Source organism: Streptomyces sp. NPDC012825, assembly GCF_042900925.1.
Taxonomy (GTDB): Bacteria; Actinomycetota; Actinomycetes; order Streptomycetales; family Streptomycetaceae; genus Streptomyces.
Genome location: NZ_JBIBBZ010000002.1, coordinates 53938 through 108720, shown reverse-complemented (window position 1 = coordinate 108720; position 54783 = coordinate 53938). Strand labels below are relative to the sequence as shown.

56 protein-coding genes and 1 tRNA gene (1 of these 57 only partly in view) are annotated in these 54783 nt (G+C 73.2%); 24 read left to right on the top strand and 33 right to left on the bottom strand.

Annotated features, from left to right (window positions below; translation table 11 throughout):
* Window positions 1-156 carry the 5' portion of a hypothetical protein gene (locus ACFY7E_RS06075; protein ID WP_389481301.1) on the bottom strand. The gene continues 117 nt to the left of window position 1, outside the view, so the window shows 156 of its 273 coding nt (coding positions 1-156); its start codon is at window positions 154-156; its stop codon lies beyond the left edge, outside the window.
* Between the two features lie 53 nt (window positions 157-209).
* Window positions 210-1028, bottom strand: coding sequence for a serine hydrolase domain-containing protein (locus tag ACFY7E_RS06070; protein WP_389482190.1), 819 nt, complete (start codon window positions 1026-1028; stop codon window positions 210-212).
* A 106-nt stretch (window positions 1029-1134) separates the two neighbouring features.
* On the opposite strand from ACFY7E_RS06070, the gene ACFY7E_RS06065 reads away from it, so the two are divergent.
* A complete protein-coding gene (locus ACFY7E_RS06065) occupies window positions 1135-1572 on the top strand; it encodes a MerR family transcriptional regulator (RefSeq protein ID WP_389481299.1) in 438 nt (145 codons plus the stop codon).
* A complete protein-coding gene (locus ACFY7E_RS06060) occupies window positions 1569-2594 on the top strand; it encodes an aldo/keto reductase (RefSeq protein WP_389481297.1) in 1026 nt (341 codons plus the stop codon). Before ACFY7E_RS06065 ends, ACFY7E_RS06060 begins: the two co-directional genes overlap by 4 nt.
* 31 nt (window positions 2595-2625) lie before the next feature.
* Here ACFY7E_RS06060 and ACFY7E_RS06055 read toward each other — a convergent pair whose 3' ends face one another.
* From ACFY7E_RS06055 to ACFY7E_RS06025, 7 genes are all read right to left on the bottom strand, one after another.
* Window positions 2626-3840: an acyltransferase gene (locus ACFY7E_RS06055; protein ID WP_389481295.1), complete on the bottom strand. Its 1215-nt coding sequence runs from the start codon at window positions 3838-3840 to the stop codon at window positions 2626-2628.
* A complete protein-coding gene (locus ACFY7E_RS06050; protein WP_389481293.1) occupies window positions 3837-4817 on the bottom strand; it encodes an alpha/beta hydrolase in 981 nt (326 codons plus the stop codon). Before ACFY7E_RS06050 ends, ACFY7E_RS06055 begins: the two co-directional genes overlap by 4 nt.
* Before the next feature lie 198 nt (window positions 4818-5015).
* Window positions 5016-5696 (bottom strand): response regulator, encoded by a 681-nt coding sequence (locus tag ACFY7E_RS06045; RefSeq protein WP_389481291.1) that lies wholly within the window; start codon window positions 5694-5696, stop codon window positions 5016-5018.
* On the bottom strand, window positions 5693-7021 hold the full coding sequence (locus tag ACFY7E_RS06040; protein ID WP_389481289.1) for a sensor histidine kinase: 1329 nt from the start codon (window positions 7019-7021) through the stop codon (window positions 5693-5695). The genes ACFY7E_RS06045 and ACFY7E_RS06040 overlap by 4 nt, the downstream gene beginning before the upstream one ends.
* Window positions 7022-7144: 123 nt before the next feature.
* Entirely contained in the window at window positions 7145-8143 is a 999-nt protein-coding gene (locus tag ACFY7E_RS06035; RefSeq protein ID WP_389481287.1) for a DUF4429 domain-containing protein, read from the bottom strand.
* 65 nt (window positions 8144-8208) lie between these two features.
* Window positions 8209-9429, bottom strand: coding sequence for an alpha/beta hydrolase (locus tag ACFY7E_RS06030; protein WP_389481285.1), 1221 nt, complete (start codon window positions 9427-9429; stop codon window positions 8209-8211).
* A 131-nt stretch (window positions 9430-9560) separates the two neighbouring features.
* Complete coding sequence (locus tag ACFY7E_RS06025; RefSeq protein WP_389481283.1) at window positions 9561-10247, bottom strand: TetR family transcriptional regulator; 687 nt, start codon at window positions 10245-10247, stop codon at window positions 9561-9563.
* 136 nt (window positions 10248-10383) lie between these two features.
* Between ACFY7E_RS06025 and ACFY7E_RS06020 the strand changes: the two genes are divergently transcribed.
* Window positions 10384-12006: an MFS transporter gene (locus ACFY7E_RS06020; protein WP_389481281.1), complete on the top strand. Its 1623-nt coding sequence runs from the start codon at window positions 10384-10386 to the stop codon at window positions 12004-12006.
* 201 nt (window positions 12007-12207) lie between these two features.
* Window positions 12208-12621, top strand: coding sequence for a peptidase inhibitor family I36 protein (locus ACFY7E_RS06015; protein ID WP_389482188.1), 414 nt, complete (start codon window positions 12208-12210; stop codon window positions 12619-12621).
* Window positions 12622-12710: 89 nt separating this feature from the next.
* On the opposite strand, the gene aceE is transcribed toward ACFY7E_RS06015, so the two are convergent.
* Window positions 12711-15443, bottom strand: coding sequence for a pyruvate dehydrogenase (acetyl-transferring), homodimeric type (gene aceE, locus ACFY7E_RS06010; RefSeq protein ID WP_389481279.1), 2733 nt, complete (start codon window positions 15441-15443; stop codon window positions 12711-12713).
* 416 nt (window positions 15444-15859) lie between these two features.
* On the opposite strand from aceE, the gene ACFY7E_RS06005 reads away from it, so the two are divergent.
* From ACFY7E_RS06005 to ACFY7E_RS05980, 6 genes are all read left to right on the top strand, one after another.
* On the top strand, window positions 15860-16282 hold the full coding sequence (locus ACFY7E_RS06005) for a DUF3052 domain-containing protein (protein ID WP_030210767.1): 423 nt from the start codon (window positions 15860-15862) through the stop codon (window positions 16280-16282).
* Between the two features lie 190 nt (window positions 16283-16472).
* Window positions 16473-16931, top strand: coding sequence for a peroxiredoxin (locus tag ACFY7E_RS06000; protein ID WP_389481276.1), 459 nt, complete (start codon window positions 16473-16475; stop codon window positions 16929-16931).
* A gap of 160 nt (window positions 16932-17091) precedes the next feature.
* Window positions 17092-17667, top strand: coding sequence for a TerD family protein (locus ACFY7E_RS05995; protein WP_053647320.1), 576 nt, complete (start codon window positions 17092-17094; stop codon window positions 17665-17667).
* An 85-nt stretch (window positions 17668-17752) separates the two neighbouring features.
* Window positions 17753-18328 carry a TerD family protein gene (locus ACFY7E_RS05990; RefSeq protein WP_062756017.1) on the top strand — a complete coding sequence of 192 codons (576 nt, stop codon included), beginning with the start codon at window positions 17753-17755 and terminating at the stop codon, window positions 18326-18328.
* Between the two features lie 29 nt (window positions 18329-18357).
* Window positions 18358-19497: a DUF475 domain-containing protein gene (locus ACFY7E_RS05985; RefSeq protein WP_389481274.1), complete on the top strand. Its 1140-nt coding sequence runs from the start codon at window positions 18358-18360 to the stop codon at window positions 19495-19497.
* A 100-nt stretch (window positions 19498-19597) separates the two neighbouring features.
* Window positions 19598-20335, top strand: a complete 738-nt coding sequence (locus ACFY7E_RS05980; RefSeq protein WP_389481272.1) for a Tellurium resistance — start codon at window positions 19598-19600, stop codon at window positions 20333-20335.
* 30 nt (window positions 20336-20365) lie between these two features.
* Here ACFY7E_RS05980 and ACFY7E_RS05975 read toward each other — a convergent pair whose 3' ends face one another.
* Entirely contained in the window at window positions 20366-21241 is an 876-nt protein-coding gene (locus ACFY7E_RS05975) for a TerD family protein (RefSeq protein ID WP_389481270.1), read from the bottom strand.
* A 187-nt stretch (window positions 21242-21428) separates the two neighbouring features.
* On the opposite strand from ACFY7E_RS05975, the gene ACFY7E_RS05970 reads away from it, so the two are divergent.
* From ACFY7E_RS05970 to ACFY7E_RS05960, 3 genes are all read left to right on the top strand, one after another.
* Window positions 21429-22592 carry an HpcH/HpaI aldolase/citrate lyase family protein gene (locus ACFY7E_RS05970; protein ID WP_389481268.1) on the top strand — a complete coding sequence of 388 codons (1164 nt, stop codon included), beginning with the start codon at window positions 21429-21431 and terminating at the stop codon, window positions 22590-22592.
* Window positions 22593-22610: 18 nt separating this feature from the next.
* Window positions 22611-25103 carry a phosphoribosyltransferase gene (locus ACFY7E_RS05965; RefSeq protein ID WP_389481266.1) on the top strand — a complete coding sequence of 831 codons (2493 nt, stop codon included), beginning with the start codon at window positions 22611-22613 and terminating at the stop codon, window positions 25101-25103.
* A 134-nt stretch (window positions 25104-25237) separates the two neighbouring features.
* Window positions 25238-26035: an HAD family hydrolase gene (locus ACFY7E_RS05960; protein ID WP_389482186.1), complete on the top strand. Its 798-nt coding sequence runs from the start codon at window positions 25238-25240 to the stop codon at window positions 26033-26035.
* A gap of 17 nt (window positions 26036-26052) precedes the next feature.
* Here ACFY7E_RS05960 and ACFY7E_RS05955 read toward each other — a convergent pair whose 3' ends face one another.
* The 3 genes from ACFY7E_RS05955 to ACFY7E_RS05945 form a co-directional block, all read right to left on the bottom strand.
* Window positions 26053-26265: a zinc ribbon domain-containing protein gene (locus ACFY7E_RS05955; protein ID WP_389481264.1), complete on the bottom strand. Its 213-nt coding sequence runs from the start codon at window positions 26263-26265 to the stop codon at window positions 26053-26055.
* Window positions 26266-26314: 49 nt separating this feature from the next.
* A complete protein-coding gene (locus ACFY7E_RS05950; protein ID WP_389481262.1) occupies window positions 26315-27676 on the bottom strand; it encodes a hypothetical protein in 1362 nt (453 codons plus the stop codon).
* Window positions 27677-27754: 78 nt separating this feature from the next.
* Window positions 27755-28417, bottom strand: a complete 663-nt coding sequence (locus ACFY7E_RS05945) for a DUF4097 family beta strand repeat-containing protein (protein WP_389481259.1) — start codon at window positions 28415-28417, stop codon at window positions 27755-27757.
* 270 nt (window positions 28418-28687) lie between these two features.
* Between ACFY7E_RS05945 and ACFY7E_RS05940 the strand changes: the two genes are divergently transcribed.
* Window positions 28688-28762, top strand: a tRNA-Val gene (locus tag ACFY7E_RS05940).
* 457 nt (window positions 28763-29219) lie between these two features.
* Window positions 29220-29678, top strand: coding sequence for a hypothetical protein (locus ACFY7E_RS05935; RefSeq protein ID WP_389481256.1), 459 nt, complete (start codon window positions 29220-29222; stop codon window positions 29676-29678).
* Between the two features lie 29 nt (window positions 29679-29707).
* On the opposite strand, the gene ACFY7E_RS05930 is transcribed toward ACFY7E_RS05935, so the two are convergent.
* Window positions 29708-30115 carry a hypothetical protein gene (locus ACFY7E_RS05930; RefSeq protein WP_389481253.1) on the bottom strand — a complete coding sequence of 136 codons (408 nt, stop codon included), beginning with the start codon at window positions 30113-30115 and terminating at the stop codon, window positions 29708-29710.
* Between the two features lie 265 nt (window positions 30116-30380).
* Here ACFY7E_RS05930 and ACFY7E_RS05925 point away from each other — a divergent pair, with 265 nt between their 5' ends.
* On the top strand, window positions 30381-30986 hold the full coding sequence (locus ACFY7E_RS05925) for a DUF4231 domain-containing protein (RefSeq protein ID WP_389481251.1): 606 nt from the start codon (window positions 30381-30383) through the stop codon (window positions 30984-30986).
* An 89-nt stretch (window positions 30987-31075) separates the two neighbouring features.
* Here ACFY7E_RS05925 and ACFY7E_RS05920 read toward each other — a convergent pair whose 3' ends face one another.
* Window positions 31076-31525: a lamin tail domain-containing protein gene (locus ACFY7E_RS05920; protein ID WP_389481249.1), complete on the bottom strand. Its 450-nt coding sequence runs from the start codon at window positions 31523-31525 to the stop codon at window positions 31076-31078.
* Between the two features lie 138 nt (window positions 31526-31663).
* Here ACFY7E_RS05920 and ACFY7E_RS05915 point away from each other — a divergent pair, with 138 nt between their 5' ends.
* A complete protein-coding gene (locus ACFY7E_RS05915; RefSeq protein WP_389481247.1) occupies window positions 31664-32476 on the top strand; it encodes an MBL fold metallo-hydrolase in 813 nt (270 codons plus the stop codon).
* Between the two features lie 131 nt (window positions 32477-32607).
* Here ACFY7E_RS05915 and ACFY7E_RS05910 read toward each other — a convergent pair whose 3' ends face one another.
* Complete coding sequence (locus ACFY7E_RS05910) at window positions 32608-33366, bottom strand: GntR family transcriptional regulator (RefSeq protein WP_389481245.1); 759 nt, start codon at window positions 33364-33366, stop codon at window positions 32608-32610.
* A gap of 188 nt (window positions 33367-33554) precedes the next feature.
* On the opposite strand from ACFY7E_RS05910, the gene ACFY7E_RS05905 reads away from it, so the two are divergent.
* Window positions 33555-33788: a hypothetical protein gene (locus ACFY7E_RS05905; protein ID WP_383445418.1), complete on the top strand. Its 234-nt coding sequence runs from the start codon at window positions 33555-33557 to the stop codon at window positions 33786-33788.
* A gap of 54 nt (window positions 33789-33842) precedes the next feature.
* Window positions 33843-34082, top strand: a complete 240-nt coding sequence (locus ACFY7E_RS05900; RefSeq protein WP_389481242.1) for a DUF2277 domain-containing protein — start codon at window positions 33843-33845, stop codon at window positions 34080-34082.
* A 98-nt stretch (window positions 34083-34180) separates the two neighbouring features.
* Here ACFY7E_RS05900 and ACFY7E_RS05895 read toward each other — a convergent pair whose 3' ends face one another.
* From ACFY7E_RS05895 to ACFY7E_RS05875, 5 genes are all read right to left on the bottom strand, one after another.
* Window positions 34181-34816 carry a DedA family protein gene (locus ACFY7E_RS05895; RefSeq protein ID WP_389481240.1) on the bottom strand — a complete coding sequence of 212 codons (636 nt, stop codon included), beginning with the start codon at window positions 34814-34816 and terminating at the stop codon, window positions 34181-34183.
* Between the two features lie 385 nt (window positions 34817-35201).
* Window positions 35202-35681, bottom strand: a complete 480-nt coding sequence (locus ACFY7E_RS05890) for a DoxX family protein (protein ID WP_389482184.1) — start codon at window positions 35679-35681, stop codon at window positions 35202-35204.
* A gap of 315 nt (window positions 35682-35996) precedes the next feature.
* Complete coding sequence (locus ACFY7E_RS05885; protein WP_389481238.1) at window positions 35997-36647, bottom strand: HNH endonuclease family protein; 651 nt, start codon at window positions 36645-36647, stop codon at window positions 35997-35999.
* A gap of 689 nt (window positions 36648-37336) precedes the next feature.
* Window positions 37337-38011 (bottom strand): HAD-IA family hydrolase, encoded by a 675-nt coding sequence (locus ACFY7E_RS05880; RefSeq protein WP_389481236.1) that lies wholly within the window; start codon window positions 38009-38011, stop codon window positions 37337-37339.
* Between the two features lie 169 nt (window positions 38012-38180).
* Window positions 38181-39302 carry a peptidoglycan-binding protein gene (locus ACFY7E_RS05875; protein ID WP_389481234.1) on the bottom strand — a complete coding sequence of 374 codons (1122 nt, stop codon included), beginning with the start codon at window positions 39300-39302 and terminating at the stop codon, window positions 38181-38183.
* A 227-nt stretch (window positions 39303-39529) separates the two neighbouring features.
* On the opposite strand from ACFY7E_RS05875, the gene ACFY7E_RS05870 reads away from it, so the two are divergent.
* A complete protein-coding gene (locus ACFY7E_RS05870; RefSeq protein WP_389481232.1) occupies window positions 39530-41593 on the top strand; it encodes a DHA2 family efflux MFS transporter permease subunit in 2064 nt (687 codons plus the stop codon).
* 15 nt (window positions 41594-41608) lie between these two features.
* Here ACFY7E_RS05870 and ACFY7E_RS05865 read toward each other — a convergent pair whose 3' ends face one another.
* The gene (locus ACFY7E_RS05865; protein ID WP_389481230.1) at window positions 41609-42094 is read right to left on the bottom strand and encodes a GNAT family N-acetyltransferase; all 486 of its coding nucleotides are present in this window, start codon (window positions 42092-42094) and stop codon (window positions 41609-41611) included.
* A gap of 103 nt (window positions 42095-42197) precedes the next feature.
* On the bottom strand, window positions 42198-42524 hold the full coding sequence (locus ACFY7E_RS05860; RefSeq protein WP_383415957.1) for an antibiotic biosynthesis monooxygenase family protein: 327 nt from the start codon (window positions 42522-42524) through the stop codon (window positions 42198-42200).
* Between the two features lie 12 nt (window positions 42525-42536).
* Here ACFY7E_RS05860 and ACFY7E_RS05855 point away from each other — a divergent pair, with 12 nt between their 5' ends.
* The 3 genes from ACFY7E_RS05855 (at window position 42537) to ACFY7E_RS05845 (ending at window position 44727) form a co-directional block, all read left to right on the top strand.
* Window positions 42537-43640, top strand: coding sequence for a serpin family protein (locus tag ACFY7E_RS05855; RefSeq protein WP_389481227.1), 1104 nt, complete (start codon window positions 42537-42539; stop codon window positions 43638-43640).
* 155 nt (window positions 43641-43795) lie between these two features.
* Window positions 43796-44290 (top strand): MarR family winged helix-turn-helix transcriptional regulator, encoded by a 495-nt coding sequence (locus ACFY7E_RS05850; protein ID WP_383445500.1) that lies wholly within the window; start codon window positions 43796-43798, stop codon window positions 44288-44290.
* Window positions 44287-44727: a MarR family transcriptional regulator gene (locus tag ACFY7E_RS05845; protein ID WP_389481225.1), complete on the top strand. Its 441-nt coding sequence runs from the start codon at window positions 44287-44289 to the stop codon at window positions 44725-44727. The genes ACFY7E_RS05850 and ACFY7E_RS05845 overlap by 4 nt, the downstream gene beginning before the upstream one ends.
* Window positions 44728-44787: 60 nt before the next feature.
* Here ACFY7E_RS05845 and ACFY7E_RS05840 read toward each other — a convergent pair whose 3' ends face one another.
* The 8 genes from ACFY7E_RS05840 to ACFY7E_RS05805 form a co-directional block, all read right to left on the bottom strand.
* The gene (locus ACFY7E_RS05840) at window positions 44788-45456 is read right to left on the bottom strand and encodes an O-methyltransferase (protein WP_383445505.1); all 669 of its coding nucleotides are present in this window, start codon (window positions 45454-45456) and stop codon (window positions 44788-44790) included.
* Window positions 45453-46565: a DUF2330 domain-containing protein gene (locus ACFY7E_RS05835; RefSeq protein ID WP_389481222.1), complete on the bottom strand. Its 1113-nt coding sequence runs from the start codon at window positions 46563-46565 to the stop codon at window positions 45453-45455. The genes ACFY7E_RS05840 and ACFY7E_RS05835 overlap by 4 nt, the downstream gene beginning before the upstream one ends.
* Before the next feature lie 129 nt (window positions 46566-46694).
* On the bottom strand, window positions 46695-47096 hold the full coding sequence (locus ACFY7E_RS05830) for a transglycosylase SLT domain-containing protein (protein ID WP_383445508.1): 402 nt from the start codon (window positions 47094-47096) through the stop codon (window positions 46695-46697).
* A gap of 285 nt (window positions 47097-47381) precedes the next feature.
* Entirely contained in the window at window positions 47382-48239 is an 858-nt protein-coding gene (locus ACFY7E_RS05825; protein WP_389481220.1) for an ECF transporter S component, read from the bottom strand.
* Entirely contained in the window at window positions 48236-49951 is a 1716-nt protein-coding gene (locus ACFY7E_RS05820) for an ABC transporter ATP-binding protein (RefSeq protein ID WP_389481218.1), read from the bottom strand. Before ACFY7E_RS05820 ends, ACFY7E_RS05825 begins: the two co-directional genes overlap by 4 nt.
* Window positions 49948-51111, bottom strand: coding sequence for an energy-coupling factor transporter transmembrane component T (locus ACFY7E_RS05815; protein ID WP_389481215.1), 1164 nt, complete (start codon window positions 51109-51111; stop codon window positions 49948-49950). The genes ACFY7E_RS05820 and ACFY7E_RS05815 overlap by 4 nt, the downstream gene beginning before the upstream one ends.
* The gene (locus tag ACFY7E_RS05810; RefSeq protein WP_389481213.1) at window positions 51108-51797 is read right to left on the bottom strand and encodes an SCO2322 family protein; all 690 of its coding nucleotides are present in this window, start codon (window positions 51795-51797) and stop codon (window positions 51108-51110) included. Before ACFY7E_RS05810 ends, ACFY7E_RS05815 begins: the two co-directional genes overlap by 4 nt.
* Window positions 51794-53047, bottom strand: a complete 1254-nt coding sequence (locus tag ACFY7E_RS05805; RefSeq protein ID WP_389481211.1) for a prenyltransferase/squalene oxidase repeat-containing protein — start codon at window positions 53045-53047, stop codon at window positions 51794-51796. The genes ACFY7E_RS05810 and ACFY7E_RS05805 overlap by 4 nt, the downstream gene beginning before the upstream one ends.
* A gap of 387 nt (window positions 53048-53434) precedes the next feature.
* Here ACFY7E_RS05805 and ACFY7E_RS05800 point away from each other — a divergent pair, with 387 nt between their 5' ends.
* Entirely contained in the window at window positions 53435-54034 is a 600-nt protein-coding gene (locus tag ACFY7E_RS05800; protein WP_389481208.1) for a hypothetical protein, read from the top strand.
* Window positions 54035-54049: 15 nt separating this feature from the next.
* Here the strand turns inward: ACFY7E_RS05800 and ACFY7E_RS05795 are convergent, their stop codons facing one another.
* On the bottom strand, window positions 54050-54664 hold the full coding sequence (locus tag ACFY7E_RS05795) for a TetR family transcriptional regulator (protein WP_389481206.1): 615 nt from the start codon (window positions 54662-54664) through the stop codon (window positions 54050-54052).
* Window positions 54665-54783: the final 119 nt, after the last annotated feature.

Here is a 54783-nt window from a genome sequence, read left to right as displayed (position 1 = left end):
GATCGACCAGCCCGCGAGCCAGTCGGCGGCGGAGTGGAACCAGCCGACGACGGTGTTGCCCCGGTTGGCGTCGAGCAGGTCCATGAGGATCCAGACGACCAGGATGCCCGCGAGCACGTGGGCCACGGTTCTTATGACGGAGTCGATGCCTCTCATGGACTCCGTTTTGCCCACGCCGCCCGGGACAAACGGGCGCGGCGGACGCGTGACTAGAGCGCCCGCAGGTCCGCCAGGACCGCGTCCGTGAACGGCGGCCAGGCCTCGACCGCCCACGGCCCGAAGGGCCGGTCGGTGAGCGCCACGCACGCGGCCCGCGCGTCCGGGTCGATCCACAGGAAGGTGCCGGACTGCCCGAAGTGCCCGAAGGCACGCGGCGAGGACGTGGCGCCCGTCCAGTGCGGGGACTTCCCGTCGCGGATCTCGAAGCCGAGCCCCCAGTCGTTGGGCCGCTGGTGCCCGTAGCCGGGCAGGATGCCGGTCAGGCCGGGGTACGCCACCGTCATCGCGTCCAGGACGGTCCGGGCGTCGAGGAGGCGGGGCGCCTGGACCTCGGCGGCGAACCGCACCAGGTCGTCGACGGTCGACACGCCGTCCTTGGCGGGCGAGCCCTCCAGCGTCGTGGACGCCATGCCGAGCGGCTCCAGGACGGCCTGGTGCAGGTACTCGGCGAAGGGGATGTCGGTGGCCTTGGCGACGTGGTCGCCGAGGACCTCGAAACCGGCGTTGGAGTAGATCCGGCGGGTGCCGGGCGCGGCCTGGACGCGGTTCTCGTCGAAGGCCAGGCCCGAGGTGTGGGCGAGGAGGTGGCGGACGGTCGAGCCCTCGGGCCCGGCCGGCTCGTCCAGGTCGATCGCCCCCTCCTCGTACGCGACGAGCACCGCGTACGCCGTGAGCGGCTTGGTCACCGAGGCGAGCGGGAAGCGCCGCCCGGTGGGGCCGTGGGCCCCGGCCGGGGTGCCGTCCGCGCGGACCACGGCGGCGGCCGCGGTGGGGACGGGCCAGTCCTCGATCGACGCCAGGCTCGGCAGACCGTTCTCCACGCTGTTCTCCACGGGGCTCTCCATGGCACCGAGCCTACTTGCCCTCCGGGAACGGACTTGCTTCGAGTGCGCTCCAACCCCCTAGCGTGGAGACATGAGCGTGATCGCGAGCACGAGCGGTACGAGCACGAGCGGTACGAGCACGGGCGGCGGCCGGACGGGGCCCTACACCATCAGCGAGGTCGCCGCCCTGACCGGTCTCTCGGCGCACACCCTGCGCTGGTACGAGCGGATCGGCCTCATGCCGCACGTCGACCGCTCGCACACGGGACAGCGCCGCTTCACCCCGCGCGACCTGGACTGGCTGGCCTTCGTCGGCAAGCTGCGGCTGACCGGGATGCCGGTCGCCGACATGGTCCGGTACGCCGAACTGGTGCGGGCGGGGGACCACACCCGCGAGGAGCGGCGCGAGCTCCTGGAGGCCACCCGGAGGGACGTCCTCGCCCGGGTCACCGAGCTCCAGGACACGCTCGCCGTGCTCGACGTCAAGATCGCCCACTACGGGACCGTCTGCGGAGGAACACCTTCATGACCAGCGTGAACAGGATCGACACCGTACGCCTCGGGGGCCAGGACGGACCGGAGGTCGGAGTCCAGGGCTTCGGCGCCATGGGCATCAGCGAGTTCTACGGCGCCACCGACGAGGCCGCCGCCCGGGACACCCTCGACGCGGCCCTGGAGGCCGGCGTCACCCTGATCGACACCGCCGACATCTACGGCAGCGGCGCCAACGAGGAGTTCCTGGCCCCCTTCCTCGCCGCCCACCGCGACGAGGTCGTCCTCGCCACCAAGTTCGCCGTCGAGCGGCGCGCCGACGACCCCTCCTACCGGGGCGTCCGCAACGACCCCGCGTACATCCGGAGCGCCGTCGAGAACAGTCTGCGCCGCCTCGGCGTCGAGACCATCGACCTCTACTACATGCACCGCCGCGACCCGCGGGTCCCGTTCGCCGAGTCCGTCGGCGCGATGGCCGAACTCGTCCGGGAGGGCAAGGTCCGCCACCTGGGCCTGAGCGAGGTCACCGGGCCCGAACTGCGCGAGGCCCACGCCGTGCACCCGATCGCCGCCCTCCAGTCGGAGTGGTCGCTCTTCTCCCGGGACGTGGAGCGCAGCGCCGTCGGCGCCGCCGCCGACCTCGGCGTGACCGTCGTGCCGTACTCGCCGCTCGGCCGGGGCTTCCTGACCGGGGCGTTCGCGGACGCCGCCAAGGACCTCCAGGGCGGTGACTACCGGGCCCACCAGCCCCGGTTCACCGGCGAGAACGCGCAGCGGAACGCCGCCCTGCTCGACCCGGTCCGCAAGATCGCCGCCGCCCACGGGGCGACCCCGGCGCAGATCGCCCTCGCCTGGGTCCAGCGGCGGGCCTCCGTGCACGGCGTCACGGTCGTCCCGATCCCCGGTACCCGCAAGCGCTCCCGCCTCCTGGAGAACGCGGCGGCCACCCGCATCGTCCTCACCGACGCCGAGCTGGCGGAGCTGGAGCCGATCGCCGGCCGGGTGGCGGGCGACCGCTACCCGGACATGAGCTCCACGGCGGTGAGCCGGGAGGTCTGAGCCGGGAGGTCCGATCAGATCGACGGCGCGCTCACCCCAGCCCCAGCGCGAAGACCCCGAAGCCCGCCGCGAGCAGTCCCGCCAGGGCGCGGCGGGCGGGCCCGGCCTTCGTCCACGGGGACTCGAAGCCCCGCGCGTACCGCCCGATCAGGACGAGAAGCCCGGCGAAGACCGGCATCCAGGCGAGCCGGGCCAGGATCCAGCCCGCCGAGTCGGGCGCGCCGACCAGACCCGGGACCTCCCCGGTGTACGAGGCGGGAATCGCTGCGGCGAGCATCGCCGTCTGGTGCCAGCACAGGACCGTCATGGCCGAGAGGTTGACGACCACGACCGGCGCCCAGAGCGCGGGCCGCCGCAGGAGCGCGCCGAACCGGTCGCGGAGCAGGATCGCGGCGCCGCTCTGCGCGGCGGCGAGGGCGAGGACGAGCAGCGACGGCGGGTGCGAGTTGGTGCGGGCCTCGCCGGGGACGCCGACCATCGACGCCGGGTAGCCGAGGAGGAGCAGCAGGACGGCGAAGAGGACGGCCCCGCCGAGGAGCAGGGCCCACGCGTGGCGCCGGGTGACCCGGCCCTCGCCCCACGAGACGCCGAGCTGATAGGCGAAGAGCCAGCCGGGCAGGATGTTCAGGAGGCCCAGCCAGGACGGCACGGCGTCGGCGTACGGCCCGTACCGCAGCAGGTCGACGACGGCGACCGAGCCGAGCAGCGGGGCCGCCGCCCACGCCCCGAGCCGGCGGGCGGCCCGCACGCAGTACGGGGTGAGCGCGGTGACCACCGTGTAGACCCCGACGAACCAGAGCGGCTGGACCACCAGCGTGGACGCCGTCCGCAGCGTGTCCACGGGCACCCCGAGCCCGAAGTGGAGCAGGGGCAGGAGCGCCGCCCACACGGCGGTGACTCCGAGCACGGGCCGCCCGAGCCGGGCGAGCCGCCCCCCGAGCCACGCGCGCGTGGAGCCCTTCCGGCGCCGGTACGAGAGGACGGACGCGTACCCGCCGACCAGGAAGAAGATCCCCAGCATCTGGAGGACCCAGCTGACCGGCGCGAGCCCGGCGAAGGTGCCGAGCGGGCTGGCGTTGTGGAGCGCGCCGTCGGCGGAGAGGGTGAAGCCGCCGAGCAGCCAGTGTCCGGTGGGCACGGCGAGCAGGGCGAGGGCCCGCAGCCCGTCGACCGCCCGGTCGCGGTGGGCGGGGGTGGCGGCCTCGATCCGCCGGGCCGTACGGCTCATGAGGGCGAGGGAACTCATCGCACGCCCCCCTCGGCGATCGCGGCGAACGCCCGCAGGGACGAGGTCCCGGCCGCGAAGTACCCGCCGTGACCGGCGGCGTCCTCCGCCGGGATCCGGCGCGCCCCGAAGGACGGCGCGGCGGGGTCGGCGCCGTGCCCGAGTCCCGCGAACTCGACGTTCGGGACGCGGTCGATCCAGTCGGTGGGGTCCTTCGCCGCCCACACCCGCGCGGAGGTGCCGAGGTCCGCGACGTTCTCGGCGCGCATCCCCGGCGAGCCGAACACCACCAGGTCCTTCGCCTTCAGCTCGTGGGCGGCGAGCCCGCAGACCACCGAGCCGTAGCTGTGGCAGAACACCGAGGGCTCGGCCGCCCCGACGGCCGCCAGGCCCTCCGCGAACCGGGCGAGCCGCCCGGCCCCGGCCTCGGCGAGCCGGCCGGTGGCCGCGTCCAGGCCGACGCCGACGGGGGTGGTGTACCCGGCCCAGGCGACGACCGCCGTCCGGCCCCCGGTCGCCCGGCGCAGCGCGGCCGCCATGTCCGCGAGCGGCCGGACGTGCCCGGCGTCGACGTCGGAACCGGGCACGATCACCGCCACGTGCGCGGCCCGCGCCAGGTCCCCGTGGACCAGGACCACCTGCCCCCGGCCGCGCGGGTCGTACGCGAGCACCCGCGCGTCCCCGAACGCCCCCTTCGTGGCAAGGGCGTTGGCCTCGTACCGCAGCTCCAGCGGGGCCCCGTCGAGGTTCCCGACGACGGCCGGGTGCTCCCGCACCAACCTCTTCCTCTGTACGGGATCGAGTCCCGCGAAGAACCGCGCGGTCCCGACCACCCCCATCCCCTCCGGGTCCGGCAGCCCCGCACCCACCCACGCCCCCGTCCCGACCGGCGCCCCGGTCACGGCCTCCTGGGCGTCCCCGGACGCCCAGCCGGCCGTTCCGGCGACCGCGACGGCCGCCAGGGCCACGGTGATCAGGGTCCTCGCAGTGCGGCGCATGGGCCCGCCCTCCCTCTCCGGCTTCTCGCTCGGCCGCCGGTCGTCCGGCGACGGGAGGAAGGTAGGAAGGGGGTGGGTGACGGCACGTCACACCGGGGGGCCAACCGCCTCCTGATACCGGGGTAGGGGGTGGGGGAGCGGCCGTCCTCAGGGAAGGGGTGGGGTTTTCCCCCGGATCTTCCGGTCTCCGGTCGGGCGTCAGGCCGTGCCGGGCGTCACGAGCCCCGACTCGTACGCGAAGACCACCGCCTGGGCCCGGTCGCGCAGGTCCAGTTTGGCCAGGACCCGGCCGATGTGGGTCTTCACCGTCTGCTCGGCGAGGACCAGGACGCTCGCGATCTCCTGGTTGGACAGGCCCCGGGCGATCAGCTCCAGGACCTCGGTCTCGCGCGGGGTGAGACCGTTCAGGCGCAGCGCCGTGGTGTCCCGGCGCGGGGCCGGGCGGGACGCGGCGAAGTCGGCGATCAGGCGCCGGGTCACGGACGGGGCGAGCAGCGCCTCGCCCGCCGCCACCACCCGCACCGCCGCGATCAGGTCGGCCGGCGGCGCGTCCTTGAGGAGGAAACCGGACGCGCCCGCGCGCAGCGCCTCGTACACGTAGTCGTCCACGTCGAAGGTGGTGAGCATCAGCACCTTCGGCCGGTGCGTGACCCCGGCCGGCGGACGCAGGATCTCGCGGGCCGCCGCGAGCCCGTCCAGCTCGGGCATCCGCACGTCCATGAGGACCACGTCCGGGTGCGCCGACCGTGCCGCCTCCACGCCCCGCCGCCCGTCCGGGGCCTCGCCGACGACGTCGATGTCGGGCTGTGCGGAGAGCAGCGCGGCGAAACCGGCCCGCACCATGGCCTGGTCGTCGACGATGATCACGCGGATGGTCACGCGGGGTCCTCCATGCGCAGGGGAAGCCGGGCCGCGACCCGGAAGCCGTCGTCGGGCAGCGGCCCGGTGTCCAGCGAGCCGCCCGTCAACCGTACGCGTTCCCGCATGCCGACGAGCCCGTGCCCGGTGCCGGGCGCACCCCGCTCGACGGACGAACCCTCCTCCAGGGAGGGCCCGTTGACGACGAGGACCGTCAGCCACCCCTCGTCCGCCCGGACCGAGACCCGGGTCGCGGCACCGGGCGCGTGCCGGACGACGTTCGCGAGGGCCTCCTGCACGATCCGGTACGCCGACAGGTCCACCGCCTGCGGCACGTCCCCGAGGTCGGCGGCGAGCCGCAGTTCGGCCGGCACCCCGGCCCGTACGGTCGCCTCCACCAGCTGCTGGACCCGGTCGAGTCCCGGCTGCGGAGCCCGCTCGCCCTCGCCGCCGTCGCTGCGCAGCACGGACAGCAGCCGGCGCATCTCGGCGAGCGACTCGCGCGCGCTCGCCGCGATGGAGCCGAACTCCTCGCGGGCCGCGTCGGGAAGCTCCGGGATGCGGTACGGCGCCGAGTCGGCCTGGACGGTGATCACGGACATGTGGTGGGCCACGACGTCGTGCAGTTCGCGCGCGATCCTGGCCCGCTCCTCCAGGAGCGTGCGACGGGACCGCTCGGCCTCGCTGATGGTCTCCTGCTCCACGAGCCGCCGCTGGGCGTCCCCACGCGCGCGTACCGCCGAGGTGAGGAGGAGCAGCACCCCGCTCAGGACGAACAGCAGGGTGTGGACGCTGGTCTGTCCGGCGGGCCGGAAGGCTTCCAGGGCGTATCCGGCGGCGCCCGTCGCCAGCCAGACGCCGAACAGCGCCCGGCGGGACTCGCGCAGGCCGAGCGCGACCGTCAGCGCGCAGTAGCCGACGACGAGCGGCGGGGTCCAGGGCCACAGGTGGGCCCGCGGGCCGTCGGCGGCGAGCAGGACGAGCGCGCCGAGCACGTCGGCGGCGAAGACGACCCACCAGGCCTGGAGGGGACGGGTGACGGCGAGCAGCAGCGGCGCGGTCTGCGCGGTGCCGATCGCCCCGGCGAGGGCGCCGGGGACGCCGTGGTCCCCGGTGAGGAGGTGGACGGTGGTGGGGAGCAGCGAGGCGACGAAGGCGAGGGCGACGGCGTACGGGAGGAGGCGCACCCAGCGGGAGGAGGCGTCGGCGAGGAGGGGCGCCCCGGGGGCGGTCGGGGTGGTGAGCGCGGCCCCGAGGCCCTGGAACGCCCCGCGCACCCGGACGAGGGGCCGATGGTCGGACGGCCGGGGCGGAGTCGGCGGCTCGGGCCGCGGTTCGGTGCTCATGGCCCGCCCAGGGTAGGCAGCGGCCCGGGCCCCCGGCGTCATACCGGGGGCCGGGACGCGGCCTGATACCGGGGTATGACCCGGGACGTCCCCGAGGGGCCGGGCGCCGGGACCCCGGCGGTCTCAGAGCTCCGCGAGCAACTCCGCCTTCTTCGCGGAGAACTCCTCGTCCGTCACCAGGCCCGCCCGGTGCAGCTCGCCCAGGTGCCGAATCCTTTCGGCCACCACCCCGGGGGTACGGGAGCCGACGGGTACGGGGGCGCGGTCCGAGGTGCGGATCGCCGCGAGGACGGCCGCGGCGAAGGGCAGGGACTCGTGGACGAGCCCGTAGCCGAGGCCGAAGACGAGGGACGCCGGGTCGTGGTCGGGCTGGGTGGGCCGGGGCCCGCCGTCCCGGAACAGCAGCCGCAGGTGCCCGTCGAAGACGTCGGGCGAGCGCCACTCGACCCCGCACAGGTCCCGTACGGAGAAGGTCTGGTCGCCCGCCTTCCACTTCTCCGAGGACGCCCCCGTCCAGAACCAGCGGAACGCGACCTCCGAACTGCCGTCGAAGCTCGCCTTCCCGTCGTACGCCTTGAAGGACAGCGGCCCCGACGGCGGTGCCACGAGGAACCGCTCGGCGGGCGTCACGGCCCCGCCCGCCCCGCCCGCCCCGTACGGCTCCTCCGGCCCGTCGAACGCGCCGGGTCCGTCGCCCGGGGCGGGTCCGCCGGGTCCGCCGAGCGCGCCGAGTCCGTCGTACGGAGCGTCCCCGCCGTGTCCGGCGGCCCCCGCGGCCCCCGGCTCCGGCGGCAGGAGCGCCCGCAGTTCGTCCCGGTAGTACTCGGCGAGCGTCTCCCGGTCCGCCGGCAGCACGAGCCGGTACGGATCGGAGCTCTCCTTGAGCTGCCCCGCGGCCGCTTCCATCAGCGGATCGGCACCCGGCCGCGGCACGGCGTGCAGTACGACGGTGCCCCGTTTCCCCGGCGTGAGCGTCACGGACGCCAGCGCTTCGTACGGTACGCGCCGTTCGCGCAGCGCCTGGAACAGCTTCGGCGTGCGGATCCCCCGTTCGAAACGGATGACGAGGGCGTCGCTCTCGAACTCCCAGGCGGCATGAATTCCGGCCAGCACATCACCCATGCGCCTCATCGTAAGCGGCGCCCGCCCCGGCGTCGCCCCTGTGAAAGGTCCTGAAATTACGGGATCTACGCGCGTCGCAGCCCTTCCGCACCGGATATTCCGTCGTGGCAAGCGCTGTCGGCACGTGCGCAGACCAGCCGCGGGTAGGCGCCGACGCCTATCGCGGCGAAGTTGCCGAGGCTCACCGTCCCCGGCGTGAAATAGCCGCTGTGCCCGACGGCCCCGTCCGCCGAGAGCAGCCGCGCGCCGAACTCGGGCGCCACCGGGTCCGCTCCGTGTCCGAGCCCGCCCACCTCCAGGTGCGGCACGTCCGCGATCCAGTCGTCGGCGTCCCGCATCGCCCAGATCCGGGCCGTGGTGGCCAGGTCGGCGGCCCGCTCCACGCGCATGCCGGGGCTGCCGGAGACGGCCACGTCCGTGACCCGGGAGGGCAGCCGGGGCGCGGCGGCCCCGCAGAGCACGGAGCCGTAGCTGTGGCAGAAGAGCGCCACCCGGGCGTTGCCGGGCAGTGCCTCGGTCAGTCCGACGAGCCGCGCGGCGCCCGCCCCGGCGAGCCGGCCGGTCAGCGCGTCGATGCCGATCCCGGCGGGCGCGGTGTAGTCGGCCCAGGCGATCACCGCGACCCCGGTCCCGGGCGCGGTCCGCCGCTCGGCGTCGTAGAGGGCCTGTGCCATGCCGACGGGCGCCCCGTACCGGCCGTGGGTCCGCTGGAAGGTGAGGAGGTCGGTGTCGACTCCGGGCACGACCACCGAGACGCGCCGGGCCCGTTCCAGGTCCCCGAGGACCTCGGCGGCCCGTCCCGTCCCCGTCGGGTCGAACGCGAGGATCTGCCGGCCCGGCCGCAGCAGGGAGGCGAAGCGGTCGACCCGGCGCCGCGCCTCGTGCCGGCCCTCGGGGGAGAGCCGGGGGTCGTCGGCCCTGCCGCGCTCGGCGCCGTACGCGCGCGCGAGGCCGATCCGGTTGGCGCGGTAGCGCAGGGCGACCGGGGCGCCGTCGAGGTTGCCGACGACGAACGGGTGCCGCGCGGCGAGCCGGGCCCCGCCCGCCGGACCGAGCCCGGCGAAGAACGCCGCGACGGTACGGGGCGGGGCCGCCGGGTCGGGCAGCGGGCGGCCGCCGACCCGGTCGTGCGCCCAGGCGGCGAGCGCGGCCTCGCGGGAGGGCCCCGGTACGGGCCGGTGCCGGATCGTGGTCCACCCGGTGGTCGCGAGGAGCACGAGCACGACGACGAGCGCGAGCAGGGCACGCGCGGCGACGTGGGCGGACGGGGTCTCGACAGGTGTCACGGGCCGCCACCCTACGGGGCGGCGGGGACGGTTCCGTACCAGGTGGGACGCAGGTCACGCCTTCGCGCGACCGGGAACCGGGGGCCTCCGGGAGACGTCTCCGTACGGGCCCCCGGGGCCTGTCCGGCGGATCATGGCCGGACAGGCCCTGGAGGGCGCGGCCGCCCCTCGCCGCACCGGCCCCGTCCCGGGTCCCGCCAGTGCGGGGCCAGTGCCGGGCCGAGGTGGTCGAGGTACTGCTCGGTCAGCGCGCGGATGGCCTCCAGGCTCTGGTCCGCGCCCCGGCCCCACATCTGCCCGGTCACCCGCATCACCCCGCTGAACGCGGCCACCACGATCCGGGGCCGGGGGTCCGCGTCCACGTCGACGCCCTCGCGCTCGGCGACGATCCGGGCGATCGTCTCCTCCATCTCGGTGGAGCGGCGCAGATGGACGGCGAGCAGCGCGGGCGTCGACTCGATCAGCTGGAAGGTGCGCAGGTACAGCCCGACCGGGACGACCGCGGTGATGGCCTCGCCGATGGTGTCCCAGGAGGAGAGGACGGCGTTGCGCAGCGCGTCGAGGGGGCTCTCGTCCGGGGGCCGCTGCGCGAGGGAGCGGACGAAGCGCTCCTCCACCATCTGCTGGACGGCGAAGGCGACCTCCTCCTTGGAGGAGAAGTAGCGGAAGAAGGTGCGCTGGGAGACCTCGACGGCCTCGACGATCTCGTCGACGGTGGTCCGCTCGTACCCCTGGTCGGTGAAGAGTTCCAGGGCCACCCGGATCAGCGCGTCACGCGTCCGCTGCTTCTTCCGCTCGCGCAGACCGGGCAGGGTCACCTCGGGATCCTCTTTTCCGGCACCACAGATGCTTTGCGGGGGTTTCGTCCAGCTCAGGGTACCTGTGAGCTACGTGACAGTTACCGACGCGTGAATCGCTTTGTCAATTGTCAGCGACTGTCACTAGCCTCGGTGTATGACTAGTCAGACCACCGTGGAAAAGGCCCCGCAGGGCCAGGGGGGCACCCCGGGACCCGTGCCGGGTCCGGCGAAGGGACTGCGCGGCCATCCCTGGCTGACCCTGTTCGCCGTCGCCGTGGGCGTGATGATGGTCGCGCTCGACGGCACGATCGTCGCGATCGCCAACCCCGCCATCAAGGAGGACCTCGGCGCCACGCTCGCCCAGGTCCAGTGGATCACCAACGGCTACCTGCTCGCGCTCGCCGTCGCCCTGATCACCGCCGGCAAGCTCGGTGACCGCTTCGGCCACCGGCAGACCTTCCTCATCGGCATCGCCGGCTTCGCCGCCGCCTCCGGTGCGATCGGCCTCTCGCACTCCATCGGCGCCGTGATCGCCTTCCGCGTCCTCCAGGGCCTCTTCGGCGCCCTGCTGATGCCGGCGGCGCTCGGCCTGCTGCGTGCCACCTTCCCCGCCGAGAAGCTGAACATGGCCATCGGCATCTGGGGCATGGTCATCGGCGCCTCGACGGCCGGCGGCCCGATCGTCGGCGGCCTGCTCGTCGAGCACGTCAGCTGGCAGTCCGTCTTCTTCGTCAACGTGCCGGTCGGCGTCGTCGCGCTCGTCCTCGGCCTGGTGATCCTGAAGGACCACCGCGCGGAGAACGCGCCGCGCTCCTTCGACGTCCTCGGCATCCTGCTGCTCTCCGGCGCCATGGGCACCCTGGTCTGGGGCCTCATCAAGGCCGGCGAGTCCTGGGGCTGGGGCGGGGGCAGGACGTGGGGCTGCCTGCTCGGCGCGGTGCTCCTCTTCGCGCTCTTCGCCGTCTGGGAGACCAAGGTCAAGGAGCCGCTCATCCCGCTGGGCATGTTCCGCTCCGTACCGCTCTCGGCCGGTGTGGTGCTGATGGTCCTGATGGCCTTCGCCTTCATGGGCGGCCTGTTCTTCGTGACCTTCTACCTCCAGGGCGTGAAGGGGCTCAGCCCGGTCGACAGCGGTCTGCACCTGTTGCCGCTGACGGCGATGATGATCGTCTCCTCGCCGCTGGCCGGCGCGCTGATCACCAAGTTCGGCCCGCGCGTGCCGCTGGTCGGCGGCATGGTCTGTACGGCCGCCGCGATGTTCGGCATGATCACGCTCTCCGCCGGCACCGGCACCCTCGCCATGTCCCTCTGGTTCGCCCTCCTCGGCCTGGGCCTCGCCCCGGTCATGGTCGGCGCCACCGAGGTCATCGTCGGCAACGCCCCGCTGGAGCTCTCCGGCGTGGCCGGCGGCCTGCAGCAGGCCGCCATGCAGGTCGGCGGCGCGCTCGGCACGGCCGTGCTCGGCGCCGTCATGTCCTCCAAGGTCTCCGGCGTCTTCGCGGACAACTGGAAGGCGGCCGGCATCCCGGCCCCGCCCAACCCGCAGCTGGAGCAGGCCGCCGAGTTCGGCATGGCCCCGCCGGAGCTGGCCAAGGCGCCCGGGATGACCCCCGACCTCGTCCAGGTGATCACCAAGGTCATCCACGACACCTTCCTCCAGGGCATGGGCCTGGCCTTCACCGTCGCCGGTGTCGTCGCGGTCGTCGCGGCGGTCGTCGCCCTGCTGACCAAGCGCGGCGAGAACGCGGAGGCGGGCATGGGCGGCGCCCACATCTGACCCGCCCGTTCCCTTCTCCGCACGGCCCCCACCGCCTCCGGTCCGGTGGGGGCCGTCGCCCGTTCGGGTGAAGAAGCTTTGGCCCCCTTCTCAACGGGGGGTGACCTCCGGCAGAGTTCTGATCACAGAGAGTGACGAAACCGGGGGTTCAGTGCCATGCGCGACCTGTATACGAAGCGACCGCTGACGAAGCGACTGCCGATGACGCGACCGCTGACGAAGCGACACGCGAAGCGATTCCTCACGACCGCCGTCCTGGCGGTCCTCCTCCTCGCCGCCCTGCCGGTCACGGCCGCACCCGCCGCCATGACCCTTACCGCCTCGGGCCCGAAGCTCGGCGCCTGCGGCCCCGGGAAGCTCTGCCTCTGGCCCAGGCCCGACTTCAAGGGCGGGGTCCGGACCCACGAGCTGGCCACGACCGACGTCGACAGCTGCGTCCCCCTGCCGGCCGGCACCTCGGCCCAGTCCCTCGCGAACCGCACCGGGCGGCCGGTCACCACCTACCAGTCCGCCGAGTGCGCGGAGACGGGCGAGTTCGAGACCTACCCGGGGAAGGGGACCTGGGTGCCGCAGTCGCCCCACGAGGTCAGAGCGTTCAAGATCTGGGAGCGGTAGGCGCGGCCCGGGACCGTGGCGGGGAAAACGGCGAGGGGCGGCGGAGCCGTCGGCCCCACCGCCCCTCGCCCCCCCTCACGGGGTACGGCTCACGCGTCGCCGCCCGCCGCGCCCGGGTCCGCCGCCGCCACGTCGAGCAGCTGGTAGCGGTCCACGGCCTGCTTCAGGGCCGACCGCTCGATCTTGCCCTCGCGGGCCAGCTCGGTCAGCACCGCGAGGACGATCGACTGGGCGTCGATGTGGAAGTGGCGACGGGCCGCGCCGCGCGTGTCCGCGAAGCCGAAGCCGTCCGCGCCCAGCGAGGTGTACGTGCCGGGGATCCAGCGGGAGATCTGGTCCGGCACCGCGCGCATCCAGTCCGAGACCGCCACGAACGGACCCTCGGCACCCTGGAGCTTGCGCGTCACGTACGGGACGCGCTGCTCCTCGTCCGGGTGGAGCAGATTGTGCTCCTCGACGGCCACGGCCTCGCGGCGCAGCTCGGTCCAGGAGGTGGCGGACCAGACGTCGGCCCGCACGTTCCACTCCTCGGCGAGGATCCGCTGGGCCTCGACCGCCCACGGCACGCCGACGCCCGAGGCCATGATCTGCGCGGGGATCGCGCCCGTCTCGGCCGGCTTGAAGCGGTGAATGCCCTGGAGGATGCCCTCCACGTCCACGTCCTCCGGCTCGGCCGGGTGCTGGATCGGCTCGTTGTAGACCGTCAGGTAGTAGAAGACGTCCTCGGCCTCGGGGCCGTACATCCGGCGCAGACCGTCCTTGACGATGTGCGCGATCTCGAAACCGAACGCCGGGTCGTAGGCGACGCAGGCCGGGTTGGTGGAAGCGAGGAGCTGGGAATGACCGTCCGCGTGCTGGAGGCCCTCACCGGTCAGTGTCGTGCGGCCGGCGGTGGCGCCGAGGACGAAGCCGCGCGCCAGCTGGTCGGCCATCTGCCAGAACTGGTCGCCGGTCCGCTGGAAGCCGAACATCGAGTAGAAGACGTACACCGGGATCAACGGCTCGCCGTGCGTGGCGTACGCGGACCCGGCGGCGATCAGCGAGGCCGTGCAGCCGGCCTCGGAGATGCCGTCGTGCAGCATCTGGCCGGTCGGCGACTCCTTGTAGGCGAGGAGGAGTTCGCGGTCCACCGCCTCGTACTGCTGGCCCAGCGGGTTGTAGATCTTGGCGCTCGGGAAGAAGGCGTCCATGCCGAAGGTGCGGTACTCGTCGGGGGCGATCAGCACGAAGCGCTTGCCGATCTCCTTGTCCCGCATGAGGTCCTTCAGGATGCGGACGAACGCCATGGTGGTGGCGATCGACTGCTGGCCCGAGCCCTTCTTGGCCGCCGCGTAGGCCTTGTCGTCGGGCAGCTCCAGCGGCTGCGCCCGCACGACCCGGGTCGGGACGTACCCGCCGAGGGCCTCGCGGCGGTCGTGCATGTACTGGATCTCCTCGGAGTTCCGCCCGGGGTGGTAGTACGGGGGCAGGCCCTCCTCGATCTGCTTGTCCGTGATCGGGACGTGCAGCCGGTCGCGGAAGCGCTTGAGGTCGTCGACCGTCAGCTTCTTCATCTGGTGGGTCGCGTTGCGGCCCTCGAAGTTCGGGCCGAGCGTCCAGCCCTTGACGGTCTGCGCCAGGATCACGGTCGGCTGGCCGGCGTGGGCCTTGGCCGCCGCGTAGGCCGCGTAGATCTTCCGGTGGTCGTGGCCGCCGCGCCCCAGGTGCAGGATCTGCTGGTCCGACATGCCCTCGACCATGGCCCGCAGCCGCTGGTCCTCGCCGAAGAAGTGGTCCCGGATGTAGCCGCCGGTCTCCGTGGCGTACGTCTGGAACTGCCCGTCCGGGGTGGTGTTCAGCTTGTTGACCAGGATGCCGTCCCGGTCCTGCGCGAGCAGCGGGTCCCAGGAGCGGTCCCAGATGAGCTTGATGACGTTCCAGCCGTTGCCCCGGAAGATCGACTCCAGCTCCTGGATGATCTTGCCGTTGCCGCGCACCGGGCCGTCGAGCCGCTGGAGGTTGCAGTTGACGACGAAGGTGAGGTTGTCCAGGCCCTCGCGGGCCGCGATGGACAGCTGGCCGAGGGACTCCACCTCGTCCATCTCGCCGTCGCCGAGGAACGCCCACACGTGCGACTTGGAGGTGTCGGCGATGCCGCGCGCCTCCATGTAGCGGTTCATCCGGGCCTGGTAGATCGCGCCGAGCGGGCCGAGGCCCATCGACACCGTCGGGAACTCCCAGAAGTCCGGCATCAGCCGCGGGTGCGGGTAGGAGGAGAGGCCGTTCGGGAACTTCGACCTCTCCTGGCGGAAGCCGTCGAGCTGGGCCTCGTTCAGCCGGTCGAGCAGATACGCGCGGGCGTAGATGCCGGGGGAGGCGTGCCCCTGGAAGAAGATCTGGTCGCCGCCGTCGCCCTCGTCCTTGCCGCGGAAGAAGTGGTTGAAGCCGACGTCGTAGAGGGAGGCCGAGGAGGCGAAGGTCGCGATGTGACCGCCGACGCCGATGCCCGGACGCTGGGCGCGCGAGACCATCACGGCCGCGTTCCACCGGGTGGCGTTGAGGACCCTGCGCTCGATCTCCTCGTTCCCCGGGAAGAAGGGCTCGTCCCTGGTGGCGATGGTGTTGACGTAGTCCGAGCTGCGCATCTCGGGCACGGCCACGCGCTTCTCGCGGGCGCGCTCGATCAGGCGGAGCATGAGGTAGCGAGCCCGTTCCCGGCCCCGCTCGTCGACGGCAGCGTCGAGGGAGTCGAGCCATTCCTGGGTCTCTTCCGGATCGAAGTCCGGGACCTGGCTGGGAAGGCCGCCAATGATGATCGGGTTGCGATCGGATCCGGGAGCCACGCTCTTCCTTCGCTGTTCGGGGTGGTCACGGGGCCACGGGGTGGTCGGGATGTCCATCGTGTACCCCGCCGACACCAGACGTCATCTTTACCGAGGGGTAACCCTCGGGGGCGTCCTCCAGGGGCCCGGGTGCGGTCAAATCGCAACCTTACGCCCAAGCCGCGCATGCGTTTCGTCCGGGCGTTCGGCAGACTGAGGAGTCGGAAGTCCTCGAAAGCGGAGGAATCGCACGCACCTGATCACGGAGGGGGTCCGACCATGCCGGAAGTTGCGGCGAGACGGCCCCAAACGTCACCGTTTCGGCGGTCTCCGGGGCCGGGTACTTGCGCGATCCGCCCCGGCACGTGTGGACTACGGCCAGCGCCGCGCGCACACGCGTGGCCCACAGCATTTTCCGAATGAGCAGGAGGCAAGCCGTGAGCGCGACCGCGGACCACGCGGAGGAGCGGACCAACCCGGCATCCAGGCTGGGGTTCGAGCCCGGACAGGTGGTCCAGGAGATCGGCTACGACGACGACGTCGACCAGGATCTCCGTGAAGGCATCGAGTCCATCATCGGGGCCGACCTCGTGGACGAGGACTACGACGACGTCGCCGACGGCGTCGTCCTGTGGTTCCGCGACGAGGACGGCGATCTCACCGACGCCCTGGTGGACGCCATCAGTCTTCTGGAGGACGGCGGCGTGATCTGGCTGCTGACGCCGAAGACCGGCCGCGACGGCTACATCGAGCCGAGCGACATCAACGATGCCGCGCAGACCGCTGGTCTCTCCCAGACCAAGAGCATCGTCGTCGCCAAGGACTGGGCGGGCACCCGCCTGGCGACCCCGAAGCGCTGATCACCCACGCACGACGAGCCCCCGCCGGACCCGGTCCGGCGGGGGTCTTCGCGTACGGGCCCGGGCGCGGGTCCTCACCCACGCGCAGGGGCTTCCCGTACGGGCGTAGGGTGGGGTTCACCGTTTCGGCCCAGGGCCCGGGTTCCGTCGGCCCGGCGCCGCGGGCCCCGTCGAGAGGGACGCGCACGCGATGGCGATCGAGGTCGGCACCGAGGCCCCGGATTTCGAACTCAAGGACAACCACGGGCGCACCGTGCGGCTCACCGACTTCCGCGGCGGGAAGAACGTCCTGCTGTTCTTCTACCCCTTCGCCTTCACCGGCGTCTGCACCGGCGAGCTGCGCGAGCTCCGCGCCCACCTCCCGGCGTTCGTCAACGACGACACCCAGCTCCTCGCCGTCTCCGCCGACTCCGTCCCCACCCTGCGCGTCTTCGGCGACCAGGAGGACCTGGAGTTCCCGCTGCTCTCCGACTTCTGGCCGCACGGCGAGGTCTCCCGCGCCTACGGCGTCTTCGACGAGGACAAGGGCTGCGCGGTGCGCGGCACCTTCGTCGTCGACAAGGCGGGAACCGTCCGCTGGAGCGTCGTCAACGCCCTCCCTGACGCCCGCGACACCGCCGCCTACGTCGAGGCGCTGGCAGCCCTCTGAGCGGCCCGGCGGGGTTCCGGAAGGGCTCGGGGTCCGACACCCGCGGATTCACCGGGCGAATCGACTGTTTCGACCGGGAACCCGTCACTAGGATCCAGACGTTGATCCGATGCCAACGCACGACTGGGGGCGCTGCCCCTGGAAACCTATGGAGGGACTCGTGGGAGTCAGCCTCAGCAAGGGCGGCAACGTCTCGCTGACCAAGGAGGCCCCTGGCCTCACCGCCGTGACCGTCGGTCTGGGCTGGGACGTCCGCACCACCACCGGTACGGACTTCGACCTCGACGCCAGCGCCATCCTGGTGAGCGAGGAGGGCAAGGTCCGCAACGACCAGGACTTCGTCTTCTTCAACAACCTGAAGAGCGCCGACGGCTCCGTCGAGCACACCGGTGACAACCTCACCGGTGAGGGCGAGGGCGACGACGAGCAGGTCAAGGTCGACCTGGCGGGCGTGCCGGCCGACGTGGCCAAGATCGTCTTCCCGGTCTCGATCTACGACGCCGAGAACCGCCAGCAGTCCTTCGGTCAGGTGCGCAACGCGTTCATCCGCGTCGTGAACCAGGCCGGCGGCGCGGAGATCGCCCGGTACGACCTCTCCGAGGACGCCTCGACCGAGACCGCGATGGTCTTCGGCGAGCTGTACCGTCACGGCGCGGAGTGGAAGTTCCGCGCCGTCGGCCAGGGCTACGCCTCGGGCCTGCGCGGCATCGCGCAGGACTTCGGCGTCAACGTCTGAGCCGAACCCGCACGAACCGTCCGGCGCCGCACGCGGAAGTGCGGCGCCGGACGTGCCTCATCATCCACCGGGGAGGAAAAGAACCATGGGCGTCACGCTCGCCAAGGGAGGCAACGTCTCCCTCTCCAAGGCCGCACCCAACCTCACCCAGGTCCTCGTCGGGCTCGGCTGGGACGCGCGCTCCACCACGGGAGCCCCCTTCGACCTCGACGCCAGCGCCCTGCTCTGCCAGGCCGGCCGGGTGCTCGGGGACGAGTACTTCGTCTTCTACAACCAGCTCCGCAGCCCCGAGGGCTCCGTCGAGCACACGGGTGACAACCTCACCGGTGAGGGTGACGGGGACGACGAGTCCCTCATCGTGGACCTCACCAAGGTGCCGGCCCACTGCGACAAGATCGTCTTCCCGGTCTCGATCCACGACGCCGACAACCGCGGCCAGAGCTTCGGCCAGGTCAGCAACGCCTTCATCCGTGTCGTCAACCAGATGGACGGTCAGGAGCTCGCCCGCTACGACCTCTCCGAGGACGCCTCGACCGAAACGGCGATGATCTTCGGCGAGCTCTACCGCTACAACGGCGAATGGAAGTTCAGGGCGGTGGGCCAGGGGTACGCGTCCGGGCTGCGGGGCATCGCTCTAGACTTCGGGGTCAACGTTTCGTAAAGCCATGTAATTTCACGATGGGGTAGACAGTGGTTCTGAAAACCTTCGGCTGGTCGTTCGCCATCACGGCGATCGGCCTGGCCTTCGCCGCTTGGCAGTGGGGGTGGGAGGCGTTCGGGGTCGTTCTGATCCTGTCGATCCTCGAGATCTCGCTGTCCTTCGACAACGCGGTCGTCAACGCCGGAATCCTGAAGAAGATGAACGCCTTCTGGCAGAAGATCTTCCTCACGGTCGGCATCCTGATCGCGGTCTTCGGCATGCGGCTGGTCTTCCCCGTCGCGATCGTCGCCATCAGCGCCAAGGTCGGCCCGATCGAGGCGGTCCAGCTGGCCCTGGACGAGCCCGAGCGGTACGAGGCGCTGGTCACGGACGCCCACCCGGCGATCGCCGCCTTCGGCGGCATGTTCCTCCTGATGATCTTCCTCGACTTCATCTTCGAGGACCGCGACATCAAGTGGCTCGCCTGGCTGGAGCGCCCGCTGGCCAAGCTCGGCAAGGTCGACATGCTGTCGGTCTGCGTCGCCCTCATCGCCCTGCTCGTCACGGCGATGACCTTCGCGACGCACGCGCACACCAGCGTCGGCCACGTGGACAAGTCCGCGACCGTACTCCTCTCCGGTGTCGCGGGTCTGATCACCTACCTCGTCGTCGGCGGCCTCTCCGGCTTCTTCGAGAACAAGCTGGAGGAAGAGGAGGAGCGCGAGCACGAGGAGGAGGAGAAGGCCAGGGCCGAGGGCAAGCCCGTCTCGGCGGTCGGCCTCGCCGGCAAGGCCGCGTTCTTCCTGTTCCTGTACCTGGAAGTCCTCGACGCCTCGTTCTCCTTCGACGGCGTCATCGGCGCCTTCGCCATCACCAACCACATCTTCTGGATGGCGCTCGGCCTCGGCATCGGCGCCATGTACGTCCGTTCGCTCACGGTCTACCTGGTCCGTGAGGGCACCCTGGACGACTACGTCTACCTGGAGCACGGCGCCCACTACGCGATCGGCGCGCTCGCCGTCATCCTGCTCGTCACCATCCAGCACGAGATCAGCGAACTCATCACCGGTTCCATCGGCGTGATCCTGATCGCCCTGTCCTTCTGGTCGTCAGTCCGCCGCAACAAGGCGATCGCGGCGGCCGGGGGCGGTTCCCCCGGAGACAAGACAGAGGTGACCCCGAGGGTGTGACACCCCCGGCGACGAGGAACGCTTCACTGCGGGGCGGCCGGAGCACCCGGCCGCCCCGCGGGCATGTGCGGACGCAGACGAGTGGTGGGGGTGGGGCGGCATGGCCTTCTGGGACAACCTGTTCGCGGGGAGGGCGGCCCAGTTCGACTCGGGCAACGCCGTGTCGAACGCGATCGACCTGACGAAACGGCGCCCGTCCGTCTCGCTCAGCAAACAGGGGGCCGCCACCGGCAACCTCCGGGTGAACCTCTCCTGGCGGATGCGGACCTCCGACATCGAGGGCCGCTCCCGCCGGAGCGGCCGGCTGCTGCGCAACCCCTCCCAGCTCTTCAGGCCCGAGGTCGTCCAGGCCCACACCCAGGGCATGGTCAACGTCGACCTCGACCTGGGCTGCCTCTACGAGCTCGCCGACGGCTCCAAGGGCGTGGTGCAGCCGCTGGGCAACTTCTTCGGCGACCTGAACACCGCCCCGTACGTGAAGCTGAGCGGGGACGACCGCTTCGGCGGCTCCTCCGGTGAGACGATCTTCGTCAACCTGGACCAGCGCGACGCGATCAAGCGGCTGCTGTTCTTCGTCTACATCTACGACCAGACGCCTGCCTTCGACCGCACCCACGCCAAGGTCACGCTCTACCCGAGCAACGGCCCCCGGATCGAGATCGAACTCGACGAGCGCGCCCCGCAGGCCCGCTCCTGCGCGGTCTTCTCCCTGGAGAACGTCAAGGGCGACCTGACGGTCCGGCGCGAGGTGCGGTTCGTGTACGGCTTCCAGGCGGAGCTGGACCGGCTGTACGGCTGGGGCCTCCAGTGGGGCCGCGGCTACAAGACCAAGACCTGAAGGGCGGGCGCGGTGCCCGTCCGGAGGACGTCAGGACCTGACGAACTGGGGACCCATCGGCGGCATCCGGAAGTCCGGGGACGGGTTCTGCTCGGCAGCGCCCACCGGCTGCGGATAGCCGTACGCGGGGGCCGGGACGTTCACCGGCTCCTGGGGGTAGCCGTAGGAGGGCGCCCGGTCCGGCCGGGGCGGCACCGCGGGCCGCGACGGTACGGGAGGGTGGACGACGGTCATGTCGAGGTCGGGGGAGCCGGCGGCGGGTGTTCCGTGGGCCGGGGAGCCGGTCGGGGCGCCGTCCGGGGCGCGCACGGCCTCCGGGGCCCCGGGAAGCCCGTCCCGGCTCTCCTGGACGTCTTCCTGGGCGTCCTCGTCGACCGAGATGCCGAAGTCGGTGGCGAGGCCCACGAGACCCGTCGGATAGCCCTGTCCCACCGCGCGGAACTTCCAGCCGTCCCCGCGCCGGTACAGCTCGCCGCAGATGACGGCCGTCTCCTCGCCGGTCTCCGCCGTCACCTCGAACAGGGCCAGCGGCTCGCGCCCGGGGCCCGTGGCGTCGTACAGCAGGATCCGCAGGTCGGAGACGGAGCGGAAGGTGCCGCCGTCGGAGGAGGCCGCGACCACCACCCGGTCGACCGAGGCGTCCAGACCGCCGAGGTCGGCCTCGACGGTGTCCGTCAGGCCCGAGGCGTCCCGCTTCTTCGGCAGCCGCCGCACGAGCCCCGAGGGGTGGCGCGGCTGGTTGTAGAAGACGAAGTCCTCGTCGGACCGCACGCGCCCGGAGGGCCCGAGCAGCAGGGCCGAGGCGTCCACGTCGGGGACCCCGGGGCCCGGGGTCCAGCGGAGCACGGCCCGTACGGCCGCGGTGTCGAGAGGGACGTTGGAGCCCTTCAGCATCGCGTGCGTCATGACCGCAATCCTGCCCTCCCGGCCGACCCCCGGACAACGCGGGGGCGGTACCGAGACCGGGACGAGACCGACGGACGCGGAGGGGTTACCCGGATTTCATACGCTGGGGGAGCCGGGGACACCCGCATCTACGTACTATTACCGGCCACGTGTCGCCAGGACACGGCACGGCAGACGGGACATTCATATGCGTCATTTCGGGCACATCCCGTCCGTGAAGCGGGCCGGGCTGTTCCACCGGGAACCCGCCGAGTTCACGGCGGCGTCGCCCGCGCGCACGCTCGCCACGGCCCTGGGCGCCACGCTCTACAGTCCGGCCACCCGGCCGCGGCTCGCCGCCGCCGTGCGCAAACAGGCCGCCCGCGGCGTGGTCTCCATGGTGCTCTGCCTGGAGGACTCCATCAGCGACGCCGACGTCGAGGCCGGCGAGGACAACCTCGTCCGGGAGTTCGCGGAGCTCGCCGCCGACGGGACGGACACACCCCTGCTCTTCATCCGCGTCCGGGAGCCCGCCCAGATCACCGCCCTCGTCGACCGCCTGGGCGAAACGATTCACCTGCTGTCCGGATTCGTACTGCCCAAATTCACCGAGAACCGCGGCCACGCCTTCCTCGAAGCGCTCGTCGAGGCCGAGCGGACGAGCGGCAGGCGCCTCTTCGCCATGCCCGTCCTGGAGTCCCCCGAACTCCTCCACCTGGAGACCCGGGGCGAGACCCTCGCCGGCATCGCCTCGATCACCGAGAAGTACCGCGACCACGTCCTCGCCCTGCGCCTCGGCGTCACCGACTTCTGCTCCGCCTACGGCCTCCGCCGCTCGCCCGAGATGACCGCGTACGACATCAAGGTCGTCGCCCACGTCATCTCCGACGTCGTCAACGTCCTCGGCCGCGCCGACGGCACCGGCTTCACCATCACCGGACCCGTCTGGGAGTACTTCCGGCCCGGCGAGCGCATGTTCAAGCCCCAGCTGCGCCGCAGCCCCTTCCTGGAGGGCAGCGCCGAGGACCTGCGCACCGCCCTCATCGAGCACGACCTCGACGGCCTGCTGCGCGAGATCGAACTCGACCGCGCCAACGGCCTGCTCGGCAAGACCTGCATCCACCCCACCCACGTGCTGCCGGTGCACGCGCTCTCCGTGGTCAGCCACGAGGAGTGGACCGACGCCCAGGACATCCTGCGGCCCGAGCGGGGCGGCGGCGGGGTGCTCCGCTCCGCGTACACGAACAAGATGAACGAAGTGAAGCCGCACCGCGCGTGGGCCGAACGCATCCTGCTGCGCGCCGAGGTCTTCGGCGTCGCCAAGGAGGACGTCGGCTTCGTGGAGCTGCTCACCGCCGGACTGTCCGGCTGACGAAGGGACGTCGACGACGTGGTGTGGACCGGAACGTGGGTCGCGGAGCGACTGGGCGTCGAACTGATCGGCGACGAGGAGCTGCCGGCCCTGTTGGGGCTCGCACTGCGCCGCAACCCCAAGCGCGCGCACCTGCTCGTCTCCAGTGTGCTCGGCAAGCACGTGCCCCAGCGCCCCTCGGTGGTGTACGGCGCGGGACTCGACCTCGGCCGGCGCGTCCGGGCGCTCCTAGGCGACGAGGAGGCCGCCCGCGCCGTCGTCCTCGGCTACGCGGAGACCGCCACCGCCCTGGGCCACGCCGTCGCCGACGGCCTCGCCCTCGCCCCGTACCTCCACTCCACCCGCCGCCCGGTGGCCGGCGTCGCCCGCGCGGGCGGCTTCGAGGAGTCCCACTCCCACGCCACCTCGCACCTGCTGCTCCCCGAGGACCCGAAGCTCCTGGCGGGCGACGGCCCCCTCGTCCTCGTCGACGACGAGTTCTCCACCGGCAACACCGTCCTCAACACCATCAGGGACCTGCACGAACGCCACCCGCGCGAGCGGTACGTCGTCGTCGCCCTCGTCGACATGCGCTCGGCCGCCGACCACGACCGCCTGGACGCCTTCGCCGGGGAGATCGGCGCCCGCGTCGACCTGATCGCCCGCGCGGCCGGCACCGTACGCCTCCCGGAAGGGGTCCTGGAGAAGGGCCGGGCCCTGGTGGCGGAGCACGAGGCGGTACGGGAACCGGAGGCCGCACCCCCGGCGCCCGCTTTCGTACGGGCCCGCCTCGACTGGCCCCGGGACCTGCCCGACGGCGGGCGGCACGGCTTCACGCCGGAGCACCGGGAGCGCCTGGAGGCCGCCCTTCCGGCCCTCGCGGCCGGAGCGGAGGAGGCCCTGCGGGGCTCTCCCGGCACCGGCCGCGTCCTCGTGCTCGGCTTCGAGGAGCTGATGTACGCGCCGCTGCGCCTCGGCACCGCCCTGGAGGAGGCCGGACACGACGTCCGCTACTCCACCACCACCCGCTCGCCCGTCCTCGCCGTCGACGACCCCGGCTACGCGATCCGCACCCGGCTCGTCTTCCCCGCCCACGACGATCCGGCCGACGGCCCCGGCGAGCGCTACGCCTACAACGTGGCGGGCGCGGGCTTCGACGCCGCCGTCCTCGTCGTCGACTCCGCCGCCGACACCCCGGCCCTGCACGCCCCGGACGGCCTCCTGGCCCGGCTCGCGGAACAGGTGCCGCACGTGGTGCTCGCCGTGATCCCCTCGTACGCGCCCGGAACCGCCGGGACCGCGCGCCCCGTCGAGAACGGCGGAGCCGACGAAACATCCGCCACCGCCACCGAAGCCACCGAAGCTCCCGAAGCTCCCGAAAGGAGCTCCATGCTGCCCGAGCCCCTCCGCGGCCCCGCCTTCTCCTCGTACGCACCCGACGAGGTCGGCTGGCTGCTCCAGGACCTCTCGGACGTCGAACTCGAAGCACCCACCGAGGAGCGCGAGGAGGCCATCCAGAGCGGCGGCGCCCACTACGCGGAGTCGCTGCCCGTCGAATACCAGCCCAGCGAGCGCTACCAGGAGTTCTTCCACACCGCCCTGGAGAGCTCCGCCGCCCGGATGGCCCGCGCGGTCGGCACCGTCACCGAGACCGTCCTCGCCGAGCGCGCCGGCACCCCCGTGCTCGTCTCGCTCGCCCGCGCCGGCACCCCCGTCGGCGTCCTCATGCGCCGCTGGGCCCGGGCCCGCCACGGCCTCGAACTGCCGCACTACGCCGTCTCGATCGTGCGCGGCCGGGGCATCGACGCCAACGCGCTGCGCTGGCTCGCCGCCCACCACGACCCCGCCGACGTCGTCTTCGTCGACGGCTGGACCGGCAAGGGCGCCATCACCCGCGAACTCGCCGAGGCGCTCAAGGACTTCGACGGGTTCGACCCGGACATCGCGGTCCTCGCGGACCCCGGCTCCTGCGTCCGCACCTACGGCACGCGCGAGGACTTCCTCATCCCCTCCGCCTGCCTCAACTCCACGGTCTCCGGCCTGATCTCCCGGACCGTGCTCCGCCCCGACCTCGTCGGACCGGACGACTTCCACGGCGCCAAGTTCTACCGCGAGCTGGCCGGCTCCGACGTCTCCGGCGCCTTCCTGGACGCCGTCGCCGCCCGCTTCGACGAGGTCGCCGCGACCGTCGACACCGACGTCAAGGAACTCCTGGCCGCCGACCGCGACCCCACCTGGGAGGGCTGGGCGGCCGTGGAGCGGATCAGCGAGGAGTACGGCATCCACGACGTCAACCTGGTCAAGCCGGGCGTCGGCGAGACCACCCGCGTCCTGCTCCGCCGCGTCCCCTGGAAGATCCTCGCCAAGCGGGGCGCCGACGCCGACCTCGCGCACGTGCGGCTGCTCGCCGAACAGCGCGGCGTACCGGTCGAGGAGGTCGACGACCTCCCGTACAGCTGCGTGGGCCTGATCCACCCCAAGTACACCAGGGGCGCGACGGGCGCCGACGGCAAGGCGGTGGCGTCGCAGTGAACACGACGACGGACACGACCCGGGACCGGGCCGGAACCGCGCCCCAGGACCAGGATCAGAACCAGGACCGGGCCCAGGACCAGGATCAGACTCAAGCCCAGGCCCAGGCCCAGGCCCGGACCGCGCCCCCGGTCCTGGTCGCCAGCGACCTCGACCGCACCCTCATCTACTCGTCCGCGGCCCTCGCTCTCGGCATGCCCGACGCGGACGCGCCCCGGCTGCTCTGCGTCGAGGTCCACGAGTCCAGGCCGCTCTCCTACATGACCGAGGACGCGGCCGCCCTCCTGACGCGACTGGCCGACGAGACCGTCTTCGTGCCCACCACGACGCGGACGCGCAAGCAGTACCAGCGCATCCGGCTCCCCGGCGCCGCGCCGAAGTACGCGATCTGCGCCAACGGCGGGCACATCCTCGTCGACGGCGTCTCCGACGGGGACTGGCACGCCTCCGTCCTCGACCGGCTGGCCGGCGAGTGCGCCCCGCTCGCCGAGGTCCGCGCGTACCTCTCCGCCACCACGGACCAGTCCTGGGTGCGCAAGCACCGGGTCGCCGAGGACCTCTTCACCTACCTGGTCATCGAGCGGGACCTGCTCCCCGAGGGCTGGCTGGAACTCTTCGGCCACTGGGCGGGAGAGCGCGGCTGGACCGTCTCCCTCCAGGGCCGCAAGGTGTACGCGGTGCCGAAGCCGCTCACCAAGAGCGCGGCCGTCCGGGAGCTCGCCCGCCGCACCGGCGCCGCGCTCACCCTGGCGGCCGGGGACTCCCTCCTCGACGCCGACCTGCTGCTCGCCGCGGACCGGGCCTGGCGCCCGGGCCACGGCGAACTGGCCGACAGCGACTGGACCGCCCCCCACCTCGACGTCCTCGCGGAGCGCGGGGTCGCGGCGGGGGAGGAGATCCTGCGCCGCTTCAGGGCGGCAGCGGCGGGCTGAGACCCCTTTCGGGGAGATCAGCCGCAGCAACCCCCACCGCAGCAACCGCCGCCCCCGCCGCCCTGCGCGGGGGCGGCGGCGGCGCTTCCGCCGACGGCCACGGCCGACAGCAGCTTCACGGTGTCGTCGTGCCCGGCGGGGCAGGCGGCCGGGTCGGAGGACTCGGCCATGGGACGGCTGAGCTCGAAGGTGTCTCCGCAGGTGCGGCAGCGGTATTCGTAACGAGGCATGGGGACAGGTTAGAGGCTGCTCCACGGACTGCCCCGTCGGCCGAACCGCTCAATGCCCGGCGCCGCCTCCCCGCTCCTCCCGGATCTGCCCGACGACCCGGGCGGCGGTGGCGCGGACGTCCTCCAGCTCGGTCAGGAAGTGCCAGTAGTTGGGGTGGCGGCCCTCCAGGGAGGCGACGGCCCGGTCGATGCGCGCGACGGCCCGGTCGAGGGGCGCGGCGTGGCGCGGGTCGGGGGTGGTCCGCCCGTCCATGGCGAGCCGCTGGGCGTCCCGTACGGCGAACCGGGCGCGGTCGACCTCGGCGTTCGGGTCCTTCGCGACGGCCTCCAGGCGGCGCAGCCGCTCACCGGCGGCCGAGACGGCCTCGTCGGTCGCGTCGAGGAGGGCGCGGACGGTGGAGAGCAGCGAGGTCGCGTCGGGCCAGCGCTGGTCGGCCCGCGCCTTCCCGGCCTCGGCGAGCCGCTCCCCGGCCTGCCCGAGGCTGGTCGCGGCGTGCTCGGGCACGTGCTGGAGGTCCTGCCAGCAGTCGAGGGAGAACCGCCGCCGCAGCTCGGACAGGACGGGCTCGACGCCTCCGGTACGGGTGGCCAGGGCCTCGGCGCGGGTACGGAGGGAGACGAGGCGCCGGTCGATCTCGGCGGCGCGCTCGGGCAGCCGCTCGGCCTCGGCCCGTACGGCCTCGGCGTCCCGCAGCACCCGGTCGGCCCGCTGGAGGGTCTCGGGGACGCCGTGCCGGCCCGCGCCCTCGTTGAGCCGGGTCAGCTCGGGCCCGAGCCGGGCGAGCCGCAGCGCGAGGTCGTCGGCGCGCAGCCCGCCCTCCCGCACGGCGTCGAGGGCGTCGCTCGCGCCGCGCAGGGCCTGCCGGGCGCGCTCGACGGCGGGCGCGAGCCGGGCGAGCTGGGTCTCGGCGCGCCCGAGGAGCGGGGCGAGCCCGGCCTCGAACCGGTCGAGCTCGCCCTTCACCCGGTCCAGCTCGTCCTTGGCACGGCCGAGTTCGGCGCGGGCCCGGGAGGCGGTGGCGGCGTCCAGCTCGTCGCGGTCGAGGTCGTGGGCGTCGACGGCGGTGATGTACACGTGGCTGACCTCGTCGATGCGGTGCCCGAGCACCTCGAAGCCCTCGACGGCGCGGAGCGCCTCGGGCGAGCCGTCGACGGCGGTGATCGTCTCTATCGAGATGCGCAGCCCGCGCTGGGCGGTGTCGAGCTCGTAGAACGCGGCCGCGGCGGCGTCCTTCGCGGCCTGCGCCTCGGCCCGCTGGCCCTCTCCCCGCCCGCCGAACCAGCGGCGGGTGCCGCCCCCGGCGAAGGCACCGGGCAGCACCGCCCCCACCACCAGCGGCAACAGGAGCGCCAGCCGGAACGCGGAAGGAATCCCGGGCGCCGACGCGCTCCTCGTATCGCTCGCCGCCACGTACTCTCCCCGTGCTGTGTCCGCCGTGCCCGGTCCGGGTCCATTCTCCCACCCGGTAAGGACGAACACACGGGCCGGTCAGTTCACCGTACGGACGGTGACGTCCCCGTTCTCGCTACGGGCCCGCACCCCGTGCCCGCTCCCGTCGTTCCGGGGCACGTCGACCCGCACGTCCCCGTTCCCGCTGCTCCCGTCGACGGCGTACTCGGCCTTCGGCACCTCCACGGTGATGCCGCCGTTGTCGGTGACGACGTCGACCTTCCGGGGTACGGCTCCGAGGGCGAGCCGGACGTCCCCGTTGTCGGTCCGGACGCTCAGGTCGGCCGACGTGGTGCCGGCGTCGACGGTGACGCCCCCGTTGTCGCTGCCGAGGTCGAGCGCCGCGCCGGCCTTCCGCACCCGCACGTCCCCGTTGTCGGTCCGCACCTTCAGGGGCGTGGCGAACCCCTCGGCCGTCACGTCCCCGTTGTCGCTCTCGACGGAGACGGCGACCTTCCGGGGCACCTGGATCCGGTGCACGGCCGCGCAGTTCGAGGCGACCGCGTCGCACTCGACCCGCAGCGTCAGCCGCCCGTCGACCAGCTTCCAGCTCGCCTCGGGCCCGGACCCCATGAACACCCACCCGTCGACCTGCCGCTCGACCCGCACGTCGTCGACGTCGGCGGGCGTGATCACCAACCGCGAGTTGTCGGAGTCGACGACGAGCCCACCCCCGTCGAACGCGAAGCTCTTCCTCTCCACAGCGGCCCCCTCGGCATCGGCGGTCCCACACGCACCGACCCCGAGCAGCCCGACGAGCACCCCACCACAAGCGACCAGCACCCGACCCCGACGACGACCCACGACGACCCACCCCCACGACGACCAAGACGACTCCCCGAACCTAGGCCCCACCCACCCCCACCCACGATCCGGCGACCCACCGTCCCGGGGGTGGGGCTACCCCCCGGCCCACCCCTTATCGGTTTGCGACACCCACCCACGGGCCATGTAGGCTGTTGCCTCTTCCACGGGTGCGTAGCTCAGGGGTAGAGCGCTGCTCTTACAAAGCAGATGTCGGCGGTTCGAAACCGTCCGCGCCCACCAGGACCGAAGGCCCCCCACCGATCACGGTGGGGGGCCTTCGACATTCCCACTCGTGGTCGGGCCGGCGGTCATGGTGAACGGTCGGAGCCGCGATTCTGTTGGAGGGGGAACGGCGGAGGGCGGGGGCTGCTGCGTTCCCGGCTCTTCCGCGCCGGCGACCCTCGTGCTGCCTCACCAGTGCTGAGGAGCGGATGTCGGGGCTTCGAACTCAATTTTTGCTCAGAAGAACGTTCTTTTCTCCCCGATCCCCATGGTCGTGGTTACGGTCTTCGTACGGGGGGGCTGCCTCACTGACCTGGCAGGCGGTCCCGCGATCAGCCTTGACGCGGGGGAAGCGTGTGTTGTACGGAACGGGGAGTCGTCGCTCCCAGGAGCGGGCCCGCGAGGCCGACCCACTCCGGGTGCGGGTGGCGTCGTCCGGGGTGAGTTCGTGACCGGGGTGGGCAGGCCGTCGGCCGTGGTTCTCGCTCTCGTATCCCTTCTGGCGGCCGGCTGTACCGGTGGCGCGGAGCCGCCGGGTGCTCCGGCGGCGGCGGGGAAGTCGGCGGGAGAGCAGGAGCCTCGTGGAGAGAGTGAGGAAAGTCAGGGGAAGCGGGCCAAAACTGCTCTTGAAAGGGGCTTGGCGGACGAGCGGGGGTTCGTGGAATCCGGGCTGGAGCGGGTGCGGGACGGTCTGCACCATCGGTCCTCGCTCGTGAAGGGGGAGGACTACGAGGTTTCCGTGGTGTGTGTGGGGGCCGGGAGCGTGCGGGTCGTCGTCGATGGTGGGGATGCGCAGGTCGTGGCTTGCGACGGGGTCTCCGTGAGGCGGGGTGTGGAGAGCGCCCCGGCGGAATTGCCCGTCGACGTCACCGCGGAAGCCGGAGCCACGGGCATGGTCGCCTGGCAGGTCGTCTCCGTGCCTCCGGCTTCCTGAGCCGGGTCCTTCGGGGGTGTCCGGGGCCGTCAGTAGGCCCGGGCGAAGATACGGGCCTCGTTGTGGAAGGTGATGGTCAGGCCCGTCTGGGAGGCTGCTTCCGGTTGGGTGGACCAGCGTTCGACGGACGCGATCTCCGGGGAGGCGGCCCGGGCCAGGGCGGCGGCGAGCCAGGCCTCGGGGGGGTCGGTCTTCCGGGGCGGCTCGCCGGCGGGGATCGGGGTGCCGGTGGACGGTTCGTCGAGGAAGCCCTCGTGTTTGGCGCCCTCGGGCAGCTGGCCGGTGAACTGCCACCGGCTCTCGGTCGCGCCCACCGTGATGACCACGCCGAAGGGGTGCTTGGTGTCGCCGCTCTCGGCGAGGGTCCGCACGTCGTCCGCGGTCGGGTCGTTCTTCACGATGTCGACGACGAAGTCGCTGAATCGCTGGGGGCGCATATGCGGTCATGTCCTTTCTTGCGGGCTGTCCATCCTAGGGATCATGGGGCGGTCGGTCGGATCCGTGCGTGAAGGGTGCGGATCATGATCCATTCAAGGATTCTTTTGTTCGGGGTGGGTTGTTCGAGGTCGGAACTTGATCGCTTCCGTCTTCTTGCCGCGCGTCGTCGTTTCGCCGGCCCATGGGAGCGGAGGTACCCCGTAACGGGCCCGGAGAACGGGTGGAGAGTTGACGGAGGCCTCGGGCCGCGGATGTACTCCCCGCATGGCTGAGGTGGGGGGCACGCCCGAACAGGGCGCACAGGGCGGCGAGATGACGCCGCAGCGGTACATCGAGACGCGCGTCGAGCAGTACCAGGGGTGGTACGACGCCAAGGCGACCCGCATGAAGGCGATGCACCTGCGGATGCGGACCGTGTCCGTCGTCGGCGGGGCGTTCGTGCCGGTGTTCGTGAACGTGGACCTGGGCTTCGCGCGGGTCACCGCCACGGTCCTGAGCGTGGTCGTCGTCGCCGCCGTGTCGCTGGAGAGCGTCTACCGGTACCGGGAGCAGTGGAAGAACTACCGTTCCACCGAACAACTCCTCGGGCACGAGCGCGTCTACTTCGAGACGAAGGTGGGGCCCTACCGCGGCCTGTCGAAGCGGGAGGCGTTCTCCCTGCTGGTCGCCCGGGTCGAGAAGGCCATCGCCAACGAGAACTCGGCCACCCTGAACGTCATGACGCTCGGCGGCCAGGTCAACTCCGACGTGCAGACGGGAGTTCCCGTCGCCCGCACCGAGAGCGTCCTCGTCGAGAGCGTCCGGGCCGAGAGCGTCCGGGCCGAGAGCGTGAAGGTGGAGAGTGCCCGGAGCGGGGTGGGCGTCGAGTAGGGGGTCGCAGTGGGGTGGGTGGTGAGTGGGAGGGGGCCGGTGTGGGCCCCGGTGGTTCCGGGGCCCACCCCCTCAAGCGGAGCGCTTCGTCAGCACCACTTGTAGTCCACCCGCGTCGAGTTGTACGCGCAGGTGTCGATCCGCGCGCCGTTCGACTTGCGCAGCGTCGCCGTGTCGCGGTCGTTGTTCCAGACGTACGCCCCGCGGTTCTGGTACACGTTCGCGGAGGTGTTCGTGCCGCGGCCCGTGCGCACCGTCACGATCTTGCCCTTGCCCAGGACGAAGTTGCCGAAGGTGTACTTGTGGTTGGCCGCGTCCGTCAGCGTCCAGCCCCGCAGGTTCACCGCCGCGCCGGTCGTGTTGCGTATCTGCACGTACTCGCCGTTGAGGCTGGTGGTGGACCGGTTGTCCGTGCCGGGGCTGTCGTACCAGATCTTGTAGAGGTGGACCGAGCCGGCGGCCTGGGCCTGCGCGGGCAGCAGGAGGACGCCGGAGGCGGCGGCCGCGGTCACGGCCGCGAGCGTGCGTGCACGAAGCATGGATGTCCCTCGATTTCTGCCGGGCCCCCGCCGATGGGGGTCCGGCGAGCACACAGGATACGCACGATCTCCACTCCCTCCGCACAACTTGCGGGAAAGCGGGGGCGGGAGGAGACGAGCCTGTTCTAGGCTCGCCGCATGGTCAGCGACAGCCTGCGCGTCACCGTCCTCGGATCCGCCACCCCGTACCCCCGCCCGGGCAACGCCTGTTCCGGCTACCTCGTCGAGGGCGGCGGCACGCGCGTGTGGGTCGACGCCGGGACCGGCACCCTCGCGGAGCTCCAGCGGTACGCCGAACTCGGCGCGATCGACGCCGTATGGCTCTCCCACCTGCACGCCGACCACAGCGCCGATCTTCTCACCGCCTACTACGCGTTGCTGTACGCCGGACTCGAACTCCCTTTGCCTCTACCGCTCTTCGGTCCGCCCGGCACCGCCGACCGCCTCGCCGGCTTCCTCACCGACGGGTCCGTCCGCAGCCCCGTCGAGAAGGCCTTCGCCGTGGAGGAGCTGTACGACGGGCACGTCACCCGGATCGGCGGGCTCACCCTCCGCTCCCGGGCCGTCGAGCACGGTGGCCCGTCCGCCTTCGCCCTGCGCGTCGAGGACGGCCGGGGGCGCTCGCTCGTGTACTCCGGGGACTGCGAGCCCTGCCCCTCCCTCGCCGAACTCGCCCGCGACTGCGACCTGTTCCTCTGCGAGACCGGCGGGGACGACCCCGGTCACCACTCGGCCGCGCAGGCCGGTCGGGGCGCCGCCGAGGCCCGGGCCCGCCGCCTCGTCCTCACCCACGTGGGGCCGGGTACGGAGCCCGACGAGGCCGTCGCCCGCGCCTCCGTCGAGTACCCCGGGGAGATCGCCCACGCCGACCCCGGGCTGAGGTTCCTCCCCGGAGCGGGGTGTGAGGAGTGGATCGAGGGCCCTGTGCTTCCGGGCCGGGGCAGGATGTAGGGGGGGTAGGGAGTAGGGGGGGCAGGGAAGTAGGGGGGGCAGGGAAGTAGGGGGCTGGGCGTGGGGCCGGGCTCGGACCCGGATCCGGACCCGGGCCTGTGGCACCGGCCGGTGGCTCCCGCGCCAGGTCCTCACGCGTCGAAGTCGTACTCCAGGACGTACGACGACGAGTCCAGCGTCATCTCGTTCAGCTCCACCGCCACCCCCGTCTCCGTGAAGGCCGTGCGGTCGACGAGGACCACCGGTGTCCCCAGCTCCAGGGCCAGTCCCTCCGACTCCTCCGCCGTCGGCATCCGGCAGCGGATCTCCTCCCGGAAGCGCACCGGCCGCCGGCCCAGCTCGGCCAGGCGGGCGTAGGTGCCGCCCGGGCCCGTGTCCCGCTCGGCGATCGGCGTCCCGCGCACCAGCTCGGCCGGGAGGTACGAGACGGAGAGCAGCACCGGCCTGTCGTCCAGGACGAACCGGCGGCTCCGGACGCACACGGGCGCGCCCGGCGGCAGGTGCAGCGCCTCCGCGACCCGGTCGCCGGCCTCCGCCTCGCCCACCTCGATCCGGTCCACCACCAGGTCCCGGTCCTCCACGTCCGCCGACCAGATCGACCGGCCGCTGCCCCAGTGGTCGCCCGCCAGGCGCGGAATGCCCCGGCGGCGCAGCGGACGGAAGACGCGGACGAACACCCCGGCGCCCTTGCGCGCCTCGGCGAGCCCCTCGGTCCGCAGCACGGAGAGGGCCTGCCGGGCTGTCATCCGCGCCACCTCGTAGGTCGCCATGAGGTCGTTCTCGCCGGGGAGCCGGTCGCCCGGCGCGAAGGCACCCGACCGGATCGCGTCTCTCAACTCGTCAGCGATCCGCTGGTACTTGGGTCGTCGAGCGCTGTCCTGGTCAGTCACGGGTGGACCACTCCCTTCATCTGCGGGACACCCTACGGCGCACCCCTCGACGCGGAAGCACACGTGCACCCCGCCTCGACCGGTCGATCCATCCATCGGGGGACATCTCTAGAGATACGTTGACAGGGGCGGGCCGCCGCGCTTCCCTGAGTGTCCCCATGCTTCAGGTTCCGGGACGGAGGGGACGCGTGCAGCCACTGCCCGAGGTCGGTGACCTCGTCCGTGACGCCGCCACCGGGCGGGTCGGTTTCTACGTGGACAGCGCCTCCGGGCGCTTCCGCATCCGCGCCGTCCACGGCGGCACCGAGTGGGAGGCCGAACCCGTCGACGTCCAGCCCGCCACGCCCCTGCACGAGCTGCGGGCCCGCACCGCCGAGATCAACGCCCGGAGCAGACGCGGCCTCGGCGGCGTCGGGGCGTAGGCGCCGCAGGAGCGCGTCGGAGTGGTTGTCAGTGGTGCGCGCCACACTGGAGGCATGTGCCGCAGCATCAAGACGCTCCGCCCGCCCGTGCTCCCCGAGGAGGCGACCGAGGACGACATCCGCGCCGCCGCCCTGCAGTACGTCCGCAAGATCTCCGGCTTCCGCGCCCCCGCCGCCCACAACCGCGAGGTCTTCGAGCGGGCCGTGGACGAGATCGCCGAGGCGACCGCGAGACTCCTCGACGGCCTGGAGGTGCGCGGGTCGCACCCGCACCCCGCGAGGGCGCACTCGTAATCCCGTCGTGCGGGGGCGCGCCCGCGCTCCCGCGAGGGCGTGTCCGTAAGGCGTGGGAACGGGCCCGTGCCGCGCGGGGGCGCGGCCGCGTCCCGCCCTCAGGAAGCGGGCGCCGGAGCCGCGGCCGGACGCCGTATGAGGTACGCGGCGAGGCAGCCCGCCAGGAAGAGTGCGAGGGTCGACACCCCCGCGCTGAACCAGGTCGCGCCCAGCCACCGGCCGCCCAGCCAGCCGAGTCCCACGCTGTACGAGGCCCAGGTCACGCCCGCGAGCGCCGACCACGGCAGGAACTCCTTGCTGCGCCGCTTCGCCGCGCCCGCGCCCAGCGAGACCACGGAGCGGCCCGCCGGTGCGAAGCGCGCGAGCACCACGAGCAGTCCGCCGCCCCGCGCGAGCGCGGTGCCGAGACGTTCCTGCGCCAGTGAGAGGCGCCGTGAGCGTGCTATCGCCCGGTCCAGTCTGGCCCCGCCCCGGCGCGCCAGGCGGTACGCGAGGAAGTCGCCGAGGACCGAGGCCGTGGCCGCGCAGAGGAGCAGCGGGAGGAGCGACGGGACGTCGGGGGAGGCCGCGGTGGCCGTCGCGGCGGTCGCCGCCGTGGCCGCGGTGATCACCAGGAAGCCGCTCGGCAGCACGGGCAGGAAGACGTCGAGCAGGATCGACGTCGCCACCACCGGGTAGATCCACGGACCGGCGGTGAGCGACCGCAGCGAGCCCAGGCTGTCGAGCAGATTCACAGGGGCAGAGCCTACGCGGGGCCGGGGGCCCGCCGCCGGGTGGGTGCTCGACCGGATGCCGGTGCGGGATGCCGGTGCGCGGCCCCCGGTGCGCGGTGCTGCTGTTGTCACTGTTGTCACTGTTGTTCGGTCGTGCGGGAACGTGAAGGGTGTCGTCCGATACGGGGTCGGTACCGGACGCGCGCCGCGTGCGGGAAAAGGCCGGAATCCGTGCTGTGGAAACCGGCCTCTTCCTGTAGGACGCCGAGACTTGTGAGTCTTCTGGCCCTGTACGTCACGTCTCCGGACCGGGGCCGGGCTCGGGCCGCGGCCGGAAAACGGGATACGGGATGCGGGGTACGAGAGGTGGGAGACGGGAGCGGGAGGCGGGGGATCGGGGGCGGGCTCAGGCCGTGATCGGCGTGGCCCGTTCCTCGCGCTTCTCGCTCTTCTCCGCGGTCTTCTTCTCGCGCGCCGTCAGGTCCGCGCCGTTCCGGGCCCCGGCTCCGAAGAGCCGGTCCAGGGCCAGCGCGCCCGGGCCGGTGAAGACGAGCAGCAGGAAGACCCAGCAGAACAGGGCCGAGAGCTCGCCGCCGTTCTGCAGCGGGAAGAGACCCTCGGGCTGGTGGACCTTGAAGTACGCGTACGCCATCGAGCCCGAGGCCAGGAAGGCGGCGCCGCGGGTGCCGAGGCCGAGCAGGACCAGGCCGCCCGCGACGAGCTGGATCACCGCCGCGTACCAGCCGGGCCAGACGCCCGCCCCGACCGTGCCGCCGCCCACGGCCCCGCCGAGGACGCCGAAGAGCGAGGCGGCGCCGTGGCAGGCGAAGAGCAGGCCGGCGACTATGCGGAAGAGGCCGAGCGCGTACGGCTGGGCGTGGTTCAGGCGGGCCGTGAGGCCGACCGCGCCCTCGGCGCCGGCACCGGGGCCGGCGCTCGTTCCGGCGCTCGGGTCGACGCGTGCGCCGGCCGTCTCGCCGCTTCTGCCCGGAGTGGCGGGATCGCTGGTGTTGCTCATGGAAGGGACTCCTTCGGTCTGGCCTCGTCCGTCGGTGGACGAGGTGGGGGACGGAACCGATGAGCCCGTAGGTTAGGTACACCTCATTAATACTTGCAAGTTCAACATCGGCCTGCCGGGAAGTGTGTGGTCGTGTTCACTTCCCGGCAATCCTGCTGTGACGTTTCTTCAAGTGGGTTGGTGTCAGCAGCCGTTGAGGACGGACTGGAGGGCGCTCTTCTCGGCGGAGTCGACGCTGAGGTTCCAGTGGTACTTCACGTGCACCCAGGCCCTGACGTACGTGCAGCGGTAGGCCGTCCGCGAGGGCAGCCACTTCGCCGGGTCGAGGTCGCCCTTGGCCTGGTTGACGTTGTCCGTGACGGCTATGAGCTGCGGGCGGGTCAGGTCGTTGGCGAAGGACTGGCGCTGGGCGGTGGTCCAGGAGTTGGCGCCGGAGCGCCAGGCCTCGGCGAGCGGGACCATGTGGTCGATGTCGAGGTCCGAGGCGGCGGTCCAGGTGGCGCCGTCGTACTCGGAGTACCAGCTTCCGCTGGTGGCGGCACAGCTGGAGTCCGTGACGACGTTGCTGCCGTCCCGCTTGAGCACGGTCTCGCGGGTGTTGCAGGCGCCGGACTGGGTGATCCAGTGCGGGAAGAGGTCCCGGCTGTAGCCCGAGGTGGAGCCTTCCGCCTTCACCGTGAGGGCGGCCAGGTAGCCGCGCGCGGTCGCGGCGCCGACCGGGGTGGGCATGGCGGCCTGGGCAGCGGGAGCGGTGGTGAGGAGACCGGTGACGGTGAGGGCGGCGGAGGTGGCGAGCACGGCGATTCGACGCGCGTAGACATTGCGGACGGACATGTGAACTCCCTTGAGGCGAGGGGACCTTGGCGGGCGCCGCCCCCGTGGGGTGCCGAACGGCGGCCCGGTCATCGTGGCGGTGCCGGGTTTCCGTACGGGGTGCGCCAGGTAACAGCGTGACGACATGGGCACGTCACATCAAGGGGTGTGCGTGTGCTGACGGAGCGCCAGATTCCGCGCGGCGGTCGGGGGTTGGCGGGGCGGAGGGCGCGGTGGTGCGGGGCCCGGTGCGCGCGGGGGGGCGCGTATGGGGCGTGTGCGGGGACGTGCGGGGACGCGAGGGGACGTGTGCGGGGCGTCGCGTCGGCGGGGCGGGGTCCCGGTCCTGGTCCCGGTCCCGGTCCTGGTCCTGGTCCCGGTCCCGGTCCCGGTCCCGGTCCCGGAAGTGTGGGGCCCGGGGCTCGGTGCGTCCAGAGGCGCGGTGGGGTGCGCGGCGCGTCCGTGCGGGCGTCGGGGTGTGCGTACGTAACGGGGGTCCGAAAGGTGCGTACGCAACGGGGGCGAAAGGTGCGTACGGAAGTCCCGTGGGGCGTAAGGCGGTTACGTCTCCGCCCGCGCGAGTGCCGGCCGGTGTCGATATCGACGCCCATGCCGGTCTCGGGGGCCGGAGGAGGCCGTACCGGAAAGCGCTCGCGCGCGGCCCGGTGGTCCGGCCGCGCGCGAGCGGGGGTGCGGGTGGGGGAGGGGCGTTACGGCGCGGTGGTCGTCGTCAGCGTGATCGTGCCGTCCGGCGTCGCCTCGACCCGCAGGTGGGTGAGGTCGGGCACGTACGCGTCCGGCGCGAAGGCCGCCGCGCGCGGGCCCAGGCCCACCACGCGCATGCCGGCCGCGCGGCCCGCCCGGATGCCGGCCTCGGAGTCCTCGAAGACCACGCAGTCCTCCGGGGCGAACCCCAGCGCGGCCGCGCCCTTCAGGAAGCCCTCCGGGTCCGGCTTGCTGGCCCCGACGCACTCGGCCGTGACCCGGGTCTCCGGCATGCGCAGCTCCGCCGCCCCCATGCGCGCCCGGGCGAGGGCCTCGTCCGCCGAGGTCACCAGGGCGTGCGGCAGGTCCGTGATCGCGGCCATGAAGGCGGGCGCTCCCTCGACGGGCACGACCCCGTCGAGGTCGGCGGTCTCCTCGGCGAGCATGACCCGGTTGTCGGCGTGGTTCTCCTCCATCGGGCGGTCCGGGAGGAGCACGGCCATCGTCGCGTACCCCTGGCGGCCGTGGACCACCTGGAGCACGGCGTCCCCGTCCAGGCCCTGCCGCTCGGCCCAGCGGAGCCAACAGCGTTCGACGACGGCGTCCGAGTTGACGAGGGTGCCGTCCATGTCGAGCAGGAGGGCGCGGGCGGTGAGCGTTGCCGGGGTGGTGGCAGGCATCGGGTCTCCAGAGGGGGTGGTGCGGAGAACAAGGCGGACCCGCCCACCGGTCAGGGAGTGCGGGCGGGACCACTTTGTTTTTTAACGATACAAAACCGGGGGCGGTCTTGGCCAACCGGCCCTTCCCGTGTCCGCATCCTGGGACCGGGGCCCCGGACCGTCCCGCCGCTCAGTTCCCCGACTGCTCCCCTTCCAGTACCGCGCGCGTGCTCGGGCCGTACACGCCCAGCGGGTCGCCCTCGATCGACCGCCAGCGCTGGAACTCCCGTACGGCCTCCCGGACCTTGTTGCCGTAGTGGCCGTCGATCGGGCCGAAGTAGACCCAGGCGGCCCGCAGCCGCCACTGGAGGTCCTCCACCTCGGGCCCCTCGTCGCCGTAGCTGAGGGTGAGGGCCTGCTCGGGCTCCTCCGTCGCCTCCGGGGACCGCGAGGGCCTCACGCTCGTCGCCGACGGCGCGTCCGTCGGTGACGCCGAAGCCGTGACGGAGGGAGGGGCGGCCGGACCGGTCGAGGCGCCGGGGCTCGCGGAGGCGCCGGGGGTGCCGGAGGCCGAGGCCGAGGCGGAGGGGGAGGGGGAGGCCGTCGCGGACGGGGACGCGGAGGGCGACGCGGACGTCCGGCGCGGCGTCGGGGACGACGAGGTCGGCTCCGGGCTCCCGGACGAGGGGGTGGGCTCCTCGGGCACGGCCAGGTCCAGGGACGCGCTCGTCGTCACCTCGGGCACGGCCGCCCGGTCGCCCGTCCCGCCCCCGCCGCCGAGCGCGGCCGCCGCCAGGGCCGCCGTGCCCGCCACGGCGACGGCGGCCACCGCCGCGATCACCGTGCCGCGCCTGCGGCCCCGCGGGCGGTCCCCGCCGTGCGGGGGCGGCACCTCGCCGGGCCCGCGCAGCAGCAGCGACATCGTCTCGGAGGGATCGCCCCCGGCGCCGGCGTACGGCACCGGTCCGGTGACGTCCTCGTACGGGTGCTCCTGCGGAGAGGAACCCGGACGGATCGCCGCCAACCGGGCGGTCGGCGGGTCCGCGTCGGCGCCCCCCGCGCCGTACGCCTCCGCGCCGTACGTCCCCGCTCCCGAGCCGTATGCCCCCGCGCCGTACGTCCCCGCCCCCGAGCCGCGAGCCTCCGCCTTCGCGCCCGCCCCCGTCTCCGTCCCCGCGTCCTCCGCCGAGCCCAGCGTCACGTACGGCCGGATCCGCAGCGGATCGAAATCCTCGGCCGCCGCCAGTTCGGCCCGGGCGCAGGCGCAGCCAGGTCTGTGTACACCGCATTCAGGACAGACGTGTCCGGTCATGATGGGTCCCCTCCCCGAGACAACTGCGAGCGATTATGCAGCCCACCCCCTCCTGGTGGGGGAACAGGCGTGCCCTTCCGCAGGCCATAACCGGACATTCGGATCAGGATGGAGAAGCTGCCCGAGGAGAAGAGCCGCGGAAGGCCCGTGGAAGAGCCGCGGAAGACCTGCGGAAGGCCCGCGGAAGACCCGCACGGAGACTCCGAGAAGACGCCGAGGAGACGCCCATGGCCCAGGACCTACGCCCGTCCCCGCCCGGCGACGGCACCCCCGCGCCCGGGGAGGGGCAGCGCCACAGCACCGTCCTCGTCGCGATCGGCGCGCTGCTGCTCGGCATGCTGCTCGCCGCGCTCGACCAGACCATCGTCTCCACCGCCCTGCCGACCATCGTCAGCGAGCTCGGCGGCATGGAGCACCTCTCCTGGGTGGTCACCGCCTACATGCTGGCGTCCACCGCCGCCACCCCGCTCTGGGGCAAGCTCGGCGACCAGTACGGACGCAAGAAGCTCTTCCAGGCCGCCATCGTCCTCTTCCTCATCGGCTCCGCCCTCTGCGGCATCGCCCAGAACATGCCGCAGCTCATCGGCTTCCGCGCCCTCCAGGGCCTCGGCGGCGGCGGGCTCATGGTCCTGTCCATGGCGATCGTCGGCGACCTCGTCCCGCCCCGGGAGCGCGGCAAGTACCAGGGCCTCTTCGGCGCCGTCTTCGGCGCCACCAGCGTCCTCGGCCCCCTCCTCGGCGGCCTCTTCACCGAGCACCTCTCCTGGCGCTGGGTCTTCTACGTCAACCTGCCGATCGGGGTCGTCGCCCTCTTCGTGATCGCCGCCGTCCTCCACATCCCGGTCCGTTCCACGAAGCACACCATCGACTACCTCGGCACCTTCCTCATCGCCTCGGTCGCCACCTGCCTGGTCCTCGTCGCCTCCCTCGGCGGCACCACCTGGGCCTGGGGATCGCCGCAGATCATCGGCCTCGCCGTGCTCGGGATCGTCCTCCTCGTCTGGTTCGTGTACGTGGAGGGGCGGGCGGCCGAGCCCGTACTGCCGCTCAAGCTGTTCCGGATCCGGACCTTCACCCTCGTCTCGGTCATCAGCTTCGTCGTCGGCTTCGCGATGTTCGGCGCGATGACCTACCTGCCGACCTTCCTCCAGGTGGTGCAGGGCGTCACCCCGACCATGTCCGGCGTCCACATGCTGCCCATGGTCCTCGGCCTGCTGCTCACCTCCACCGCCTCCGGCCAGGTCGTCAGCCGCACCGGCCGCTGGAAGGTCTTCCCCGTCGCCGGCACCGCCCTCACCGCGATCGGCCTGCTCCTCCTCCACCGCCTGACGGAGACCAGCTCCACCTGGGAGATGAGCGCCTACTTCTTCGTCTTCGGCGCCGGACTCGGCCTCGTCATGCAGGTCCTCGTCCTCGTCGTGCAGAACGCCGTCTCCTACGAGGACCTCGGCGTCGCCACCTCCGGGGCCACCTTCTTCCGCTCCATCGGCGCGTCCTTCGGCGTCGCCGTCTTCGGCACGATCTTCACCAACCGGCTCACCTCCAAACTGGAGGACGTCTTCGCCGCCGCCGGCCCCGGCCTCCCGCCCGGCGTCGGGCCCGGACAGGTCGCCGCCGACCCGCGCGCCGTCGCCCAGCTCCCGCCCGAGCTGCGGCCCGCCGTCCTCCACGCGTACTCCACGTCCATCACCGACGTCTTCCTGTACGCGTCGCCCGTCGTCCTCGTCGCCTTCGTCATCGCCTGGTTCCTCAAGGAGGACCGGCTCCGCACCTCGGTCACCGCGCCCGACACCACGCAGACCCTGGCCTCCAACCCGGTCGAGCGCTCCTCGTACGACGAGTGCGCCCGCGCGCTGTCCGTCCTCGGCTCCCGCGAGGGACGCAAGGCGGTCTACGTGAAGATCACCGAGCGCGCCGGGCTCGACCTGCTGCCCGCCGCGAGCTGGCTGCTGCTGCGCATCCGCCGGCACGGCACCGTGGAACCCGCCCGGCTCGCGGAGACCACCCCCGTACCGCTGCGGGCGATCACGGAGGCGTCCCGGCAGGTGGAGGAACGGCACCTGGTGGCCCGGGAGGGCGTCCAGATGATCCTCACCGAGGAGGGCGTACGGGTGAGCACACGGCTCGCCAAGGCGCGGGAGGAGTCGCTCGCCGAACTCCTCGGCGACTGGTGGGGACCCGAACGGCCCACCGACCTGGTGAAACTCGTGGAGGAACTGACGGCCGAACTGAGCGGCTCGGACGCGGAACGCCCCCGGACCCCGGAGCCGCCCCGCGACCACCACGCGTGAGCGCCCGGAAGCCGCTCACAGCTCCTTGCCGTACCAGACCTCCATGTACGGACCGGTGCGGTACGCCGGTATCTCCGCGTACCCGTGGCGTACGTACACGGTCCGCGCCTCGACCAGGTCCAGGCGCGTGTTGAGGACCGTCCGGCGGGCGCCGAGCGCGCGGGCCGCGTCCTCCAGGGCGTCCAGCAGGAGCCCGGCCCCGCCCCGTCCCCGGAACGCGGGCCGCAGGTAGACCCGGGTCAGCTCGGCCCGGCCCCCGTCCAGGAGGAGCACCCCGCCGCACCCGGCCGGCTCGCCCCCGAACCGGGCGACCCGGAAGTCCCCGGTCGGCGGCGCGAGCAGCCCGGCCCCGTCGTCCGCCAGCCCCTCATCGACCTCGGCCGCCGTCGCGGGCCGCTTCCAGTACCGGCTCGCGACCTCGTCGTAGTAGTCGCGGCGCAGGGCGGTGGCGTCGGGGGTGTCGACGCGCTCGGGGGAGAAGGTCCAGGTCACGCGCGCCATTGTGGGGCGCGCGCGACCAACGGCGCAGCCGGGTTTTTCCGGGCTCGCTCTTCCGCGGCCGGTTTTCCCGGCTCGGCCCTTCCGCAGCCGGGTTCTACCGGCCTCAGCCCTTCGGGGACGCCTGCTGGACGACCTCGAACGACCACAGGGTCGACCCGGAAGCGGCGGGCTTCGGCCGCTCGCCGCCGCCCTCGCCGCCACCCTGGTGGGCGGCCCGCATGGAACCGTTCATCCAGTTCTGGAAGTCCTCCTCGCTGCGCCAGCGGGTGTACACCAGGTACTGGTCGGTCCCCTCCAGGGGCCGCAGCAGCTCGAACCACTCGAACCCGTCGGACCCCTCCACGGCCCCGGCCCGCGAGGCGAACCGCTGCTCCAGCACCTCGCGCTGCTCGGCCGGCACGGTCAGGACGTTGATCTTCACGATGCTCATGAGGAGCAGGATATGACCCACACGCACCCCGCCTTCCCGGCGGACACGGTACGTTCCCTGGCCGCGCGCTGGCTGTCCCGGCTCGGGGACGGGGACTTCGTCGTGTCGCCGGTCGGGTTGTGGCTGGCGCTCGGGGGCGTCGCGGCCGGGGCGCGGGGGCGGACCGCCCGGGAGTTGTACGGGCTGCTCGGGGTCGAGGGGGAGGCGGCCGCCGGGGCCGTGACCGGGGTCGGGCGGCGGCTCGCGGGGGCGGAGGGGCTCGGGGTGGCCGGTGGGGTGTGGGCCCGGGTGCCGGTCCGCGAGGAGTTCCGGCGGGGGCTGCCCGACGTGCGGTTCGGGGAGTTGGGCGGGGACGAGCAGGGCGTGCTCGACGCGTGGGTGCGGGAGGCCACCGGCGGGCGGGTCGACGGACTGCCGCTCGGGCTCGACGGGTCCGAGGACCTCCTCCTGCTCAACGCCCTCGCCCTGAAGGCCTCCTGGGCCGTGGCCTTCCCCCGGCACCTCACCCGCGACGAGCCCTTCACCGACGGGTACGGCGACACCCGCCCCGTGCCGACCATGCGGCTGCGGATTCCGTCCGCCCGGGTCTGGTACGCCGACGGAGTCACCGTCGTGGAGCTGCCCTGCGCGGGGGAGGGGGCCGTCCTGGTGCGGTTCGTGCTCGGTCCGGAGGGGGCCGGGCCCGACGAGGTGCTGCCCGCCGCCTGGGCCGGGCCCGGGGCGCGGGAGCGGCTCGCCGCCGGGTCGGTCGACCTCCTCCTGCCGCGCTTCACCCTCCGTACGAAGACCGAGGCGCACGCGCACCTGGCGGCGCTCGGCCTCGACCTGGCCCTGCGCCCCGGGGCCGACTTCTCCGGCCTCTCCCCGAACCCCCTCTTCATCGACAAGGTGGTGCAGGAGGCGGTGGTCGAGGTCGCCGAGGAGGGCGTCGAGGCGGCGGCCGTCACCCAGGTCACGATGACCCGGGGCGCGGCCTCGCCACGCCGCGAGGCGGTGGAGCGGATCGCCTTCGACCGGCCCTTCGGCATCGTCGTCCTCGACGCCGGCGGGGAGCTGCCGCTCTTCGCGGGGTGGCGGCAGAGCGCGACCTCCGCCGGGGACCGTCCTCGGGCGTGAACGCGCGACGGGGCGCGGGCGTTCTCGTCGAGGCCGTTCCGTCGGCCCGTCGTCATGTCGGCCCGTCGCCGTGCCGGCCCGTCGCCGTGCCGGGTGCGCCCCACGCCCGCCGGAAAATAGTAGCCATGGATATAGTCGCCATGTAATCTATCGGCATGAGCAAGGCTTCACCCGGTCCCACGCCCGGTTTCCTGGTGTGGCGACTCGCCAACAAGTGGCGCGTCGCGGTCGATCGCGCGCTGGCCCCGCTGGGCCTCACGCACGCGCAGTACTCGCTGGTCGCGTCGCTGTACGGCATGCAGCGCTCCGGTGAGCGGCCCAGTCAGCGACGGCTGGCCGACCACACCGGCCTGGAGGCGCTGTACGTCTCGAAGCTGGCGCGCGCCCTGGAGTCGGCCGGTCTGGTCGAGCGCACCCGCGACCCCCGCGACCCGCGCGCCGTACAGCTCGCCCTCACCGAGCAGGGCCGGACCGTGACCCGGCGGGCCGTCGCGGTCGTCCAGGACCTGCTCCGGCAACTCCTCGAGCCGCTCGGCGGCCTCGACGACCCGCGGACCCACGCGTTCACCGCGGAGCTGACGGCCCTGCTCGACGCGCCTCTCGCTCCATCCCCGCCCGACGACCCGAGCACCCGAGGGAGAACACCGTGACCACCACCGCACCCGCCGCCGACTCCCGCGTCCTCGCCCTGGCGCACTACGCCGCCCGTGGCGTCCTGGAACACTTCCTGGCCCGACACGGCGCCACCTTCCAGCAGCAGATCGCCCTGCGCGCCGCCGCCGGGACCCCGCAGACGCCGGACGGCCTCGTCGCCCTGGTCCAGGGCTACCTCAAGGCCGATCCGGCCGACATCCGCGCCACCCTCGACGACCTGCTGGCCGGACGACTGCTCGTCGCGGACGGCCCGCACCTCCGCCCCACGGACGCGGGGCGCGAGCTGCTCGCCGCCGTCGGCGCGGAGACCGCACCCCTCAGCGCCCGCATCTGGGGCGGGATACCCGCCGAGGACCTGGCCGCCACCGGCCGCGTCCTCGCCCTGGTCACCGAGCGCGCCGACGCGGAGCTCGCGGCGCTGCCCGCCCCCTGACCGGGACCGCGGGGGCCGTAGGCCCCAGGGCCTGTCCGGCGGATCGGGGTCGGACAGGCCCTAGTCGACCACCCGCGCTAGCAGCAGCCCGTCGTGGCCCTTCGAGCCGACCGTCTGGAACGCGGTCGCGTCCAGGCGCGGTTCGCGGGCGACCAGGTCGAACATCTCGCGGGTGCCGGTGACGGACGGGTCGTCCGGGTGGGCGGTGGCGACCTTGCCGCCCCGCACCACGTTGTCGACGACGACGACCGTGCCCGGCCGGGAGAGCCTCAGGGCCCACTCCACGTAGCGCGGGTTGTTGACCTTGTCCGCGTCGATGAAGACCAGGTCGAACGGGCCCGCGCCCTCCGCCTCCAGCCGCGGCAGGCTGTCCAGGGCCGCGCCCGTGCGGACCTCGACGAGCTTGTCGAGGCCGGCGCGGGCGATGTTGGCGCGGGCGACGTCCGCGTGGGCCGGGTCGTACTCCAGGGTGATCAGGCGCCCGTCGGCGGGCAGCGCGCGGGCCAGCCAGATCGTGCTGTAGCCGCCGAGGGTGCCGATCTCCAGGATGTTCCGCGCGCCCTGCACCCGGGCGAGGAGGTGGAGCAGCTTGCCCTGGTTGGGGGCGACGGCGATCTCCGGCAGACCGGCCGCCGTCGAGGCGGCGAGCGCGGCGGACAGCGCCTCGTCGTCCGGGGCGAGCAGCTCGGTGAAGTAGCGGTCGACATCGGTCCACTGAGGGTTCGTCATGCGGTCGAACGTACACCCGTCCCCGGCGCCCGGCGGCGCTGCGCCGCCCGTACGGCCGGCAGCGCCGCCACCGCCGCGAGCAGTAGGCCGCCGCCCACCGTCAGGAGCCAGACGGGGACGCCGCCGGCGGCGGTCAGCAGCCGGTCGGTGTACACGACCTCCCGGTACGGGGTGTCGGCGACCCGCCTCAGGTGGTGGTCGTCGTCGATCCGCTCCGGGCGCGGGAACTCCTGTTCCAGGACCGTCAGATGGACCGGCCGGTCGCCCGCGAGCGCGGCCACGGCGCCCCCGGGCCGCTCGATCCGCCCCGCGAAGGTCACCTCGGGCCGGTCGCCGCCGATGGCGGAGCGGGGTTCCATCCGGTGGTCGGAGAGGACGGACAGGCCGAGGGTCTGGGGCGTCTTCGCGAGCCGCGAGAGCCGCATCGGGTAGACGAGTTCGGTCGAGGCGAAGGCGATGCGCAGCGGGGTCAGCTCGCCCCGGAGGACGGCGCCCTCCTCCTCGGGCGCGAGGCGCACCGCCACGTACTCCCACTTCCGCTCGACGTACGGACCGAGCGCGCCGGTGAGCCGGTCGGGCAGGTCGAAGCCGTTCGTACGGAGCCAGTCGCCGAGCGCGTCCGGGTCGGTGGCGGTCAGCCGGGCCACGTCGAAGGGGCCGAGCCGCTCCCGGCCGACGACGCCGACGCCGGTGACCGCGCCGGGCGGCGCCCCGGCCCCGTCGCCGTGGTCGCCGTCGAACGGCCAGTCGTCCTCGCGCGGCCAGAAGTGGAAGCGGTCGCGCCGCTCGGGCGCGGTGAGCCGGTCGATCTCGTCGAACAGCTCCGGGTCGCCGAGGGAGACGCCGGCCCGGCTCGGCACCGGCATGATCCAGGCCGCCCGCTCGGCGTCCCCGTGCACGCTGAAGCGCATCACGATCGTCTCGGTGCGCCCGTCCCAGCGGACGGCGGACTCCTCGCGGTCGACGCCGATCCGCCGCGACCTGTCCGGGACCATGGCACCGCAGCCGCAGGCGTACGCCGGTGCGACGAGCGAGCCGGCCTGGAGCGCGAGCAGCGCGACGAAGGCCGTCAGGATTCTTCGGATCAGGATGTGGTGTGTCCCCCGCATGGCGGATCAGACGTACGCGGGGAAGATCCGGTTCCTGGGGAGGAGGCCCGGGAACGCCGCAGGCCCCGCCCCTCCGTGAGGAGGGCGGGGCCTTGCGTGTGCGCTGTGCGGTGCCGGGGCCGGTACTTCTTAGTACCAGCCGTGGGCCTGCCAGAACGCCCAGGCGGCGTTCGGGGAGCCGTAGCGCTCGTTCATGTAGTTGAGACCCCACTTGATCTGGGTGGCGGGGTTCGTCTTCCAGTCGGAGCCGGCCGAGGACATCTTCGAGGCCGGGAGGGCCTGGACCAGGCCGTAGGCACCGCTGGAGGAGTTGGTGGCCTTGTGGTTCCAGCCGGACTCGTGGGCCACGATCTTGCTGAAGGACGCGTACTGCGAGGCGGGAACGATCTGTCGCGCGACATCCTGCGGGCTGGCGGCCGAGGCCGAGCCCGTCGTGCCGAGCACCGCGCCCGACGCGCCCAGCAGCACGGCTGCGGAGGCGGCGAAGGTCTTCTTGCGGGCGGCGACACGAGTGGTGAGCGAGCGGATCAAGGTTTCTACCTAACTTCGGGGACAGAGGTCGCGCCGGGCGTTTTCGGCAAGCCGGAACCAGGGTCCGGGAGACCCGGAAACTGGGGGACCGGCCTGCCTGAGGCGCTGCGACGAGCACCGGCTGCCTGGCGACGTCCACCAGAGAAGCAGGGCCGGAACGGCGATGCAACGACCCCCTGTACGAGGAAGGTTCGGACCCGGGAGGAACGTCCCGGGGGCGGAGGGTGGGGTGTTTTCGCAGGCCGTGGGGGTGAATGCGGGACTTCGGGCGGGTGCGTACCCCTACTATTCCGGTTCGTACGTGACCTGGGTCCTGTGGGGCGGCTCACTCGCGAGAGCCTCTTCCGGGCCCTCGAATGTGACCTGGGCCTCGAAGTTCGCCCGTCGCGTCGCCCGCCGCAGCGCCCTCAGGAGCGTGCCGCCGACCGTGAGCGTGAGGACGACGGTGAGCGCGGCCCGGCCGAGGTCCCAGCCGAGGGAGGTGGCGGTGACGTAGGCGAGGAAGCGGACCAGGTTCTCGTGGAGCGGGGCGCCCGGCTGGAAGGAGATCCCGCTGCTCAGGCCCTGGAGCAGGACCCAGCCCTGGAGGTTCATGACCGTGCCGTACGCGAACGCCGCCGCGAAGCCGTACGCGGAGAGCATCAGGAGCTCGCCCCGGCCCCGCAGCGTCCGCTGCCCCGGCAGCAGCCCCGCCCCCATCGTGAACCAGCCCATCGACAGCATCTGGAACGGCATCCAGGGGCCCACACCGCCCGTGAGCAGCGCGGACGCGAACATCGTCACCGCGCCGAGGACGAAGCCGAAGCCCGGGCCCAGGACCCGGCCGCTCAGCACCATCAGGAAGAACATCGGCTCCAGGCCGGCCGTCCCCGCCCCCAGCGGGCGCAGCGCCGCGCCCACGGCGGCGAGCACTCCCAGCATCGCGACCGCCTTCGCGTCCATGCCGGAGTCCGCGATGGTCGCCACCACGACCGCGACGAGCAGCGGCAGCAGGGCCGCGAAGAGCCACGGAGCGTCACCGGCGTGTGACGTCACCGCCGAACCGGCGTCCGCGAACAGGGGCCAGCAGAAGGCGGCGATCCCGATCAGGGAGACGAGGGCGAGGGCGGCGATCGAGCGGGGGCCGAGGCGGAGGGCGCTCACCGCGCCTCCTCCAGGGCCCGCTCCACCTGCTCGACCGTGAGCCACGGCTGGGGGGCCAGGATCTTGGCCACCTGCGGCGAGAACGCGGGCGAGGAGACCACGACCTCGGCCGTCGGGCCGTCCGCGACCACCTCGCCGTCCGCGACGATCACCACCCGGTGGGCCAGCTCGGCGGCCAGCTCCACGTCGTGCGTGGCGAGCACGATCGCGTGCCCGTCCGCCGCGAGGGCGCGCAGGTGCTCGACCAGGCGGGCCTTGGCCGCGTAGTCCAGGCCCCGGGTCGGCTCGTCCAGGAGGAGCAGCGGCGGGCGGCCGGTCAGGACGACGGCCAGGGCGAGGGCGAGGCGCTGGCCCTCGGACAGGTCCCGGGGGTGCGTGTCGTCCGCGACGCCCGGCAGCAGCTCGGACACCAGGGCCCGGCAGGTCCCGTCCGCCGCGCCCGCGTCCGCGTCGGCCGCCGCGCACTCGGCGGCGACGGTGTCCGCGTACAGCAGGTCCCTCGGCTCCTGCGGCACCAGACCGACCCGGCGGATCAGCTCGCGCGGGTCGGTGGCGTGCGGGGCCCGGCCCGCGATCCGGACGGTGCCGGAGGTGGGGGCGATCATGCCGACGAGGGCGGCCAGGAGGGTCGACTTGCCGGCGCCGTTCCGCCCCATGAGGGCGACGGTCTCGCCGGGGTCGACCCGGAGGTCGATCTTGCGGAGGGCCTCTACGCGGGCGCGGCGGACGTGGAGGGAGTCGGTGAGGACGAGGGGGGTGGGGTGCGGCCTGTCTTGCGGCCGCGGCTGGTGCCGGCGCCGCGGGAAGAGGGAGAAGCCCCCACCCCTCCCCCCACGCCCGAGGGCGTGGGGGGAGGGGTGGGGGAGAGGCCCCGCAGGGACAGCCGCAGAGATCCCCGTCCCGATCAACGGCTCCAGCCGCCCCTTCAGCTCCCCCGCCCTCCTCCTCGCGTCCCGCACCGTCAACGGCAGCGGCGTCCAGCCCGCCAGGCGGCCCAGGGAGACCACCGGGGGGTGGATCGGGGAGCGGGACATGACGGCGGACGGGGGGCCCATGACCGCCTCGGGGAGGAGGAGGACCTGGTCGGCGTACTGGACGACGCGTTCGAGGCGGTGTTCCGCGAGGAGGACCGTCGTGCCGAGGTCGTGGACCAGGCGCTGGAGGACCGCGAGGACGTCCTCCGCCGCCGACGGGTCGAGCGCGGAGGTCGGCTCGTCGAGGACGAGGACCTTGGGGTGCGGGGTGAGGACGGAGCCGATCGCGACCCGCTGGCGCTGCCCGCCGGAGAGCGTCGCGATCGGGCGGTCGCGGAGTTCGGCGAGGCCGAGGAGGTCGAGGGTCTCCTCGACCCGGCGCCGCATGACGCCGGGCGCGAGCCCCAGGGACTCCATCCCGTACGCGAGCTCGTCCTCGACCGTGTCGGTGACGAAGTGGGTCGACGGGTCCTGCCCCACCGTGCCCACCACGTCCGCCAGTTCGCGCGGCGGATGCGTCCGGGTGTCCCGGCCGTCGACCGTCACCCGGCCCGTCAGCGTGCCGCCCGTGAAGTGCGGGACCAGGCCGGAGACCGCGTTGAGGAGGGTCGACTTGCCCGTGCCCGAGGGGCCCACCAGGAGGACCAGTTCCCCTTCCGGGACGGTGAGGTCGAGGTTCCGGAGCGTGGGCTCGGCGTCCTCCTCGTACCTCACCGAGACGTTCTCGAAGCGGATCACGGGTTCTCCTCGGGTACGGGGGCCACGAACGCGGGGACGAGGCCCACCAGGACCGACAGCGCGGGCAGCAGCGGCAGCTCCGGGGCCGCCAGGGGGACGACCCCGGGGTGCAGCGCCTCCGGGGCGTACGCGTTCGCCCGGATCATCAGGACCGCGACCGCCGCCCCGGACCCGGCCACCAGCCAGGACCGGGCGCCCCAGCGGTCGGGCCGGTACCGGGTCCGCACGGTCCGGCGCCCGCCGAGCCGGAGCCCGGCCACGGCGGCGAGGAGCCCGGCGCCGAGCAGCGGGAGCCCGTAGCCCGCGCCCTCCGCCGCGAGCAGCCCGTACGAGCCCGCGCAGATGCCGAGGAGCCCGCCGAGGGTCAGGACGTTCGTGGTGCGGCGCACGGACGCCGGGACGTGGGCCGTGCGCCCGTACCCCCGCGCGTCCATCGACGCCGCCACCGCGATCGAGCGTTCCAGGGCTCCTTCCAGGACCGGCAGGCCGATCTGGAGGACCGCCCGGACCCCGCCCGTGGGACGGCCCCGCAGCCGGCGGGCGGTCCGCAGCCGGACCACGTCGGCGACCATGTTCGGCGCGAAGGTCATCGCCACGATGACGGCGACCCCCGCCTCGTAGAGGGCTCCCGGCAGCGACTTGAGCAGCCGCGCCGGGTTGGCGAGCGCGTTCGCCGCGCCCACGCAGATCAACAGGGTCGCCAGCTTCGCGCCGTCGTACACCGAGAAGAGCAGCTGCTCGGCCGTCACCCGGCCCCCGATCCGCACCCCCTGCGCCCAGTCGGGCAGCGGCACCTCGGGCAGCGTGAAGAGGAGGTGCGTGCCCGGGATCGGGGAGCCGAGGAGGAGGGAGAAGAGGACGCGGAGGGCCACCACGAGCAGGCCCAGCTTCACGAACGCGCCGTACGAGCGGGCCCAGGGCGCGTCCGTGCGGCGGGCCGCGACGACGTAGCCGGCGACGCCGACGACCAGGCCGAGCAGGAGCGGGTTGGTGGTGCGGGAGGCGGCGACGGCCAGGCCGAGCGCCCACAGCCACCACGCGCCCGCGTGCAGGGCGTTGGCCCGGGTCGCCACGGGAGCCGTGAGCACGGCGCGGAGGGCGCCGCGAGCGGGAGCCGTGAGCGCGCTCCGGAGCGCGCCGCGAGCGGGGGCGGTGCTCATCCGCGACGGCGGGCCTTCGCCATCGCGGCCCCGCCGAGCGCCAGGACGGCCGCCCCGCCGACGAGCACGCCGACGGACGGACCGCCACCGCCGTCGGCCTTCGGCTTCTCCACACGGCTGGGGGCGGCCGTCGGCTCCTCGCCCACCGCCTCGCCGCAGCCCCGCGCCGGATAGCCGGCGATCCCGCACAGCATGGCCGCGCTGTCGTACCGCAGCGGCTTCGCCACGGCGGCGAGCGCCTCCGCGCCGGTCGCGTCGGGCCGGACCTGCGCACAGCCGGTCGTGGTCCGCCGCGCGGGCGGGGTCTCGCCGGGCGGGGCGTCGGCCGGGCCGCCGAAGTCGACGACGACCGCGATCCGCTTCGTGCCGTCCTTCGCCGCCACGTCCCCGCAGATCCGGGTGAAGTCCGGGGCGGCGGTGGGTCGGGCGGTGTCGTCGGCCTCCTGGCTGACCGCGAAGCGGAAGCCGACCGCGTCGCCGTCGGCGGGCCGGGCGGTCGCCGGACCCTGCGTGGCGTACGCCCAGGGTCTGCCGCCGTCGCTCTCCCAGTACGACCAGTAGCGGTAGCCGGCGGCGTGCGCCGGGGCGGCCGCGACCCCGGCGAGGGTCAGCAGCGCCCCGGCCGCGGCGCCCGCGACCCTGGCGGTGGTCCTGGCCGTGGGGGTCCTGACGGCGGCGGGGGTCACTTCTTGCGGCCGCTCAGGAGGAAGCCGATGCCGACGCCGACGACCGTGCCGATGCCGATGATCCACCAGAGGTCGAAGCCGGAGTCCTCGTCGTCGCCGGTGGTGGAGGAGGCGGAGGTGTCGGGGCTCTTGGGCGCGGGCCCGGCGGCGTTGAGCTGCTCGACCAGGTCGACCGGGCCGAACTCGCGCGGGTCGGTCTCCGTCGCGCGGGCGGCCAGGATCAGCTGGGCGTAGGCGGCCGGGCCGTTCTCCTTCGCCCAGGCGGCGGAGTTCTTCTCCAGCCATTCCAGGGCGGGCATGGCCTCCTTGGAGGCGCCGGCGGCGGAGAGCGCGACGACGGCGTCGGCGGTGTTGCCGAAGTCGGGCTGCTCGGTCGTGTCGGCGGCGCCCGGCATCGGCGGCTGGACGAGGTGGTGGGTCTTCGCGAGGGCCTTCGCCAGGTGGGAGGCGCCGTTGAGGGCGGCCCGCTCGGCGGTCGGCTTCGGCAGGTCGGCGCAGGCGGGCGCCTGCTCGGGGGAGGCCTTGGTGGCGACCATGCTCTTGCCGAGCCCGGCGAGGGTGGCGGCGGCGGTCGCGTCGGCGTTGGCGAGCAGCTTCCCGGTCTTGTCGGGCTGGTACGCGAAGGCGCCGGGGCCCTCCTCGTCCGTGCAGGGCAGGGCGAAGGAGAGGAGCGCGTCGTAGGGGGTGCGGCCCCCGGCGGAGGTGAACGTGGTGGGGCGCGTGCCGGTCGCGGCGAGCGCGCCGACGACGACGGAGGTGGAGTTGGCGTCGCTCGCGCCGCCGACGCCGTAGCCCCAGCCGCCGTCCTTGTTCTGCACGGTCCTCAGCCAGCCGGTGCCGTCCTTGACGGCCTGATCGGCCTTCTCGGGGGCGGCGCTCTGGCGGCGTACGGCGGCGAGCGCCTGGACGGCGGCGGCGGTGGCGTTGGTGTCGCGCATCGTCTTCGCGTCGCAGGGCTTCGCGGCGTCCGCGCGGTAGGAGGCGAAGGAGCCGTCCTCGCACTGCTGGCCGAGGAGCCACTCCACGGCCCGGTCGGAGGGCTGGTAGCCGGTGGCGCGCTGGGCGAGGAAGGAGAGCGACTGGCGCCAGACGCCGTCGTACGTCGGGTCCTTCGTGCCGTACAGGCCGGCCGGGAGCTTCCCGGTGGAGGGGGTCGGGGAGGGCGCGGCGAAGGCCTGCCCGGCTGCTCCTGCGCCGAGTACGGCGACGGTGGCGGCGAGCGCGGCGGCGGCGCGGCGGACGGTGTTCATGGGGCCCTCTCCTGCGGCCGGGCACGGCACGCCTCGGGGCACCGGCTCCGGCTCCGTATTCCTCGACGGTGCCGGCGGTCACGTCCCGTCCGGGGCATTCCGGCTCACCACCCCAAGATGGTTGACGGCTTGGGGCATCCCCTGCTCGAGCGCAGCCGAGAGCTTGGGGAAGGGTCAGCACCGGATTTCCACCGGTTTCCCCCCGTACGGGCATGATGACGACCCGTTCACTCTACCGGCCCGTACCCGCTGTTCACGGAGGGTGTGAGCGGCCTCGCACCGGCCCCCGGAAACGGGCGGGCGGACACGTCCGGCCCTGTGCCGGACTCCTCCGGCACCGCCGGACGATCACCGTCCGGCGGCGATCGACAGGGGCGGGAGACAAGGGTGGGGAAGAACGTGCGCAAGGGGACGGCGGTCCGGGCGGCCGTGGTCGTGGCCGTGCTGCTCGGCGCCGCGGGCTGCGGCACGGGCGACGGCGGGACGGACGACGCGGAGAAGCGGGACGGGACGTCCGCCGCCTCCTCGGCGACGCCCCGGGCCGAGGACACCGGCCCGGTCACGAAGGCCTCGGCCCAGGCCGACATCGAGGCGTCGGCCGCGGACGCGGGGGCCCCGGCCAACGATCCGGACGTGGCGGAGATGACCGCGGCCCGCTGCGAGGCTGGTTACCGCGGTTACGGGACGGAGGACGAGAAGGTCGGCCTCGAACGGTACGAGGCGGTGCTCGGCGAACTGCGCGAACGCGGCTGGCAGCCGTCCTTCGAGGTGCCCGAGCGCAGGGACGGGAACGGGACGGTCCAGATCGCCCACAAGTACTTCACGAAGCGCGGCTGGACCCTGTCGGCGGAGTTCCAGGGCTTCGAGACGGGACTGATCAGCGTGTCGGCCGCCGACAAGGCCTGCACCGACGAGATCCGCGACCGCATCCCGCTCCCCCTGCGATCCGCCCTGTCCGCCGGCGGGGCCGACGGACAGCAGCCGTAACAGAGGTAGCGGCGGTCACGCGGTGGGCGCCGTCGCCCCGATCAGCCGGCACACCGTCTCGATGTCGATCTTCACCTGCGCGATCGAGGACCGCCCCGACAGCCATGTGATCAGCGCCGAGTGCCAGGTGTGCTCGATCACCCGGACCGCCGAGCGCTGTTCCGGCGTCGGGTGCCCGGTCCCCATCGCGTCCAGGACGATCGCGGTCGTCAGCCGCGAGACCTCGTCCACCTCGGCGCTCGCCCCCCGGTCCGCGAAGATCAGCGCCCGCACCATCGCGTCGGCCAGCTGCGGCTCCCGCTGGAGCGCCCGGAAGGCCCGCATCAGGGTCTCCGCGACCCGCTCCGCCGGGTCCGCGCCCGCCGGGGGCCGCCTGCGCAGCGTGGTGTGCAGGTGCCGGAGCTGGTCCTGCATCACCGCGACGAGCAGGTGGATCTTCGACGGGAAGTAGCGGTACAGCGTGCCCAGCGCCACGCCCGCCTCCTCGGCCACCTCCCGCATCTGCACGGCGTCGAACCCGCCCCGCGACGCGAGCCGCGTGCTGGCGTCCAGGATGCGCCGCCGCCGCTCCTCCTGGCGCTCCGTGAGGGGTACGGCCGTGCCGTGCTCCGCTCTGTTCTCTGCGGTCATGGGGTCCCGTTCCGTGCGGTGGGGAGCGACAGTATGGCGGTGGCGGCGCCGTGGCGCGAATCACCCGCTCCGGATCTCACCGCGCCGCTACCTGCCGGTAGATTCTTTCCTCCCGGACG

Bases quoted from the DNA above. Each gene is read 5' to 3' on its own strand.
- ACFY7E_RS05930 (WP_389481253.1), bottom strand. From the start codon at position 30,115: ATGCGCCCCCAGCGATTCAGCGACTTCGTCGTCGACATCGTGAAGAAC.
- ACFY7E_RS05835 (WP_389481222.1), bottom strand. From the start codon at position 46,565: ATGCGGGGGACACACCACATCCTGATCCGAAGAATCCTGACGGCCTTC.
- ACFY7E_RS05850 (WP_383445500.1), top strand. From the start codon at position 43,796: ATGAGCAAGGCTTCACCCGGTCCCACGCCCGGTTTCCTGGTGTGGCGA.
- ACFY7E_RS06050 (WP_389481293.1), bottom strand. From the start codon at position 4,817: ATGCGCCGCACTGCGAGGACCCTGATCACCGTGGCCCTGGCGGCCGTC.
- ACFY7E_RS05860 (WP_383415957.1), bottom strand. From the start codon at position 42,524: ATGAGCATCGTGAAGATCAACGTCCTGACCGTGCCGGCCGAGCAGCGC.
- ACFY7E_RS05805 (WP_389481211.1), bottom strand. From the start codon at position 53,047: ATGAACACCGTCCGCCGCGCCGCCGCCGCGCTCGCCGCCACCGTCGCC.
- ACFY7E_RS06040 (WP_389481289.1), bottom strand. From the start codon at position 7,021: ATGAGCACCGAACCGCGGCCCGAGCCGCCGACTCCGCCCCGGCCGTCC.
- ACFY7E_RS05795 (WP_389481206.1), bottom strand. From the start codon at position 54,664: ATGACCGCAGAGAACAGAGCGGAGCACGGCACGGCCGTACCCCTCACG.
- ACFY7E_RS05915 (WP_389481247.1), top strand. From the start codon at position 31,664: ATGGTCAGCGACAGCCTGCGCGTCACCGTCCTCGGATCCGCCACCCCG.
- ACFY7E_RS05955 (WP_389481264.1), bottom strand. From the start codon at position 26,265: ATGCCTCGTTACGAATACCGCTGCCGCACCTGCGGAGACACCTTCGAG.
- ACFY7E_RS06060 (WP_389481297.1), top strand. From the start codon at position 1,569: ATGACCAGCGTGAACAGGATCGACACCGTACGCCTCGGGGGCCAGGAC.
- ACFY7E_RS05980 (WP_389481272.1), top strand. From the start codon at position 19,598: ATGGCCTTCTGGGACAACCTGTTCGCGGGGAGGGCGGCCCAGTTCGAC.
- ACFY7E_RS05840 (WP_383445505.1), bottom strand. From the start codon at position 45,456: ATGACGAACCCTCAGTGGACCGATGTCGACCGCTACTTCACCGAGCTG.
- ACFY7E_RS05925 (WP_389481251.1), top strand. From the start codon at position 30,381: ATGGCTGAGGTGGGGGGCACGCCCGAACAGGGCGCACAGGGCGGCGAG.
- ACFY7E_RS06020 (WP_389481281.1), top strand. From the start codon at position 10,384: ATGACTAGTCAGACCACCGTGGAAAAGGCCCCGCAGGGCCAGGGGGGC.
- ACFY7E_RS06000 (WP_389481276.1), top strand. From the start codon at position 16,473: ATGGCGATCGAGGTCGGCACCGAGGCCCCGGATTTCGAACTCAAGGAC.
- ACFY7E_RS05865 (WP_389481230.1), bottom strand. From the start codon at position 42,094: ATGGCGCGCGTGACCTGGACCTTCTCCCCCGAGCGCGTCGACACCCCC.
- ACFY7E_RS05885 (WP_389481238.1), bottom strand. From the start codon at position 36,647: ATGTCCGTCCGCAATGTCTACGCGCGTCGAATCGCCGTGCTCGCCACC.
- ACFY7E_RS05990 (WP_062756017.1), top strand. From the start codon at position 17,753: ATGGGCGTCACGCTCGCCAAGGGAGGCAACGTCTCCCTCTCCAAGGCC.
- ACFY7E_RS05815 (WP_389481215.1), bottom strand. From the start codon at position 51,111: ATGAGCACCGCCCCCGCTCGCGGCGCGCTCCGGAGCGCGCTCACGGCT.
- ACFY7E_RS06065 (WP_389481299.1), top strand. From the start codon at position 1,135: ATGAGCGTGATCGCGAGCACGAGCGGTACGAGCACGAGCGGTACGAGC.
- ACFY7E_RS05855 (WP_389481227.1), top strand. From the start codon at position 42,537: ATGACCCACACGCACCCCGCCTTCCCGGCGGACACGGTACGTTCCCTG.
- ACFY7E_RS05875 (WP_389481234.1), bottom strand. From the start codon at position 39,302: ATGACCGGACACGTCTGTCCTGAATGCGGTGTACACAGACCTGGCTGC.
- ACFY7E_RS05900 (WP_389481242.1), top strand. From the start codon at position 33,843: ATGTGCCGCAGCATCAAGACGCTCCGCCCGCCCGTGCTCCCCGAGGAG.
- ACFY7E_RS06035 (WP_389481287.1), bottom strand. From the start codon at position 8,143: ATGGGTGATGTGCTGGCCGGAATTCATGCCGCCTGGGAGTTCGAGAGC.
- ACFY7E_RS05920 (WP_389481249.1), bottom strand. From the start codon at position 31,525: ATGCTTCGTGCACGCACGCTCGCGGCCGTGACCGCGGCCGCCGCCTCC.
- ACFY7E_RS05970 (WP_389481268.1), top strand. From the start codon at position 21,429: ATGCGTCATTTCGGGCACATCCCGTCCGTGAAGCGGGCCGGGCTGTTC.
- ACFY7E_RS05870 (WP_389481232.1), top strand. From the start codon at position 39,530: ATGGCCCAGGACCTACGCCCGTCCCCGCCCGGCGACGGCACCCCCGCG.
- ACFY7E_RS06015 (WP_389482188.1), top strand. From the start codon at position 12,208: ATGACGCGACCGCTGACGAAGCGACACGCGAAGCGATTCCTCACGACC.
- ACFY7E_RS05975 (WP_389481270.1), bottom strand. From the start codon at position 21,241: ATGACGCACGCGATGCTGAAGGGCTCCAACGTCCCTCTCGACACCGCG.
- ACFY7E_RS06055 (WP_389481295.1), bottom strand. From the start codon at position 3,840: ATGAGTTCCCTCGCCCTCATGAGCCGTACGGCCCGGCGGATCGAGGCC.
- ACFY7E_RS05880 (WP_389481236.1), bottom strand. From the start codon at position 38,011: ATGCCTGCCACCACCCCGGCAACGCTCACCGCCCGCGCCCTCCTGCTC.